Origin of the sequence: Moorena producens 3L (genome assembly GCF_000211815.1) — a bacterium.
Taxonomy (GTDB): Bacteria; Cyanobacteriota; Cyanobacteriia; order Cyanobacteriales; family Coleofasciculaceae; genus Moorena; species Moorena producens.
This window is the reverse complement of the sequence record NZ_GL890843.1, coordinates 1-57671: the sequence shown is the minus strand read 5'-3', so window position 1 is coordinate 57671 and position 57671 is coordinate 1. Positions and strand designations below refer to the sequence as shown.

50 protein-coding genes (1 of these 50 running past the window's edge) are annotated in these 57671 nt (G+C 43.3%); 37 read left to right on the top strand and 13 right to left on the bottom strand.

Annotation, left to right across the window (positions count from 1 at the left end):
• On the bottom strand, positions 1-32 hold the beginning of the coding sequence (locus LYNGBM3L_RS09595) for a hypothetical protein (protein ID WP_008181846.1). It extends 292 nt beyond the left edge of the window; the window shows 32 of its 324 coding nt (coding positions 1-32); its start codon is at positions 30-32; its stop codon lies off the left edge, out of view.
• A gap of 528 nt (positions 33-560) precedes the next feature.
• Here LYNGBM3L_RS09595 and LYNGBM3L_RS09590 point away from each other — a divergent pair.
• From LYNGBM3L_RS09590 to gmd, 8 genes are all read left to right on the top strand, one after another.
• Positions 561-1736, top strand: coding sequence for a phosphotransferase family protein (locus LYNGBM3L_RS09590; protein ID WP_229414414.1), 1176 nt, complete (start codon positions 561-563; stop codon positions 1734-1736).
• A 79-nt stretch (positions 1737-1815) separates the two neighbouring features.
• On the top strand, positions 1816-2883 hold the full coding sequence (locus LYNGBM3L_RS09585; protein ID WP_008181843.1) for a T3SS effector HopA1 family protein: 1068 nt from the start codon (positions 1816-1818) through the stop codon (positions 2881-2883).
• A 918-nt stretch (positions 2884-3801) separates the two neighbouring features.
• Positions 3802-4800 (top strand): sugar transferase, encoded by a 999-nt coding sequence (locus tag LYNGBM3L_RS09580; protein WP_044492547.1) that lies wholly within the window; start codon positions 3802-3804, stop codon positions 4798-4800.
• A 96-nt stretch (positions 4801-4896) separates the two neighbouring features.
• Positions 4897-6042 (top strand): glycosyltransferase, encoded by a 1146-nt coding sequence (locus LYNGBM3L_RS09575; RefSeq protein ID WP_008181838.1) that lies wholly within the window; start codon positions 4897-4899, stop codon positions 6040-6042.
• Between the two features lie 568 nt (positions 6043-6610).
• On the top strand, positions 6611-8872 hold the full coding sequence (locus LYNGBM3L_RS09570; protein ID WP_008181835.1) for a GumC family protein: 2262 nt from the start codon (positions 6611-6613) through the stop codon (positions 8870-8872).
• A gap of 374 nt (positions 8873-9246) precedes the next feature.
• On the top strand, positions 9247-10047 hold the full coding sequence (gene hepC, locus LYNGBM3L_RS09565) for a heterocyst development glycosyltransferase HepC (RefSeq protein ID WP_008181834.1): 801 nt from the start codon (positions 9247-9249) through the stop codon (positions 10045-10047).
• 20 nt (positions 10048-10067) lie between these two features.
• Positions 10068-10238 carry a hypothetical protein gene (locus LYNGBM3L_RS43160; protein WP_154659730.1) on the top strand — a complete coding sequence of 57 codons (171 nt, stop codon included), beginning with the start codon at positions 10068-10070 and terminating at the stop codon, positions 10236-10238.
• Between the two features lie 35 nt (positions 10239-10273).
• Entirely contained in the window at positions 10274-11347 is a 1074-nt protein-coding gene (gene gmd, locus LYNGBM3L_RS09560; RefSeq protein WP_008181832.1) for a GDP-mannose 4,6-dehydratase, read from the top strand.
• Here the strand turns inward: gmd and LYNGBM3L_RS43155 are convergent.
• The gene (locus LYNGBM3L_RS43155; RefSeq protein ID WP_154659729.1) at positions 11328-11504 is read right to left on the bottom strand and encodes a hypothetical protein; all 177 of its coding nucleotides are present in this window, start codon (positions 11502-11504) and stop codon (positions 11328-11330) included. The genes gmd and LYNGBM3L_RS43155 overlap by 20 nt on opposite strands.
• Positions 11505-11877: 373 nt before the next feature.
• Here LYNGBM3L_RS43155 and LYNGBM3L_RS09555 point away from each other — a divergent pair, with 373 nt between their 5' ends.
• From LYNGBM3L_RS09555 to LYNGBM3L_RS09525, 7 genes are all read left to right on the top strand, one after another.
• Positions 11878-12057 (top strand): Rossmann-fold NAD(P)-binding domain-containing protein, encoded by a 180-nt coding sequence (locus LYNGBM3L_RS09555; RefSeq protein WP_071986841.1) that lies wholly within the window; start codon positions 11878-11880, stop codon positions 12055-12057.
• A 115-nt stretch (positions 12058-12172) separates the two neighbouring features.
• Entirely contained in the window at positions 12173-14044 is a 1872-nt protein-coding gene (gene hepA / locus LYNGBM3L_RS09550; RefSeq protein ID WP_008181829.1) for a heterocyst formation ABC transporter subunit HepA, read from the top strand.
• A gap of 239 nt (positions 14045-14283) precedes the next feature.
• The gene (locus tag LYNGBM3L_RS09545; protein ID WP_008181826.1) at positions 14284-15198 is read left to right on the top strand and encodes an alpha-1,2-fucosyltransferase; all 915 of its coding nucleotides are present in this window, start codon (positions 14284-14286) and stop codon (positions 15196-15198) included.
• A gap of 39 nt (positions 15199-15237) precedes the next feature.
• Positions 15238-16266, top strand: a complete 1029-nt coding sequence (locus LYNGBM3L_RS09540; protein WP_008181822.1) for a glycosyltransferase family 2 protein — start codon at positions 15238-15240, stop codon at positions 16264-16266.
• A gap of 17 nt (positions 16267-16283) precedes the next feature.
• Positions 16284-17405 (top strand): polysaccharide pyruvyl transferase family protein, encoded by a 1122-nt coding sequence (locus LYNGBM3L_RS09535; RefSeq protein ID WP_008181820.1) that lies wholly within the window; start codon positions 16284-16286, stop codon positions 17403-17405.
• Positions 17406-17717: 312 nt separating this feature from the next.
• Positions 17718-18641: a beta-1,6-N-acetylglucosaminyltransferase gene (locus tag LYNGBM3L_RS09530; protein WP_008181817.1), complete on the top strand. Its 924-nt coding sequence runs from the start codon at positions 17718-17720 to the stop codon at positions 18639-18641.
• Positions 18642-18785: 144 nt separating this feature from the next.
• Positions 18786-19907, top strand: a complete 1122-nt coding sequence (locus LYNGBM3L_RS09525) for a glycosyltransferase family 4 protein (RefSeq protein ID WP_044492545.1) — start codon at positions 18786-18788, stop codon at positions 19905-19907.
• On the opposite strand, the gene LYNGBM3L_RS43150 is transcribed toward LYNGBM3L_RS09525, so the two are convergent.
• Positions 19884-20102, bottom strand: coding sequence for a hypothetical protein (locus tag LYNGBM3L_RS43150; protein ID WP_008181813.1), 219 nt, complete (start codon positions 20100-20102; stop codon positions 19884-19886). The two genes, LYNGBM3L_RS09525 and LYNGBM3L_RS43150, sit on opposite strands and share 24 nt — an antisense overlap.
• Before the next feature lie 47 nt (positions 20103-20149).
• On the opposite strand from LYNGBM3L_RS43150, the gene LYNGBM3L_RS09515 reads away from it, so the two are divergent.
• The 4 genes from LYNGBM3L_RS09515 to LYNGBM3L_RS09500 all read left to right on the top strand — a co-directional run bounded on the left by LYNGBM3L_RS09515 (position 20150) and on the right by LYNGBM3L_RS09500 (position 23320).
• On the top strand, positions 20150-20656 hold the full coding sequence (locus tag LYNGBM3L_RS09515) for a hypothetical protein (RefSeq protein WP_008181811.1): 507 nt from the start codon (positions 20150-20152) through the stop codon (positions 20654-20656).
• Between the two features lie 7 nt (positions 20657-20663).
• Entirely contained in the window at positions 20664-21056 is a 393-nt protein-coding gene (locus LYNGBM3L_RS09510) for a class I SAM-dependent methyltransferase (protein ID WP_229414412.1), read from the top strand.
• Between the two features lie 144 nt (positions 21057-21200).
• Positions 21201-22226, top strand: a complete 1026-nt coding sequence (locus tag LYNGBM3L_RS09505) for a glycosyltransferase family 2 protein (protein WP_008181809.1) — start codon at positions 21201-21203, stop codon at positions 22224-22226.
• Between the two features lie 161 nt (positions 22227-22387).
• Positions 22388-23320, top strand: a complete 933-nt coding sequence (locus LYNGBM3L_RS09500; RefSeq protein WP_044492556.1) for a glycosyltransferase family 2 protein — start codon at positions 22388-22390, stop codon at positions 23318-23320.
• Here LYNGBM3L_RS09500 and LYNGBM3L_RS45595 read toward each other — a convergent pair.
• Positions 23317-23625, bottom strand: a complete 309-nt coding sequence (locus tag LYNGBM3L_RS45595; protein WP_008181807.1) for a hypothetical protein — start codon at positions 23623-23625, stop codon at positions 23317-23319. The genes LYNGBM3L_RS09500 and LYNGBM3L_RS45595 overlap by 4 nt on opposite strands.
• Before the next feature lie 236 nt (positions 23626-23861).
• Between LYNGBM3L_RS45595 and LYNGBM3L_RS09495 the strand changes: the two genes are divergently transcribed.
• From LYNGBM3L_RS09495 to LYNGBM3L_RS09460, 6 genes are all read left to right on the top strand, one after another.
• The gene (locus tag LYNGBM3L_RS09495; protein WP_008181806.1) at positions 23862-25331 is read left to right on the top strand and encodes an O-antigen ligase family protein; all 1470 of its coding nucleotides are present in this window, start codon (positions 23862-23864) and stop codon (positions 25329-25331) included.
• Between the two features lie 425 nt (positions 25332-25756).
• Positions 25757-26821, top strand: a complete 1065-nt coding sequence (locus LYNGBM3L_RS09485; protein WP_008181793.1) for a glycosyltransferase — start codon at positions 25757-25759, stop codon at positions 26819-26821.
• A gap of 74 nt (positions 26822-26895) precedes the next feature.
• On the top strand, positions 26896-29088 hold the full coding sequence (locus tag LYNGBM3L_RS09480) for an NHL repeat-containing protein (protein ID WP_008181792.1): 2193 nt from the start codon (positions 26896-26898) through the stop codon (positions 29086-29088).
• 149 nt (positions 29089-29237) lie between these two features.
• Positions 29238-30353, top strand: coding sequence for a glycosyltransferase family 4 protein (locus LYNGBM3L_RS09475; protein ID WP_008181791.1), 1116 nt, complete (start codon positions 29238-29240; stop codon positions 30351-30353).
• 192 nt (positions 30354-30545) lie between these two features.
• Positions 30546-31697: a glycosyltransferase family 4 protein gene (locus LYNGBM3L_RS09470; protein WP_008181789.1), complete on the top strand. Its 1152-nt coding sequence runs from the start codon at positions 30546-30548 to the stop codon at positions 31695-31697.
• A gap of 343 nt (positions 31698-32040) precedes the next feature.
• Positions 32041-34764, top strand: coding sequence for a hybrid sensor histidine kinase/response regulator (locus LYNGBM3L_RS09460; protein WP_008181787.1), 2724 nt, complete (start codon positions 32041-32043; stop codon positions 34762-34764).
• A 240-nt stretch (positions 34765-35004) separates the two neighbouring features.
• Here the strand turns inward: LYNGBM3L_RS09460 and LYNGBM3L_RS09455 are convergent, their stop codons facing one another.
• The 3 genes from LYNGBM3L_RS09455 to LYNGBM3L_RS46425 form a co-directional block, all read right to left on the bottom strand.
• A complete protein-coding gene (locus LYNGBM3L_RS09455) occupies positions 35005-35286 on the bottom strand; it encodes a hypothetical protein (protein WP_008181786.1) in 282 nt (93 codons plus the stop codon).
• 308 nt (positions 35287-35594) lie between these two features.
• Entirely contained in the window at positions 35595-36083 is a 489-nt protein-coding gene (locus LYNGBM3L_RS46430) for a Fic family protein (RefSeq protein WP_202799176.1), read from the bottom strand.
• On the bottom strand, positions 36017-36445 hold the full coding sequence (locus tag LYNGBM3L_RS46425) for a hypothetical protein (RefSeq protein WP_008181783.1): 429 nt from the start codon (positions 36443-36445) through the stop codon (positions 36017-36019). Before LYNGBM3L_RS46425 ends, LYNGBM3L_RS46430 begins: the two co-directional genes overlap by 67 nt.
• Positions 36446-36988: 543 nt before the next feature.
• On the opposite strand from LYNGBM3L_RS46425, the gene LYNGBM3L_RS09445 reads away from it, so the two are divergent.
• The gene (locus LYNGBM3L_RS09445; RefSeq protein ID WP_008181781.1) at positions 36989-38518 is read left to right on the top strand and encodes a YifB family Mg chelatase-like AAA ATPase; all 1530 of its coding nucleotides are present in this window, start codon (positions 36989-36991) and stop codon (positions 38516-38518) included.
• Between the two features lie 361 nt (positions 38519-38879).
• Positions 38880-39923 carry a polysaccharide pyruvyl transferase CsaB gene (gene csaB / locus LYNGBM3L_RS09440; protein WP_008181779.1) on the top strand — a complete coding sequence of 348 codons (1044 nt, stop codon included), beginning with the start codon at positions 38880-38882 and terminating at the stop codon, positions 39921-39923.
• Between the two features lie 150 nt (positions 39924-40073).
• Here the strand turns inward: csaB and LYNGBM3L_RS09435 are convergent, their stop codons facing one another.
• Positions 40074-40397, bottom strand: a complete 324-nt coding sequence (locus tag LYNGBM3L_RS09435; protein ID WP_207554315.1) for a substrate-binding domain-containing protein — start codon at positions 40395-40397, stop codon at positions 40074-40076.
• Complete coding sequence (locus tag LYNGBM3L_RS09430; RefSeq protein WP_008181775.1) at positions 40357-41091, bottom strand: hypothetical protein; 735 nt, start codon at positions 41089-41091, stop codon at positions 40357-40359. Before LYNGBM3L_RS09430 ends, LYNGBM3L_RS09435 begins: the two co-directional genes overlap by 41 nt.
• An 870-nt stretch (positions 41092-41961) precedes the next feature.
• On the opposite strand from LYNGBM3L_RS09430, the gene LYNGBM3L_RS09425 reads away from it, so the two are divergent.
• Entirely contained in the window at positions 41962-43386 is a 1425-nt protein-coding gene (locus LYNGBM3L_RS09425) for a DUF4139 domain-containing protein (RefSeq protein WP_008181773.1), read from the top strand.
• 421 nt (positions 43387-43807) lie between these two features.
• Here the strand turns inward: LYNGBM3L_RS09425 and LYNGBM3L_RS48510 are convergent, their stop codons facing one another.
• On the bottom strand, positions 43808-43933 hold the full coding sequence (locus LYNGBM3L_RS48510) for a hypothetical protein (RefSeq protein WP_267872005.1): 126 nt from the start codon (positions 43931-43933) through the stop codon (positions 43808-43810).
• Between the two features lie 36 nt (positions 43934-43969).
• Entirely contained in the window at positions 43970-44185 is a 216-nt protein-coding gene (locus LYNGBM3L_RS09420; RefSeq protein ID WP_008181771.1) for a hypothetical protein, read from the bottom strand.
• A gap of 451 nt (positions 44186-44636) precedes the next feature.
• Here LYNGBM3L_RS09420 and LYNGBM3L_RS44970 point away from each other — a divergent pair, with 451 nt between their 5' ends.
• Genes LYNGBM3L_RS44970 through LYNGBM3L_RS09415 form a run of 3 tightly spaced genes read left to right on the top strand, consistent with a single transcriptional unit; the run spans position 44637 to position 45335 of the window.
• Positions 44637-44801: a hypothetical protein gene (locus LYNGBM3L_RS44970; protein ID WP_161603144.1), complete on the top strand. Its 165-nt coding sequence runs from the start codon at positions 44637-44639 to the stop codon at positions 44799-44801.
• A gap of 31 nt (positions 44802-44832) precedes the next feature.
• Complete coding sequence (locus LYNGBM3L_RS44965; RefSeq protein WP_161603143.1) at positions 44833-45084, top strand: hypothetical protein; 252 nt, start codon at positions 44833-44835, stop codon at positions 45082-45084.
• Positions 45039-45335 carry a SitI3 family protein gene (locus tag LYNGBM3L_RS09415; RefSeq protein WP_008181769.1) on the top strand — a complete coding sequence of 99 codons (297 nt, stop codon included), beginning with the start codon at positions 45039-45041 and terminating at the stop codon, positions 45333-45335. The genes LYNGBM3L_RS44965 and LYNGBM3L_RS09415 overlap by 46 nt, the downstream gene beginning before the upstream one ends.
• Before the next feature lie 247 nt (positions 45336-45582).
• Here the strand turns inward: LYNGBM3L_RS09415 and LYNGBM3L_RS09410 are convergent, their stop codons facing one another.
• Positions 45583-46524 carry a cobalamin-binding protein gene (locus tag LYNGBM3L_RS09410; RefSeq protein ID WP_008181767.1) on the bottom strand — a complete coding sequence of 314 codons (942 nt, stop codon included), beginning with the start codon at positions 46522-46524 and terminating at the stop codon, positions 45583-45585.
• Positions 46525-46839: 315 nt separating this feature from the next.
• On the opposite strand from LYNGBM3L_RS09410, the gene LYNGBM3L_RS40235 reads away from it, so the two are divergent.
• Complete coding sequence (locus LYNGBM3L_RS40235) at positions 46840-47052, top strand: hypothetical protein (RefSeq protein ID WP_071986840.1); 213 nt, start codon at positions 46840-46842, stop codon at positions 47050-47052.
• Here the strand turns inward: LYNGBM3L_RS40235 and LYNGBM3L_RS09405 are convergent, their stop codons facing one another.
• Entirely contained in the window at positions 47053-47436 is a 384-nt protein-coding gene (locus LYNGBM3L_RS09405; protein ID WP_008181765.1) for a XisI protein, read from the bottom strand.
• Positions 47437-47738: 302 nt separating this feature from the next.
• Between LYNGBM3L_RS09405 and LYNGBM3L_RS47175 the strand changes: the two genes are divergently transcribed.
• The 5 genes from LYNGBM3L_RS47175 to LYNGBM3L_RS49755 form a co-directional block, all read left to right on the top strand.
• Complete coding sequence (locus tag LYNGBM3L_RS47175; RefSeq protein ID WP_008181763.1) at positions 47739-49448, top strand: eCIS core domain-containing protein; 1710 nt, start codon at positions 47739-47741, stop codon at positions 49446-49448.
• A gap of 260 nt (positions 49449-49708) precedes the next feature.
• Positions 49709-52051 (top strand): eCIS core domain-containing protein, encoded by a 2343-nt coding sequence (locus tag LYNGBM3L_RS34785; RefSeq protein ID WP_008181762.1) that lies wholly within the window; start codon positions 49709-49711, stop codon positions 52049-52051.
• A gap of 120 nt (positions 52052-52171) precedes the next feature.
• Positions 52172-54301 (top strand): eCIS core domain-containing protein, encoded by a 2130-nt coding sequence (locus LYNGBM3L_RS47170; protein ID WP_008181760.1) that lies wholly within the window; start codon positions 52172-52174, stop codon positions 54299-54301.
• Positions 54302-54639: 338 nt separating this feature from the next.
• Positions 54640-56721, top strand: a complete 2082-nt coding sequence (locus LYNGBM3L_RS46420; protein ID WP_008181758.1) for an eCIS core domain-containing protein — start codon at positions 54640-54642, stop codon at positions 56719-56721.
• Between the two features lie 900 nt (positions 56722-57621).
• Positions 57622-57671, top strand: a 50-nt coding sequence (locus LYNGBM3L_RS49755; RefSeq protein WP_369118721.1) for an eCIS core domain-containing protein, incomplete at its 3' end; no start/stop codon positions are given.

Here is a 57671-nt window from a genome sequence, read left to right as displayed (position 1 = left end):
TCAAAACCGATGGGTAACTCAGAAATTTCCATTATTAGTTTTCCTCCATAGGAGTGTGACAGATGACTTTCTTCAAGATTTCTGTAAGTCTACCAATTCTGTTTTAGAGAAAAATCTCAGTTTCGTCTCGCCATTTTGGCGAGTTTTTAGTGGAAAACTAGAGTATCAATAGATCAATAGATAAAGAGAAATGGGATAACTCCGTAAGCATTCAGCTATCAGCTAATGCGCTACAGATGGTGCTACTTGAGGTGCTATCAGCTAATGCGCGTTTGCCCACACTAATTGAGGTGTTTATGGGGAAAGTGCCAGCATCGAAGCCTGTGCCACGCTACTAATCGGTGCTTTTGAATAAAATAAGCTGACCGCTGAGTGCTGACTGCTGAATGCTTACATAACTCCTGAAACTATAACAGTCTCATTATTGATTGTTCACTGTTGAGTGTTGATTGTTGTACGGTTAGGCACAAGACTTTCCCCTACTATCGGTTAACTGCTCAAGGGTAAACAACAAACATTTTCTCTTTAAGTTGTGCATCTACTGATCATCTACTGATATTTTGGAACCACTATCATCTGAAACGATTTCCTCATATCTATTGGATATAGGACTGTGTACCCCGTCAGACCTAGAATCTATCCAGGTAGAATCGGCTCCCCCTGCTAAGAATTTCAATTTACTGGTGAGCTTTTCAGATCATCGTCAGCTACTGGTTAAGCAGGAAAGACCCCATCATGACGGTATTATAAATCATGAATTTTTCAATGAGTGGCAATTTCATCGCTGGCTGCAGCAGTTGCCAGACCAGGACTGTCTAGCTTCATCAGTTTCCCAGATCCTTCATTTTGATCCCGATCATTGCATCCTGGTCTACAACTATCTAAATAACTATCTCGACCTGTTTAGTTTCTACTATCAAAACCAAATTTTCCCTGAAGCGATCGCAACTGATATCGGAACAGTTTTAGCCAACCTCCATCGTGTTACCTTCAATCAACCAGAATGTCGGAATTTTCTAGACCAGGTACCACAGGGGAAATCTCCCTATCGGTTTGGCAATCCAGCTAAAGGAATCGGACGGCTTAGCCCAGAGATGTTTGGCTCAATCCCTAACAATGCCTTAAAGTTCTTTGTTCTCTATCAACGTTACCCCAGTCTGGGAAATGCGATCGCAGATTTGGAAACTGACTGGCATCCGAGTTGCCTAACCCACAATGACTTAAAATTGAACAACATTTTGGTTCATAGAGAGTGGGAGCAATTCTCAACATCTTCACCACCCGATCAGAGCATGGTGCGACTGATTGATTGGGAACGTTGTGCCTGGGGAGATCCAGCCTTTGACCTTGGAACCATAATCGCCAGCTACCTGGGTATCTGGTTAAGTAGCTTAGTGGTAGACCCCACGATTAAATTAGAAGAATCCTTGCGTCTAGCAGTGACTCCTTTACAAGTGCTTCAACCCTCCATCGCTGCTCTAACCCAAGCCTATCTTACCGCTTTTACCGGGATTGAGTCAGCTCGTCCCAACTGGCTTAAACGAGTAGTTCAGTTTACCGGTTTGGCACTGATTCACCAAATTCAGGCAATGATTTACTATCAGAAATCCTTTGATAATACTGGAATCTGTATGCTCCAGGTTGCCAAAACTCTACTCTGCCGACCAAAACAATCTGTGCCAACAGTTTTTGGGATCTCAGAATCAGAACTGATATCAAATCCGGTAATCCCCTAGAAAAGGGTTTTGAGGATACCTGTGAATTGTCAATTGAAAACCGCTATATAGACCTCATCTAATTTTACTTTAAATTACGATGCTATTTGACAACCCTTTTCCCAATCAACAGCAAGCAGCTCTGGAAGATATTGTTAACAACATTGAAATCCAGTCCAATTTTTGTATCAACCATCCCAACTATCAACCCTTCACCATACCTGATGAAACAGTAGCCCGCTTTCAGCAACTTCCTCAAGACATACAGCATAAGTATCTCAGCCTACTGCTGAGAAATTTCCTCTACGGCATTTATTACAATGGCTATCTGCGCACTCCCCTGGCACTCAACACAAGTCGCGCGGATATAGCACCCCATCAAAACTTAGAGAACAATACCCTGCTGGGAATAGACCTAGATTTTTACCAACGACTCCACGCCAACAATCAAGGCACAGGCTACTTTGATCCCAATTGGCAGGTAATCTCAGAAGAAACCGATGGTTCAATAGCCGTCACCAAAGGGAGTTTGACTATGCATATTGAACGGGAGATTCATCTCAAACGTGAGGAAAAATCTGCTACCATCGGTAGCATCGTTGCCATCCGGATGCCCAAGAATTTGATGCAAAACGGCTTTTATGTAGCAGTGGGTAATGTTGGTCAAGAGCGACAGGGCAATGGTGATATCGATTCTAAAACAGCGCGAATCTATTTTAATCTGACACCAGATGGAGCCCTGGCTGTCATGGATAGCATGACAAAATATTTGAATGCAGCAGCAATTCCTTTCACATTTAAAGTTCTATACAATCCATCGGAATACAAACGCCATGACTGCGGAGTACTCTACTTTGAGCGCTGTGATTCTGAAGTTGTCTTTGGGGTGATGCAAACCATATATCTAGCAAACCGCTGCCATTTTCGCCCAGAAGTACCTTTATTCACCAAGTTTTTGGCACCGGGACTGAGTTTTGCCGAAGAACCAACCCAAAAATTTACCTCTCAAGAAAGTTTTGGCATGAACCGCTGCCAAATTGTAGCCAATGGTTTAATGCAGGCTTGGCAAAACGGTAATAACACTCCAGAGGAGCGCCTCAACGCTATCCGCCAACAATTTTCTCAGTTAGGAATTGAATGGGAACGTCCTTACCTCAATGGTGAGTGACATCTTCCGCACCCCCGCCCGACAATTCCCACACTCCCCGTTTGACCATGATGTCAAAAACCTACCCTTGTGAGCTCCCCATCTGCCGATATCCCCATCTCCCCAAAGCGCGCCTCTTCACAATTTCAATACAATTTCAATGTGTGACAGCTTAGTAGGATCCGGAGGGAGACCTTACAGGTATAGTCCCTGGGTAAGTCATAAAAAACTATAGCGCTACACCAACCAAGTCCACCTAGATGGACTTGGTTGGTGTAGCCGAAAGCTTTAGCCTTAGGCCATTAGACTGAGTGATCCTCGCTGCCACCATCCAAGTCATCAGTCTCAAGACGGAAGTGGCAATTGACCTCAGGTATATTTAGCGTCTTTAAGAAAAATTCATCAAAAATTTTTAGCTCTGTCAGGATTTTATGAAAAACTCATGAAAGTTATATTAGTCATTCATCCGGGATTATACAGAACACTTATTGACCAACGTCACTGCTGACAAATGAGTAATGCTAAATGCTTACTTATATGGTAACGATAGAAAATAAAAAATGGGGAATTTGTATCCATTTTTTATTTTTACCACCGGTTAATTTACCCGATGAATTATACCTATTAATCAGTCGAAAAATAAGTGAGAGGTAAACTAGGATTTTCCCTACTAGGTAAGGTAACAAAAGGCATTAGGTATCAATAATTAAAACCATTAACCATTAACCATTAACCTTGCTCTAACCCTCAACCCGAAATTGAAAGAGTAATATAAATTCTACCATTGCCTGAATCAAGGGCGGAGGAGCCGTAGGTATATGTACGGTTAAAACCTAGGGTGTTAATAGGATTGCTAAACTTTCTACACAATTCCTACATAGTTTAAATCTACTCTCTAAAAAGTCACGATTTAATCGACATTATAATTTATATTTCATCATGATGCAGTCAACGTTAAAGACTTCTGGCCAGGCAGGCTTCATAAATGAAGCTGCTGTAGTGCAGTTACCGATCCGCTTGAGCAGACTCGAAGCAATAGAATTTAAAGAAACTTGTGATCAGCTTCTCCAAAAACCTTATTGTCCTAAGCTGATTATTGCAGACTTAAGTCAGACAGAGTTTATCGATAGTAGCGGCATTGGTGCCTTAGTAAGGAATCACAAAATCACTCAGGAAAACGGGGGATCACTAATACTAAGGGGTATAACTTCTCCAGTTATGGCTGTCTTAGTCATGACTGGGCTAGACAAAAAATTAATTCTAGACGCTTCATATAACCTGACAACAATAGCTGTCAATTGGTCAAAGGCTCAGTTACCAACAACTCACCCATCTACACGCTCTTGGGCTAAGCGATGCTTAGACATAGTGGGGGGAATAGTAGGTTTAGGAATTACGGCCATATTATTTATTCCCATTGCGATCGCGATTAAACTCGACAGTCCTGGCCCCATCTTGTTTAGTCAAATTCGCTGTGGTTGGATGGGTAAGGAATTTCGGATCTGGAAATTCCGCTCAATGTATACTGATGCGGAAACCCAGAAAGATAGCGTTCAAAATCAAGCTAAGGATGGCAAGATATTCAAAAACGAAAATGACCCTAGAATCACCAGGGTCGGTCGGTTTTTGCGGAAAACTAGTTTGGATGAACTACCTCAGTTCTGGAATGTCATTAAAGGTGAAATGAGTTTGGTAGGTACTAGACCACCGGTACCTAAGGAAGTGGAAATCTATGAGGTTCCAGAGTGGCAACGGTTGAATGTTAAACCGGGAATGACTGGAGAGTGGCAGGTGCATGGGCGATCGCAAGTTCGGGATTTTGCAGATATAATTAAACTGGATTTACGCTACCAACGAAACTGGAGCTTAATGTATGACCTTAAGCTCATTATAAAAACAATTTTTATCTTGTTGTCGAAAAATAATGGAGCCGTTTAGGCTCAAAACTATCTCGGCAAAATTCCGGATACAAATTAAATCTAATGGTAAATAGATTAGAGTATTCTCTAGGAATAGGTTTTCCAATAAACAAGCATGAAAGTTGCCCTAGTTCATGATTATCTAACGCAAAAAGGTGGAGCAGAACGGGTATTTGAACTGCTTTGTAAGCGCTTCCCTAGTGCTGATGTGTTCACATCCTTGTATGATTCCCAGAACACCATTGACCTAGGTGAGCGCCTAGTGCATACCACCGGACTTCAGAACATTCCAGGGTCAACGAAATACTTCAGACTCTTGGCTCCGTTTTACTATCCAGCTTTTCGAGCCTTGGATTTAGAAAATTACGATTTGATTATCAGTAGTTGTTCAAGCTTCGCAAAGGCGGTCAAGAAAAAATTAGGAGCCAAGCATGTTTGCTTTTGCCACAATGTCACCCGTTTTTTGTGGGATACGCAAACTTACCTCAAGGAGTATGGAGAATATAGAGCGTTTTCTCCTGTCATTGATAAAGTCTTCCAGTTGATCAGAAAAGTAGACCTGGACTATGCCCAGGAGCCGGACATTTACATTGCTAACTCGACCACTGTCGCTCGGCGTATCCAGAATATCTATGGTAAGCCAGCCATGACGGTCAACTATCCAATTAATAGCCATAAATTTGTGTTTTCCGACCAAAAGGAAGACTTTTACCTAGTATCATCTCGTTTACTGGGTTACAAGCGTATCGATCTGATTATCGAGGCGTTTAATTGGCTAGGCTGGCCCTTATTAATATCTGGTGATGGTCCAGAGCGAGAGCGTCTAGAATCTAAAGCTTTGGACAATATTCGATTCTTGGGATACGTCAGCGATAAACAGCGTTGTCATTTGATGGCAAAAGCTCGTGGGGTGATCGTGGCGGCTTTAGAAGATTACGGTTTAGTGCCAATCGAAGCCAACGCCAGTGGGACTCCAGTAATTGCCTACGGTGCAGGTGGTGTTTTGGATACTCAGATACCAGGGACGACAGGGGTGTTTTTTAAACGGCAAACACCGGAAGCACTCCAAGCTGCACTACTTGAGGCTAGGGAAATTCCCTGGAATTATGCCAAAATCCGAGACCATGCCCTGAGTCATTTCACTGAAGACGTTTTCTTTAATACAGTTGGGCAAATTATTGATAAAACGGTCAGGGGACAGCCTGTTAATTTCAGCCATTCGTTACGCCATTCAACCAAGGTTCCCACTTTAGCTAGGTGACAGGATAGTGGCTGGGCTGATTTTAGATTTTAGATTTTGGATTTTGGATTTTTTCGTTGATTTCTTGGGATTTATACGGGTCTATACTCCAAAATCATCAGATCCAATCTGGTGGACTAATCAATATAGTCCTGCTCGGGTGACTGGTGATGGGTAATAGATAATATCAGGTCCGGTTGACTACTTCTTCTTATACCCTTTCTCTAAAAGGGATGCAACCTATGATTGTCGGTTCATTGGTAATGGGTAATGGGTAATGGGTAATCATACTCCAATTCCTAATTCCCTATTCCCAAAAGGTAGGGAAAATTTGTTGCAGGTATCCATGATAATTTTGCTTACCAGAGATTGAACATATTTCAAGGGCAAATTTTCAATGGTTAATGGTTAATTTAAAATTAACTTTCCAAAAAAAATCAAAAATCCTATCGAATATGAACAAAGTGATTAACCGGATTTTATCTAAACCAATTACTAATCATCCCGGGAATATTTTAGACTTGATTCACTGGAATTGATGTCAATTTAAAATCCAATCCAAACTTGTCAATCATTAATCTAAAATCCCATGAAGGAACTTGATTTAAACGCAGCAGGTGAAACAGATGCAGGGTATGGCCAACTGTTGGCAGTTTTGTGGCGCAGACGCTTGTGGATTATAAGTGTACTGTTGACAAGCTTGCCGATTGCCTTCTATATCACTCTCAAGAAAGAGCCGAATTATATCAGCTCTCTACAGCTGTTGGTGGAGCCTAATTATATAGATAAAACACGAGGAATAGAGAGTCAGTTTACTGAGTCCACTGTTGATATCGACTATGCTACTCAGTTACAGCTGATGCGTAGTTCTGAATTGATTCAACGAGCAGTGGATTTGCTTCGTGATGACTACCCAGATATCACAGTCGGTGATATTAGAGGCTCCTTAAGATTAGCTCAAGTACTGCAGGGTAAAACCGAAACTAAGGTATTTCAAGCGGTCTACACCAGCAATGACCGGATTAAAACTCAAAAAGTACTGCAAGCTATTCAAAAGGTTTATCAAGATTACAACCTAGAGCAGCAGGAAATGCGGTTGAATAAAGGTCTTGCTTTTATCAATCAGCAGTTGCCAACAGCTCGTAATAATCTTGAGCAAGCTGAGCAACGGCTAGAGCAGTTTCGCAAGAGCAAAAACCTGATTGATCCCTCACAACAAGCTCTAGCTGTCAGTCAAACTCTGAATGGGATTGAACAGGAGCGCCGAGCCATCCGCGCTCAGTACATGGAAACTCAAACTCGCTACCAGGCTGTTCAGCAAAAACTGGCTCGTTCACCGCAAAATGCCTTGACCTCGTCCCGCTTGAGTCAATCTGGGCGCTATCAAAATTTGCTCAATGAAATCCAAAGAATAGAACTGGCTTTGGTGGAGCAAAGTCGGATTTATACTGAAGCTCATCCTAGAATTCAAAAATTAATTGAACAGCGTCAGAGTGTGTTTGCGCTCTTGCAGGAAGAGACTAGACGGGTTTTAGGGCAAGTTCCGACTAAACTGGTTACCACTGGCAATAACCTCCTGACAGAAGGACAGCTCGGTGGTGTGGATCTCAATCTGGTCAACGAACTAATCACCTCGCAAATTAATCTAGTCAGTCTACAGACTCGTGATCAAGCCCTGGCCAAAACAGAGCAGGAAATCCGTATCCAACTCAGGGAATTCCCAGCCCTGATTGCTCAGTACAATCGTCTACAACCCCAAGTAGCAATTCAACAAAATACTCTGCAGCAGCTACTACAAGCACGGCAGGAGTTAAGCATCGAATTGGCTCGGGGGGGATTTAACTGGCAAGTTGTAGAAGCACCTTTACCGGGCTCGAAGACCGGTCCTAATATGACCCAAGACCTATTATTGGGTGCAGTGGTTGGGTTATTTCTCGGTGGTGTGGCTGCCTTTGTGCGGGAAGCCATGGATGATGGAATTCATACCTCTGATGATTTGAAAAATCAAGTGGCTCTACCCTTGCTAGGTATGATTCCACAGTTGCCGGAAGGTAAAATCAGTAAACCTGTTCTGAATCTAGGTTTGAGCCAGTCCGAGAGAACACTTCCGATGATGGAACTGTTGGGATGGCGACCATTTCAGGAAGCACTGGACATGATTTATGTGAATATCCAGTTGCTCAATTCTGGTTCTGAGCTGAAATCCCTGATGGTTACGTCAGCGCTGTCTGGTGAGGGGAAGTCAACTCTGGCGTTGGGTTTAGCCTTGAGTGCTGCTCGTTTACATCGACGAGTACTGCTAATTGATGTAGATATGCGCCGTCCGAGGTTGCACCAACAACTTGGCCTCTCCCATCAGGAAGGACTTTCTACTTTATTGGAAGATGATACTGCTACACCCAGCCCAGTTAGTATCTCACCTTTGGGGTCAACCATTGATGTTTTGACTGCTGGACCAACCCCAATTGACCCAGTTAAGCTGCTGGGTTCTAAACGGATGAAGAACTTAATGGCAGAGTTTCAGCAGACCTATGATCTGGTGTTGCTGGATACTCCCCCAGTGTTAGGTATGGTGGATGCACTCCAAGCAGCATCTTTGTGCCAAGGTGTGGTGATGGTGGGACGCCTAGAGCGAGTTACTCAATCTCAACTCAGCCAGGCTACTGCTATACTCAGGAATTTAAACCTGATGGGAATCATTGCTAACGGGGTGAAGAGTTCTAATCAGAACTACGCTTACTATGGTTCGCGAAACAACCATGCTGCTATTGAACCACAGCAGCCTGTATCTGATCTTCAAGAGTCTCCACAACTAGAGCGTCAGTTCAGCAATCATGTCAAGTCTCGTTGATTTTTTTGTTAATTGAAAATTGAAACTTGTTAATTGTTAAGTAAGCATTCAGCCATCAGCCGTCAGCCGTCAGCCGTCAGCCGTCAGCCGTGAGCTAAAAGCTCACGCTACGCGAACAGCTGACGTAACTCAGCATTATTCCAATGCTTACCTGTTTGATTCAAAAGCACCTCAAGTAGCACCATCTGTAGCGCATTAGCTGATACGCGACACGCTTATAGCACCATCTGTAGCGCATAAACTGATAGCTAATAGCTGATAGCTGATCGCTTACGTTTAAAGTTTCAATTAACGAAAACCTGAGAATGATACGTATTAAACCTGACAGGATCTAAAGTTTAAGTTTTGATTTTCGTGAAATGGAGTAACTATTTATGACGACTTCCAGAATCATACTAACAACCTCCAAAATCTCAATCCTAGATATCGATGATGAGGCAGAGTCAGCAGTTAGTTCTTTGCCTCCCTGCAAGCTCAAGTGGCGACAGAAACAGTTGTGGGTACTCCCTCTCCAAAAAAATGAACAGCATTATCTACCTCCGTTGCAAAGTCAGTCTTGGTTAAGTAATTGCTTGCAACGCTCGTCGGTAGGGCTGGTTTGTATCGACCCCAATGTGGGTGAAACAGGGTTAAGAGTTTGGACCAATGCCTGTGAGCAAGCGAAGAAGAAAGCTGTTCTAAGAGTACCGTTCAACTCAGAATTGTCTAGTAGGGAAAAACTATTCCGATCTCGACTGAGGCGGGTGATGGATTCGAGTTTAGCTGCTCTATTGCTACTGATTCTGAGTCCAGTGCTCCTGGGATTGATGTTGCTGATAGCGATTGTTTCACCAGGACCAGTCTTTTCTCGGCAATTGCGGGCTGGAGAAAGGGGTAAGTTGTTCCAAGTGATTAAATTTCGCACTGAAGCTATACACAAAGGCCAAGTCACGTCTAAGATGACACATTTTGGAAAGTGGCTGCGTCAATATTGTCTGGATGGACTACCGCAGTTAGTGAATGTACTAAGGGGTGAGATGAGTTTAGTCGGACCACGTCCTTGGAAACTGGATGAGGTGATTCGGATGACCCAGGAGGAGCGGCGACAGCTGAGGTTGTTGCCAGGAATGATCAAGCTTCACCAGGAAGATATGCGATCGCATGTGTTCGGTTCTCAAAGTACTCCAGTGCTGTAATAGCAATCCCTGTAGGAATTGTGAGAATTTTTGATGCCATATTCCCTACTCCCTACTCCCTACTCCCTACTCCCTACTCCCTACTCCCTACTCCCTTTGGTAAAGTTAATAACTTCCTAACTTCTGAAGTTATTAATTGCAATTTTCAATTTTCAATTTTGATTTGCCTTTGCCTTCATCCCGTACATTAGCAAACTAATTACTCTAATCAGAGTCGTGAGGAATCGTGACAGACATTAAACGAGCATTAATCACTGGCATTACCGGTCAAGATGGGTCTTATCTAGCAGAACTGCTGCTGGAAAAAGGGTACGAAGTCCATGGCATTATCCGACGCACGTCTACCTTCAACACAGATCGCATCGACCACATCTACCAAGACCCCCACAATCCACAGACACGGTTATTTCTCCATTACGGAGACCTGACTGATGGCTTGACACTACAACGCATTCTAGAAGACGTACAGCCGATAGAGGTGTACAACCTCGGAGCTCAGTCCCATGTGCGGGTCAGCTTTGATTCACCAGAATACACCGTCGATGCCACAGGTATAGGAACCTTACGTTTGTTGGAAGCGGTACGGCACTATCAACAGCGGATTGGCTCTGAGGTACGCTTTTACCAGGCTGGCTCTTCTGAAATGTTTGGGCTAGTGCAGGCTGTTCCTCAGTCTGAAACTACACCGTTTTATCCCCGTAGTCCTTATGCCTGTGCAAAAGTCTACGCCCACTGGCAAACTATCAACTATCGCGAATCCTATGGGCTATTCGCCTGTAATGGTATTTTGTTTAACCACGAAAGTCCCCGGCGCGGCGAAACCTTTGTCACTCGCAAAATTACCCGTGCTTTGGCGCGCATTGTAGCTGGTCAGCAAAATAAGCTTTACCTGGGCAATCTCGATGCCAGACGGGACTGGGGTTATGCCAAAGATTATGTCCGCGCTATGTGGCTAATGCTACAACAAGACGAGCCCGATGACTATGTTGTTGCTACCGGTCAAACTCACTCAATTCGGGAGTTTCTCGATATTGCCTTTGGCTTAGTGAATTTGGATTGGGAGCAGTACGTTGAAATCGATCCACGCTACTTTCGACCTGCTGAAGTAGACCTGTTGTTGGGTGATGGGACCAAGGCTAATACCATACTAGGTTGGCAACCTTCAGTGAGCTTTAAACAACTGGTTGAAATCATGGTTAATGCTGACCTTCAGGCACTAGGTATGATGCCTGTAACCTCTTGTAGTCAATCCGCTGATACTGCCTTTATTCGTCAGGTTGTTACCGCTGGTAATCCCTAGTAATGATATGCTCTAATCCCGTTTTTAGTAATGGATGAGAGAGATAGATAGTCGCGCTTTGGGTAATGGGTAATGGGTAACGGGTAATTGGGAATTGGGAATTGAGGAAAAGACTATTGCTGCTGTGAAACACCACGAGGAGAGCGCAATTACCCATTATCTATTACCTATTAACAGACTCATAAGCATTTAGCTATCAGCTATCAGCTATCAGCTATCAGCTATCAGCTATCAGCTATCAGCTATCAGCTATCAGCTATTAGCTTTGAGCCTGTGGCCAGCCTACTGTTCGCGCAGCACCTCAAGTAGCGCAATCGGTTCTTTTGAATAAAATAAACTGACCACTGACCGCTGACCGCTGAATGCTTACACAGACTCGTATAAGACGTTGTTGATGGATTAGCGTTGAATAAAATAAGCGATTATCCTACGGATACGCTACGCGAACGCACTGTCTTAGAACCAGGACTTACGCACCAAGACCCTTAAAACCTGGTTTCTCGCTATAAATCAAAGCTCCAGAGAATTATGTGATTGCTTCCGGAGTGAATCACTCCGTTCGTGAATTAGTAGATTGTGCGTTTAGTCACGTCGGTCTTGATTATCAAGATTTTGTGGAAGTTGATCAGAGGTTTTATCGTCCGACAGAAGCAGTGCCCCTTTGTGGGGATAGCTGGAAAATTCGGATGGGAGCTGAATTGGAAGAGTAAAAAAAAATTTCCTGATATTGTCGCGGAAATGGTGGAGAGTGATCTTAGTTTTTTTAGCTAAATATTGTTTAAAATCAGCATTAAATAACAATCATAATAGGTCTAAATAAAGCCAGTGAGTATTCTATATAAGATTGCTGAATTCAAGCTTATTGATTCTGTCATTAGGTTTACTAAATCCACGAAATTGTGGCAAGACAAACACTTCATAATAAGAGAGTTTAAATACCTCAAAGAAGCGGCTTTTATTGCTATTGCTTTAACGATACTAGCATCACTATTTGAAGGTTTTGGATTAGGGTTTATCCTAAACTTTTTACAAAATCTAACCGACCCTAATGCTACCCCAATTCAGACAGGTATTAACTGGTTCGATATATCGGTACTTGGAGTAAATAGACCGTTCAATGAGAGAATTTACCGGATATCTGCTCTAATTCTGATCACAACCTGGTTGCGTTCTGCCTTTATGTTTGGTGGACGCAGGTACAGCATGATAACTCAGATGAATTTGTTAGATAGGCTGCGCAAGAAGCTATTTGAGCAACTTCAACGGCTGAATTTGGGTTACTTTTCTCATAGCCGTTCTGGAGCGCTAGTTTACAGTCTAACTACCGAACTAGAAAAAATTAATCAAGCTTTTGATGTGACAGCTTTTATGTTGACTCGAGTTTCTCTTCTAGTTGTCTATGTCACATCAATGTTCTTGCTTTCTTGGCAACTTTCCATTGCCTCATTAATGCTATTTAGCCTGATGAGTGTTGGTCTTTCTAACTTGGTTAAAAGGGTGCGAGAGACAAGTTTTGATGTTTCAAAGGCAGGCAGTAACTTTACCTCAGTTGCTGTAGAGTTTATCAATGGCATTCGCACAGTTAAGGCATTTGCAAGTCAAGAATTTGAGCGTAGACGATTCTATAACGCTAGCGAAAACGTTGCAAACATCACTATCAAATCTGCTTCATTTGGGTATGCCATAGAACCGATTGGGGAAAGCGTAGCCACCACAATTCTGATCGGCATGATTATTGTAGCATTTACCATCTTCGTTCCTAATGGACAGATGCAGGCAGCTTCATTACTGACCTTCTTGTTTGTTTTGTTTCGTCTGATCCCGATTATACGTCTGATTAATAATGCCAGAGGGCGTCTTGGGGAATTCACCGGACCAATGAATAACATTAAAGAGCTGCTGAGAACGGACAACAAACCATACTTGCAGAATGGTAACGTGCAATTTTCAGGATTGCAGCGAGCCATTGAGTTTGCTTCGGTGGATTTTGGTTACGATCCCTCTAACCTAGTGCTGCACGATATTACCTTAACTATCAACAAGGGAGAAACAACAGCCCTGGTCGGTGCTTCTGGTTCAGGTAAAACAACCCTTGCTGACTTAATTCCCCGATTTTATGACCCAACCGCAGGTAAAATTATCATTGATGGCATTGACATACAAGAGTTTGAAATCAACTCTGTGCGTCGTAAACTAGCTATTGTTAGTCAGGATACATTTATTTTCAACACCTCTGTTCGCAATAATATTGCTTATGGTTCAGAACAGGCAGATGACGTGGCAATTCGAGAAGCTGCAAAACTTGCCAATGCATTAGACTTCATCCTAGATTTGTCTGAAGGTTTTGACACGCAACTTGGTGATCGCGGAGTTCGATTATCTGGAGGTCAACGTCAACGGCTGGCCATTGCTCGTGCTTTACTGCGAGCACCAGAGATTCTGATCTTAGATGAGGCAACTAGTGCCTTAGATTCTGTGTCTGAGCGCCTGATTCAGGAGTCCTTAGAAAAACTTGCTGTAGGACGGACAGTAATTACCATTGCCCATCGCTTATCGACCATTTCCAAAGCTGATAAGGTAGTCGTACTTGAACAGGGGCGAATTGTGGAGCAAGGAAAGTATCAAGAGTTACTCGAAAAGCGCGGTAAACTTTGGAAATATCACAAGATGCAGCATGAAGTTGGTCAAACAAATTAAGACTATAGCATTTCCAAATAGATCATGAAACCAAATGTTGATTTATTATAACACCAAAAAATATTCGCATCCTCTTGATGCAGTCCCTCATGGACGAGACCACCAAGACCGCGCTGCATCGTTCTTTCCTACTGTTCCCTGTTCCCTGTTCCCTGTTCCCTTTTTCTATCAATCATAGGTTTACATCTCAAATCAAAATACTATAGTTGATTGCTTGTCAATATTCTCGGAGGATTAACATGTTCATAATTGTTAGAAAAACAGGTCAATTAGGCAATAGAATGATGCTATTTGCCAACTTTATGGCTTTTGCAATGGAATACAACCTCAAAGTCATAAATCCTGCCTTTGATGAATATGCAGTTTTTTTTGAGGGAACCCATAACGATTTTTTTTGTCGATACCCTGCCCAACAATCAGTTCTTAAAGGCAATAGTCTTAAACTGAAAAGAAATTTTCATAGAGTTGTTTACCATTCAACCCGATTATTGGTTAAAGATTATACAGATTTTAAGTTATCCAATATCAATATCTTAAGAGATACTGGAGTACACAGGGGAATTATTTTTGATGACAACTTTGCTAAGTTTTTCAAGAAAAATGAATTGGCATTTATTCATGGTTTTTGGTTTAGAAATCCTGTTTTATTTTTGAAGTATGCAGAAACAATAAGGAAGTTTTTTACGCCAATAAAGCAACACAATGAAAGTATCAATAAACTCGTAACTAACCTAAAAAAAACCTGTGATATTCTGGTTGGGGTTCACATTAGGCAGGGAGATTATAAAAAATTGCTAGGAGCAAAATATCTCTACAGCACTGATGATTATGTGAACTTAATGAAAAAAACAGAACGTCTTTTTCCAGGAAAAAAAGTCAAATTTTTACTATGTTCAAATGTGCCCCAGGACAGAGATAAATTCTCAAAATTAGATTTCGCTTTTGCCAACAACCACATTGTAGAAGATATGTACTCACTTGCTCAGTGTGACTATATCATAGGTCCCCCAAGTACCTATAACATGTGGGCTGGTTTTTATGGACGGGTACCTTTGTACTGGATTGAAGATCCCAATGCTGACATATCCTTAGACAGTTTTCAAATTTATGATGTGCCACTAGATGTCGCTCCTCCAGTTTCATTTGCACAGTAATTAATTCCTTATTACAACCAGAGGCAAGATAACAAGGATATGTCAAACCATCAAGAAGCGCAAGAGCCGCTAGTCAGTGTTATCATCCCAACCTATAACCGCTTGATATACCTCAAGCAAGCAGTTGAAAGCGTACTCCAGCAGACCTACAAAAATCTTGAAATTATTGTTTCTGACGATTGTAGCCCTGAGAATCCGCAAGCTATGATTGAGTCCTTTCAAGATGCTCGGATCAGATTCCGTCGGAACTCAAAGAATCTAGGAAATGGTCCCAATGTTGCTGGCGCATTTAAACAAGCTCAGGGAAAATATGTAGCGAGTCTAAATGATGATGACCTGTGGAATCCAGACTTTTTAGAAAAGCTAGTTCCTCCCCTAGAAGCGAATCCAGATGTAGTTGTGGCTTTTTGTGACCACTATATTATAGACGCAGATGGTGTAATTAATTATGCAACTACTGAAGAACATACCCGGCTTTGGAAGCGTGACCAACTTAAAGCAGAGGTATACCAGCCTTTCTGTACTATCGGACTAGTAGACCAAGCAGTGTCTCCTGCATCCTCTGCTGTGATTCGTAGGGACAAGGTTAATTGGGATGAACTATTGTCAGTGGGGGTCTATTGGGATTACTACTTAACCTATCTAGCTTGCCGCAGTGGTGATGGCGCGTACTACTATCCAGAAAGACTGACTCGATACCGCGTCCATGAGTTATCTGAAACCCATATTAGTGGGAGTGGAAACGCCAAGGCTCAGATCCGCAAAGGCAAATCCGGTATTTTTTGCTACGAACACTTTTTAGCAGATCCTCAATTACAAAAGCATCGGAGTTATTTTACCCAGAAATTAGCACAAGCGAACACAACTCTGGGTATTGGGCTGATACGGGATGGACGAGTAGCAGAAGCACGCCCCTATCTTTTTCGTGCCTTGAGTCAAAATTTCAGTCTGCGAACTGTAGCAGCTCTCATGCTCACCGTTATACCTCAACAATTAGCAAATCCTTTCGAGATATCTCCCAGACGGGAAATTATCCAACAGACAAAAGTACATTCAAAATTACATTAATAATTTCAGTAATTACGATGAATATTTCAACACCAAAAAACGTAAAAGAAGTTCTTCATAACTCCCTAGGACAGTTAGACAAATTTGAAGAATGTATACTGCTAGACAATCCTGATCATTACAATATTGGTGACCACCTGATTTGGTTAGGCTCTGTACTATTTTTGACAGATACCTTAAAAACGAAAATCAAGTATGCCACTGGTATTAACGGTTTCTCTCATGCCAGCCTAAAAAAAATGGATAAATGCCCCATAATCTTTAATGGAGGAGGCGCATTAGGTGATCTATATGAAGGTTTTCAAAATTTTAGAGAATCGATTATAGAAAACTATCGAGATAGACCAATTATTATTTTTCCTCAGACTATTTATTTTAGGAATCCCGAAAACCTCAAAAAAGCGGCAAAAGTTTTCAACTCCCATCCTAACCTAACCCTATTTACCCGAGATCAAGTCAGCTATGAAATTGCTCTTCAAAATTTCTGGAATTGTCGGGTGATTAAAGCCCCTGATATGGCATTTCAAATGGCTGGTCTATCTACTGACTCCATCCAGCCTGCTCAAGAGGATTCTAGTCTTTATCTTTGCCGAAAGGATCAAGAACTTAAGACTACTAGTAACCTGATTCTTTCTTCTCAGATAAAAAATCTCGTCTTAGAAGACTGGGTTTCAGATAGATGGACCCTAAGAACTACTAAGCAACTCTCTAAAGGTTGGTATTGGCGTATTCCAGGATTGGTCAGAATAATTCGGGAAGTTTATGAGCGAGGATTAGCAACTCCTAAAGAATGGTTATCCCGACAAAACTGGAAGTATTTTCATACTAATACTGCGAAATTTAAAACAACCCATAACTCCCAAATTAATCTAGCATCTTGGGGCCTGATGCACAGCGGCATCTATCAATTCAAAAGGCATCGTTTAATTATAACTAATCGTTTGCATGGTCATATCCTTAGTACTCTTTTAGAGATTCCTCATATCTTTCTTCCTAACTCTTATTACAAGAATGAAGCATTTTACGAAGCATGGACGTCACAAATTCCATTCTGCCGGTTTATAAAAGACCCCTCAGAACTTGAATTTGCTGTAGAAGAAATGTTAGAGTCCTATCCTTTATCAATAGGACTGCAGTAATAGATAGGACTTAAGTAGTAGGGGGCGTTAATAACACGTAAGCATTAAGCTATCAGCTATCAGCTATCAGCTATCAGCTAATGCGCTAGGCGCACGCTACTTGATCTGCTTATGGGCTATTAGGAAGCTACACCGAACAGCTTTAGAATAAAACAAGTAAGCATTCGTTTAATCTGAGTTATGGAAAGCTGACGGCTGACCGCTGGCGGCTGAATGCTTACAATAACACACCCCACAGGTAGAGTTACTGCGTAAGTCCTGATAGAGAAAACGGGAATAGAATGCGCTAATGTTTAAACCTAAGAGTCAATCATGACTAAAATCCTTTACCTAATTGCTTCTCATAGCAATCCAGACCAAGTTGTCAGACTAGTCAATAAAATTAAGACTGGTAACCCTGAGTCCCAGGTCTTAATTCACCATGATCAATCTAAGTCGAGCCTTAGCCCAACGTCTTTTGAGCAGATCAACAATGTTCACATCCTGGAAGACTATGTTCCAGTTGAGTGGGCAGATTTTTCTATGGTGGAAATGGAACTTCGCTGCATCAACTGGTTAATAGATAATTCTGTGACATTTGACTGGTTGATATTCCTCTCTGGTCAAGACTATCCCATTCAGCCAATCAGCCAAATCGAGCAGTTCTTGCAGAACACCGAATATGACGGATTTATGGAATATTTTCCGGTACAAGAACCACCAGAAACAGCTTGGCAGTGGGGCAAAGATTTGGGCATAGAGCGCTATTTTTTTCGCTACTATAAGCTGCCAGCTAGTCTAAAGGCTATAGTGTATAAACTATATCGTGTTGTCAATTGGCAGCCCCTAGTCCGGATCAGGGCTGGTAAGTTTGGTGCCAGAATAGCAATCCGTTGCGTTTCAACACCTTTCACCCCAGAGTTTCAGTGCTACGCGGGTTCTCAGTGGCACACACTTTCCTACCGCTGTATTCAATATATCCATCAATTTGTTCAGCGTAACCCAGCATTTGTAGAACACTATCGAAACACACTCGTACCAGATGAGTCTTTCATCCAGAGCATCCTGCTCAACCAGTCGATGCTAAAACTATTCAATGATAACAAACGTTATATCTCTTGGACTCCTCCCTATCCAGCTATCATGGGTGTCCAAGATTTTGAGTCAATGATTACTTCTGGTAAGCACTTTGCCCGCAAATTCGATGATAAAGTAGATGCCAAAGTTATCGATATGCTGGACAAACATCTTGGGTAAGATGGGGATAATAGGGAATAATATACCTATAGTCCTTCTGATGTCTTTAAGGTTTAAATTAGGATTGCTAGATCAGGTAGTTAAAGACTTCTGCGAAGGATGCACTAGTCAGAGTTTTCGATAATTTTAACAGGATAGCTACTCATGAAACTCTGTATCGTTACCCACAAAGTCATGAAAAATGATGGCCAAGGTCGAGTCAACTATGAAGTCGCCAAAGAAGCCATTCGTCGCGGTCATCACGTCACTTTATTAGCCAGTAATGTCGCCCCAGAACTCCAGCAGAGCAATCAGGTAAACTGGATTTTCATTCCAGTTAAAAGGTGGCCAACAGCACTAATTCGTCATCTAGTTTTTTCCTGGCGGAGTGGCAATTGGTTAAATCAACACCGTAGTGAGCTGGACTTAGTAAAGGTTAACGGCTCCATTACCAGAGCTGGCTCAGATGTGAATGCTGTACATTTTGTCCACAGTTCTTGGTTGCGATCGCCTGCCCATACTTCTCGGCTACGTCGGGATTTGTATGGTCTTTACCAGTGGCTAGTTACAATCTTGAATGCCCATTGGGAAAAAAAATCCTTCCGTCAGGCAAAAGTAGTAGTCGCAGTTTCCGGAAAGGTCAAGAAAGAATTAGTAGACATTGGTGTACCCCCTGAATCCATTCGGGTAATTGTCAATGGTGTTGACTTACAGGAATTTTATCCCGGTGTGGCTGACCGCAAACAATTGGGTCTTCCTGAGGGAGTGCCTTTAGCATTTTTTGCTGGAGACATCCGAACACCTCGGAAGAACTTGGATACAATTCTGCACGCCTTAGTCCAAGTGCCTGAATTACACCTGGCTGTTGCTGGCATCACAGAAGGTAGTCCCTATCCTCAGCTAGCCGCAACCCTAAATGTCAGCGAACGGGTACATTTTCTGGGGTACCGACGTGACCTCCCACAGATCATGCGAGCCGTAGATTTATTTGTCTTTCCATCCCGCTATGAAGCCTGCACACTAGTGCTCCTAGAAGCAATGGCTTCCGGCTTGCCAGTGATTACCGCAAGCACAGCCGGGGGGGCTGAATTGGTTACCCCAGCCTGCGGAGTGGTCTTGTCTGACCCCAACGATACCCAGGCTTTGGCAAAGGAGTTAAGCTTTTTGGTTAGTAATCCTGAAAAAAGGAAACAGATGAGCCAAGCTGCACCAATGATAGCCGCCCAATACAGTTGGGAAAAGATGGCACAAAGCTATGTGGATTTATTTGAAGAACTGATCAGGTAGTCTAAATTTAATGTTGCAGGTTGCAGGTTGCAGGTTGAAGGTTGCAGGTTGCAGGTTGCAGGTTGAAGGTTGCAGGTTGCAGGTTGCAGGTTGAAGGTTGAAGGTTGCAGGTTGCAGGTTGAAGGTTGCAGGTTGCAGGTTGCAGGTCAACAGATAACGATACTCCCGAGGATTTTTAAGGTAGAAAATTCTCAATTCTCAATTCTCAATTCTCAATTCTCAATTCTCAATTCTCAATAGTTATGTCTAACCTACTAATTAAACTTCCCACTGAGCTCGAACCTATTGTTGATGAAATTAGTAACTTTACCGAACTGCCCAGAGACGAGGTAAACCATCGAGTCTGGCAGGAAGCGCTGCAACTAGGCTGGAATGTTTGTCAAGATGCCCAAAACTTTGGAGTTACCCCTCACCAGTATGATGCCAATATGGAGGCTCTTTATAAAAATGGGTATGGCTTCATATTTGAAACAATGGTTTTTTGGGCTAGACCTGGACGAAAGCAATTGATAGAAATAACCCTAGAAAGGATTCAGAAGTATGCCTCACAGAAAGGGAAGACAACTGGTGATTTAAAAATTTTGTTACTGGGTGATGGTACAGGCAATGACTCTCTGTACTTAGGGATGAATGGTTGTCAAGTTGATTACTGCGATTTTCCAGGCAGTAAAATCTATGATTTTGTCACCAAGCGATTTAAACATTATGGCTTGTTAGACATATGGTATCAACTTGATTCCTACCTATGAAGCCTGTTTGGATAATCAGTACGATGTTGTAATTTCTTTCGATGTTCTCGAACACCTTACTGAGCCATGGATCGCCATTGCTAATATACGCTCCATGTTAAAAACAGAAGGCATTGCACTGATCACCGATGCTTATGGTGATGTTACAGGTAGACACCCAACTCATTTAGAGTCAAATCGAAAATTTAAAGGTCAAAGTCCCTTCATGTTTTTGAAAAAGGGCATGGTGCTTACTTGGTATAGTTCAGTCTTTAAACCTATGGAATTTACCAAGGTCGATAAGTGGTCTTTAAGGGATTATTTTATTCTCTGGCAAGATAAAAAGGTGATAGTAGAGTATTTGTCTGGTAAATCAGGACTATTGAAACAATTTGTTAAGAATTTTTTGGTCAAAAAATAACCCTATAGAGCATTTTTGCGAAACTAACCGGATCGCTATTTGTTGCTGTTGAATCAAAAAATAGCACTCTTGACGAAGGAAAATTCAACAGTTCTTACGGTTATTTGATTTTAACATAACTTTCGTATAAAGGAACTACTCCTGATGCAGGATATGAAACCAGTTGCTATTTGCATTCCTACCTATAATCAATCCCAGTACTTATGGGAGTCAGTGGGCAGCGCCTGCCGTCAAACCTATCCCAATGTGGAAGTTTGGGTGTCAGACGACGCTAGCACTGATGAAACCCCTGAGGTTATGGCACAACTATGCCAGCAGTTTCCTCAAGTACGGTACTATCGGCACCCTAAAAACCTAGGTATGGCCGCTAACAACAATTGGGTTTTGAAACAGCCAAACACTGAATTTATTGTTCGTTTGGATTCAGATGATGCCCTGTTACCCAACTATGTAGAAACGTTACTACCCCTGCTAGAGAAGCATCCAGAGGCGGGTTATGCCCATAGTGCTGTGCAGGAAATTGATGAACGCAGTAACAATCGAGATGTGCGACGTATTGCAAGACAGCACGAGTTTCAGAGCGCAGACGACTCACTACGAGCCGCAGTTTTTGGCGTAAAAGTAGCTGCAAATATCGCTATGTTTCGGGCTGAAGCGTTGCCAGCAGTTAGGTTTTATGAAGATAGTCCCGATTTTGTACAGGACTATAACATGTGGGTCAGAATGGCAGATGCGGGTTATGGCAACGTTTATGCCAATGAGATATTAGCGCGTTATCGCGTTTGGACTGATGCTAAAAATCTACGTCCTAAGCGTAAAAATATTGAATTACAAGGATGTATTCGGGTTTTTGAAGACAGTATCTTGCCTGGTTTTAAGCGACGGGGTTGGGATACAAAGGTGATTGAGGAGCAGCGTCGTAAACTGGCCTTAAGACACACAGCATACTGTTATCGTCCACTGTTCAATGAGGTAGAACGCACGGAGCTGATTGCTCTATTGAAAGAGTTAGGAGATTCACCAGCTTTGCGATTTCGCATGTTCTTATCGAGATGGGGCTTTCGTCCTGTCTTTGAATGGACAATTTCTATGGAATTACGGTTGAAAGGTATGGTGAAAGGTTGGTTAAGTACTCTACAGAGTTATTTACGGTCTCAAACAGCAGGATAGTAATCTGTTTAGAATTTAGAATGTAGAATTTAGAATTTAGAATGCCCGAATTCTACATTCTGCATTCTGCATTCTGCATTCTACATTCTGCATTCTACATTCTGCATTCTGACAAACAACCTTCAACCTCCAACCTTCAACCTAACTCAACCGTAGAAGAAATGAGAATAACTGTTATAGTCCCCACCTATCGCCGTCCAAAAGACCTAGAACGGTGTTTAGAGGCCCTGGAGAAGCAAACTCGACCAGTGGATGAGGTCTTGGTGATTGTACGGGATACTGATCCTGAAACTTGGGGGTTTCTTGAAGCATTCAACCCTGAGGTTTTACCCATGCGTCCTGTGAAATTAAGTATTCCCGGGCAAGTGGCCGCTCTCAACGCAGGTCTTGATGCAGCACAGGGAGATATTATTGCCATTACCGATGATGATGCTGCTCCCCGTGGCAATTGGTTAGCTTATATTGAAACTCACTTCCTGTCCGATCACCGGATCGGGGGTGTCGGTGGACGGGATTGGGTACATCTGGGTAACTACCTGGAAAATGGTGCTAGAGAACGAGTGGGTCGAGTGCAATGGTATGGACGGGTGATTGGTAATCATCACCTGGGGGTAGGTTTACCTCGGGAGGTGGATGTCCTTAAGGGCGCTAACATGAGCTATCGACGAACTGCTATATCGGGCTTGCGCTTTGATCAGCGTCTGCGAGGGACGGGAGCTCAAGTCCATAATGATCTGGGGTTTAGTCTAGCCCTAAGAAAAGCCGGTTGGAAGCTGATTTATGACCCAGGGGTAGCAGTAGACCACTATCCAGCACAGCGTTTTGATGAGGATCAGCGAGGCATAGTTTTTAGCGATACTGCCCTAATTAATGCGGCACATAATGAAACTATAGTTTTGTTAGATTACTTCCCTGTTCTACAACGGATTATATTTATAGTTTGGTCAACATTGGTGGGAACGCAAATTAAACCCGGTTTCCTGCAATGTTTGCGGTCTTTCCCCAAGGAAGGACTTTTAGCAGGACAAAAGTGGCTTGCTTCTTTGCGTGGACGTTGGCAGGGTTGGTTGAGCTGGAAAAAGTGCTTAGGCTAGCAAAAGAGACTGTTGAAGGTTGAATAAGGTTGAAGGTTGAATAAGGTTGAAGGTTGTTCGCGTAGCGTGGCCAAAGGCCAAGGTTGAAGGTTGTTCGCGTAGCGTGGCCAAAGGCCAAGATTGAAGGTTGAAGGTTGTTCGCGTAGCGTGGCCAAAGGCCAAGGTTGAAGGTTGTTCGCGTAGCGTGGCCAAAGGCCAAGGTTGAAGGTTGTTCGCGTAGCGTGGCCAAAGGCCAAGATTGAAGGTTGACTGTTGACTAAATGTGGAAAGGGAACAGGAAATAGGGAATAAGAAATAGGGAACATGAAATAGGGAACAGGCAGTCGAAAAATGACTACTAACTAATCTCTAATCAATACTAACTAATCTCTAATCAATACTAACTAATCTCTAATCTATCAGATCTAGCGTTTCTAATAGTTATTAAGTACATTTAATTTTATTACCCCTACTCCCTACTCCCTACTCCCTACTCCCTAAAACCTAGGACTTTTTCCCTCAGCCAATTGAGAACTACTGTGTATCTAATCCCTAACACCTAATGACAAAAGGAATTCCTATCAAACTAGAACCAGCCCCTGCTTGGACAGCTATCCTGTTATTTGTTGTGATTACAATACTGGGGATTATTGCTGGTGCTGGCAGCATTCTGCGTATTCTGTTGCCTGTGGTAGGGTTTGCCGTGGGCCTTTTTCTCTATCGACGGTATCCTGTGCTCTACTTAGGTTTTATGTGGTGGCTATGGTTTCTGATGCCATTGGTTCGTCGTTTAATTGACTATCGCAGTAACTGGGTTAATCCGAGTCCAGTATTGCTAGTAGCGCCTGTGGTGACATGGATTACTGTGGATACCTTTTTAAAATACCTTCCTAGAGCCTATAAACAGGGGGGTTTGCCTTTTATTTTAGGATTCACCAGTATTTTGTATGGCTTTATAATTGGTCTGATTAAAAGCACTCCTATTTTCGCTATTCGAGGACTGATCGACTGGTTTACCCCAATTCTGTTAGGTTTCTACTTATTTATAAATTGGCGAGATTATCCTCGCTATCGCGAAAACATTCAGCGCACATTCCTCTGGGGTGTCTTGGTGATGGGAGTCTATGGCATAGTGCAATATGTGATTGCACCAGAGTGGGATCGATTTTGGCTGATTAACGCCAGAATGTTCTCGATGGGGAATCCCGAACCGTTTGGTATTCGTTTGTGGAGCACGATGAATTCCACTGGACCGTTTGCCGCAACCATGATGGTGGGTCTGCTGTTGTTATTTAATAATCAAAGTCCTTTACGTATTCCTGCTTCCATAGCTGGTTACTTGTCTTTTCTACTCACGTTGTCACGGACGATGTGGGCGAGCTGGTTCTTTGGACTAGCTTCCCTAACCAGTTCACTCAAACCCAAAATCCAGATGCGCATCATTATTTCTATCCTGGTCATGGCAATTTGTATCGTGCCGTTAACCACGATTGAGCCATTCTCGGAGGTAATTGGTAGTCGTTTGGCAACATTTTCTGACCTTGGAAATGATCACAGTGCGGAAGTTAGACAACAGATCTATGAAGAGAGTCTTGGCAAAGCTCTTTCTATGGCTTTAGGTAATGGGATTGGAAATACATTCACTATCGAACAAGGGGAAATCCGAAGCGTTGTGATTGACAGTGGCATTTTAGATATGTTTTTTACCCTAGGCTGGTTTGGAACTCTCCCGTATATGTCTGGATTGCTCCTGCTGGTATATAGTGTTTTCCAATATCCTGAGATTCGCCGTGATTCCTTCATGAGTGCTGCTCGTGCTATTGGTTTGAGTAATTTAATCGGGCTACCGATTGGTAGCGCTATGCTTGGTGTTGGGGGATGTTATATTTGGGGATTTTTGGGTCTAACTATGGCAGCACATAAGTATCACCAGCATCAAAATAAGCTTTCTTCTGAAATGGAAAGTATTGCTGAAGTGAAGACTGCTAAAGATAAGAATTATGAAAATTTTCTGATCAATAGCACTGACTGAAGAATAACAGAAGTAGGAGATGGAAAGGAACAGCCGGATGGTAAGTATTCAGCTATCAGCTATCAGCTATCAGCTATCAGCTATCAGCTATCAGCTATCAGCTATCAGCTATCAGCTATCAGCTATCAGTCAAAGGCCTTGGCCTATGGCCACCCTACGGGAATGGGCACGTTACTTGAGATGCTATCAGCTTTTGAATCAAACAGGTAAGCATTGGTTTAATAGTCACGAAAGTCAAATCCCTTGTGGCCTGTGCCACAAAGCACCTCAAGTAGCGTGAGCTTTTAGCTCACGGCTGACGGCTGACGGCTGACGGCTGACGGCTGAATGCTTACGCCGGATGTTTCAACTACCAATTCCTAACTAACTTATAAACTAACTCATAGGTCAAATATGGCGGTGCTTTGCTTTTTGGGAGAGGTTTGATGCGTATACTCCATATCTTAAACCATATTAAACAAACTGGTAATGGTATTGTCAATGTAGCGATTGACGTTGCCTGTGAGCAAGCCAAAGCGGGTCATGAGGTTGCTATTGCCTCTGCTGGCGGCGGATATGAAACATTGCTAAGCCGTTATGGCGTCACTCACTTTGAACTCGATCAGACCCGAAAACCGTTGCATCTGCTCAAGGCTGCTGGGCGTTATCGAGGGATAATCGCAGAATTTCAGCCAGATATTGTCCATGGACACATGATGACGGGAGTAGTCCTAGCTCGGTTCCTACGGGGTTCAGCAAAGTATAAGCTAGTATCCCATATTCACAATGTTCACCAACGTAGCTCAGTAGTGATGGGATTGGCTGAACGGGTGATTTCCGTGAGTGATGCAGTAGCAATCTCGATGTCTAAGCGGGGTATTCCCATGGGGAAAATGCCTGTGATCAAGAATTGCACTCTAGGCAGTCCCCGATTACCTGCTTTAGATACCTGCACTGCTAAAGCTTTGGAACATCCGGCTATTGTGACAGTAGCTGGCATGAACCGACGTAAAGGAATTACTGAGTTAATTAGCGCTTTTGAGCCGGTTGCTAAGAGTTCTCCTAAGGCACATTTGTATTTAGTCGGAGATGGTCCCGACCGTCAAATGTTTGAAACTCAAGCTGCGGCATCGTCAGTTGCTGATCGTATCCACTTCGAGGGTTTTCAAAAAAATCCTCAAGCTTACATGATGGCAGCGGATGTTTTTGTCCTGGCTTCACACCGTGAGTCTTTCGGTCTGGTTTTGATGGAAGCACGACAGGTGGGTTGCCCGATTGTTGCTACTAGGGTGGATGGTATTCCTGAAGTACTAGATTACGGAAAGGCAGGAGTGCTAGTTCCTCCTAAAAATGCGATCGCACTGGCAGATCAGATCGAGATGCTTCTGGCTAGTCCGTCTGAACAGGATAGATTAAGACGTGCAGCACAGCAAAACATTGAGGAACTAACCGTCACCACTATGGTGGAGAAGATTATTACTGTCTACCATCAGCTTCTAAAACGTTCCTAAGGAAGCTTGACGGCTAGCTACCCCAGGTTGCAGGCTCCAGTCTTTTAAATAGTTTCGAGTTCAGGGAAAAAACTATGTCAATACGTATCCCGGAATGGCAATATGCTGCGATTGTTCCTCTGATCGCTGTTTTGGTAATTATTGTCCATTCTGTGATTAGCAACAATGACACTATAACTGCTGAATCCAACCCAAGCCAACGCTTGACTTACACTACCTCTTGGATCGGTAATACCTATGGTCCCGGAGGTGATCTTCCGGGCAAGGATAAACATGTCCAGCTATCGATGTTAGCGATGGCTGTAAGTCCCGATGGTACGGTTTATGGTAATGCTCCCTGGGATGAAGCTGGTAGAGAAGGGGGGGTTTATAAAAATGGTGATGTTCTTGGTCAACTGGATGCTACCCATGGTTGGGGACGATCCGGGGGAACTGCGATCGCAGTTAATGATAACTATATTTACATGGCGATGACACAAAAGGGTCGCTATGGGGTAGGGTATCCTAATTCTGATGATAAATGGTATTGTGTTCGTCGCTATAACAGAAGTAATTATAAAGGAGCAAAGTTTAAGGGGGGTAATGGCTATGATAAGAGTATGTTGATTATCAATACCAATCAAGGTTTGATTCGGGGAATCGCAGCAGATAATAGTCGCTTATATGTTAGTGATACGCCTAACAATAAAATCAAAGTTTATGATGCCCAGACCATGAAACCGGTTAAAGAATGGTCAGTAAATCAACCGGGTAAGTTAGCCTTAGATAAAACTGGATCCTTGTGGGTTATTCAGAACAAGACCAATAAGATCCTTAAGTTAAATACAGAAACGGGCAAAGTTCAAGGCAAACTTGATTCGGTTAGCATCCCTACAGCTATTGTTGTGGATAATCAAAATCGCCTCTTAGTAGGAGATGGTGGACCTGATAATCAGATTAAAATATTTAAAAATCTAGACAGCAGTGGCAATCCAACTCCTGATGGAACCTTTGGTGTTAAAGGGGGAATTTATGCCGGAAGTCCTCGGGAAATTGGAAAAATCAGACCCTTACATTTTAATTCCATTACCGGGATTGGAGTCGATCAGGATAATAATATTTATGTCGCCAGTGATCCCAGTCGGATTTACGCTTGGCAAGCAGGTGGATTAACCGTGGATAGCTACAAACTGGATGGGACTCTCAATTGGAAATTGCAAGGTCTCTTATTTATTGACATTCCTGATATTGATCCAGCGGCTGAAACTGTTGTTCATACGAAAAATCAACAGTTTAAACTAGATTACAGTAAATCATCAGGTCAAGAATGGACTCATGTCGCCCATACCGTTAATCCCTTTAAGTATCCTAATGATAATCGAATTAAGAAGACTATCAAGCATAATGCTGGTGCGATGATTCGCCGGGTTAAGGGTCGGAAGCTGATGTTTACCAATAGTATGTATACCGAGTCAGCTGGTATCCATGTTTATCGGTTTAATCCGGCAACTGATGGGGAAGTCGCTATTCCCACTGCCTCATTTTGGGGAAGTCAATTGGATTATCGCTATTGGCAAGATAAAAACGGTAATGGACAAGAGGAACAGGCTGAACAAGGTCAATATAATCAAGGACAAAATTATCGGGGTTGGGCATTTTGGCCTGATGATGACGGTAATATCTGGATAGGTACATCAAGAAACGGGATTAAAAAACTATCCCTTAAACGGTTTGATTCTTACGGCAGCCCGATTTACGATATTAACCACCAAAAATCCTTTGAAATGCCAAAGGAATTTAAAATTATTCAACGACTTGAGTATCATCCAAAAACCGATACCATGTATATTGCTGGATATTCTCCGACGTTTAATACCAGGGGTGATTGGGGATTGATTGGTAACAGAGCTGTCAAATATATCAATTGGAGTAAAGCGCCACAAAAAGCCGGTGAAATAGTCATTGCTTACAATCAAAACTCCAAAGGAGTCAGACCAGATTTACCGAAAAGTATGGCTGTTTATGGAGACTATTTATTTGTCGGCTATGTCGATAATAGTTTTGAAAAAGATCCGAATCGATACCCTAAAGTGCGAGTTTATGATTTTCGCACAGGTCAAGAGATTGGCAAAATAAATCCCGGCCCAGAAGTAAAATCAACCACAGGTTGGCTGGATGTCCCGATGGCCTTAAGAGTAGTGCGAATAAAAAATGGAGAATACTTGCTATTTGCCGAAGAGGATTTTTACGCTAAAGCTTTAATGTACCGCATAAAGATAGACCCCTAATATCAAGTCTGCTCGAAAACTACTTCTTCCCTCCCCCCTCTCCCCACACTCTACTCCCTACTCCCTACTCCCTACTCCCTACTCCCTACTCCCTTTGCTTTAACAAACACTATCGAGGCTCTAGTACTGTGAAAACACTTCAAATCGGTATGGGTTGGTTCCCTGAACAAGCAGGAGGACTCAACCGGGTTTATTACGATTGCACTCGTTACTTACCCCAAGCTGGTGTGGAGATGCATGGCTTAGTGGCAGGCTCAACCGCTGTATCTGAAAACTCCGGTGGTCAAGTCCAAGCCTTTGCTAGCCATCAATCTCCTCTCTGGCAACGCTGGAGCAGTATCCGACAGGCAATGCATCGAGTGCTGAAGGAGGAAGACTACCCCCTAGTAGTGTCCCACTTCGCTTTATATACCTTTCCAATCCTCGATCAATTAGACAGTCGCCCAATGGTGATGCACTTCCAAGGGCCTTGGGCCTTAGAAGGGCATGTAGAAGGCAGCAATACCGTTGCGACTCGGTTAAAATGGATGCTAGAGCGGGTGACGTACAAACGGATAGCCCAGTTTATCGTACTTTCTGAGGCTTTCCGCAACACCTTGCACCAAGAGTATCATATCCCACTAGAGCGCATTCACATCATTCCTCCGGGGGTTGATACCGAGCGTTTCGACACCACCATTACACCCCAGGAAGCACGGTCAAAACTAGGCTGGCCTCAAGATCGACCAATTATCTTAGCTGTGCGACGGTTAGCTAAACGCATGGGCTTAGAAAATTTAATTGCAGCAGTGGATCAGGTGCGTAAGCGCTATCCAGACGTGCTGTTACTGATAGCGGGTAAAGGCACACTGATGCCAACCTTGCAAGCACAGATTGAAGCATTAGGACTCACTGAGCATGTCCGCTTGTTAGGTTTTGTGTCGGACCAAGATTTAGCCCTAGCTTACCGTGCTGCAACTTTCTCAGTTGTGCCAACCGTGGCATGGGAAGGCTTTGGTCTGATTGTTATTGAGTCATTGGTGAATGGAACGCCAGTTCTTGGAACACCTGTAGATAGTATTCCAGAGATTTTACAGCCTTTTTCGGAAGACTTATTGTTTGAAGGGACTTCTGTTGATCAACTTGCTCAGGGCATGATCGAGGTATTTTCTGGTCAGCGTCAACTACCTAGCTCTGAGGCTTGTGAAGCTTATGTTCATGAGCACTATACTTGGCCGGTGATTGCTCAACGAATTAAATCTGTTTATCAAGCTGCCATGGATTAATATAGCAATTTTTAATCAGGTGAGGTACTTTCATTATTGGTTTTAGGGAGCAGGGAGCTGCGATAAGCAAGCAAGTAAAAAAAAGGGAATGTACCTCATTAAATTAGAAAACGCTATAGCTGAGATCAGTTATGAGATTAGCTTGTCAGCTTTTGCACGTTTGAAACACTCTTTTTTGGACTACCCACTTTTATGAAGCGCCGTCGAGTCCTTTTTGTCGATCATGCCGCCGTTTTGGGCGGAGCTGAGTTGAGCCTGCTGGATCTGGCCACTGCCTACCGGGACACCAGCGAAGTACTACTGTTTGCCGATGGCCCGTTCCGGGAACGGCTCGAAGCTGCACAGGTGAAGGTCAAGGTCATACCTGCACCCCAAGCCATCTTATCCGTAAGGAGTTCAGGGGGACTCAGCGCCGCTCTCAAGGCATTACCTCCCCTGTGGTGGATGGCTTGTCGAATAGCAGCAGTTGGACGTGAGTTTGAGCTAGTACACGCCAACTCCCAAAAAGCTTTCATTGCTGCTGCGATCGCAACATTGATGGGCGGTCCTCCCGTGGTTTGGCACCTGCGAGATATTGTGACCGCACCACACTTTAGCTCCCTCAATCGTGCCATAGCCGTTTTCCTAGCTAATCGTCTAGCATCTCAAGTATTGGTCAATTCTCGTGCTACTGGTCAAGCCTTTATCGCTGCTGGGGGACGTAAAGACCTAGTAACACTGGTTTACGGCGGTATTGGTTCAGACCCCTTCGATAATCTGGCATCGGATCAATCAGCTCAAATCCGTGACCAGCTCGGCATTGGTGATGCTCCACTTGTTGGTGTATTCAGTCGGCTATCTTACTGGAAAGGTCAGCATATTCTACTAGAAGCCTTACAGGAACTCCCCAATGTACACGCGCTGTTGGTTGGTGAAGCCCTATTTGGTGAAGCAGAATACGCCTCACGGCTCGAAGCTATGGCTGCGGCACCAGAACTTGCTGGTCGTGTTCACATGCTGGGATTTCGCAATGACGTGCCAGCATTGATGTCTGCTTGTAATATTGTAGTCCATACCTCTACTGAACCGGAACCCTTTGGTCGGGTGATTGTGGAGGGTCAGTTGGCAAAACGACCCGTAGTTGCTGCTGCGGCTGGTGGTGCAGTGGAATTGATTCAGGATGGCGAGACTGGTCACTTGGTATCGCCAGGAGATTCAGTAGCACTGGCGAAGGTGATTGGTGAATTGCTCAGTGATCCAAGGGCTGCAGATAGGCTAGCCAAAGATGGTTATATCCATGCTAAGTCTACTTTTTCCCTGGAATCCCTGTTGATGACCTTTGACCAAGCTCTGAACAAGGTATAGCGCTGTGTGTGGGGCCCGGGCGCGGGGAGTGTGGGGAGTGTGGGACCCGGGCGCGGGGAGTGTGGGGCCCGGGCGCGGGGAGATGGGAAAGATTGTTATAGCGTTCCTGATACTGATGAGGTACATTCAATACCCAATTGAAAACGCTATAAGCGCTAGAAATAAGAAGCAAACTTGGCAAAAAAAGCTGGTATTTCGTTCTTTTTTTGGGGAAGACTCAGATCAGAGCAATCCTGATCACGATCTCATCGTCAACAGCCGATTGCTACCAATACCATGATTTCAGCCAAACTGAAATCTAGCTCAAGGTTGAAGAGCAATTGTTTTTTTCAAAGTCATGACGATGACCATCAAACCCCTCAACCGTTTGGTTTCCAAGGTTTCCTTAGGAACTGTCCTGATTGTTCCTTTTGTATTGCAGATCTTCACAGCGGTTGGATTAGTAGGATATCTCTCCTTTAGAAATGGCGAGAAAGCGGTTAATAAACTTGCACTCCAGTTACAGAGCGAAATCACTAACCGCGTCCAAGAGCATCTGAATAATTACTTAGAGTACCCTTATATTATTGTTCAAAGTAATATCAATGCTTGGCAGCTCCAACAATTAAGTTTTAACAATCTTGCTGTCTTGGAACGTCACCTCTGGAAACAAGTCAAACTATTTGAGTCTGTTCGTTCCATTTATATTGCAGGCAATCCGGAAAAGCTAGAATATGCCTTTGCCAGACGGGAACCAGATGGAAAATTCGTTGTTAAGGACTTCGGAGATTTTCCGATGCGCAATACCTATGCTTTAGACGACCAAGGTCAGCGGACTCAGTTGTTGGTCTCCAAACCCTTCTATCCGCGCAAAAGGCCCTGGTATATCAGTGCGGTAGAGTCACCATTACCCAGATGGAGCAAAATTTACAACTTTTCTGATGATGGTAAACTCGGAATCACTTTGTCTGCCCCTGTTCAAGACGAGACAGGAAATTTTCGTGGTGTTATAGCTGTTGATCTTATTCTTAGCCTGATTAGTGATTTCCTGCGGGGACTCACCATCAGTCCTTCTGGTCAAGTTTTTCTTTTAGAACCGTCAGGAGAGTTAATTGCTAGTTCAACATCTGAACAACCATTTGTACTCAGCCATCAAGACAATCCACCTAAACGATTGAAGGCCACAGACAGTCAAAACCCATTAACCCAAATTACAGCACAGTATTTGCTTGAAAACCTTGGCAATCTTTCCAAAATTGAAGCAGCACAGCAGTTTAACTTTAAGCTTGATGGAGAACGTCAATTTGTCCAAATTACTCCTCTGAATAACCAGCGCGGTTTGGATTGGCTAGTGGTAGTTGTCATCCCAGAGTCAGATTTTATGGCGGAAATTAACGCCAATACCAGGCTCTCCATACTGTTGTGTATTTACGCTCTAATTATAGCAACAATCATTGGCATTTTTACAGCACGGTGGGTAATAAAACCGATTTTACATCTCAATAGGGCTGCTAAAGACATTGCTAAAGGGAAATGGAATAAAACTTTAACTATTAAGCGCTCCGATGAAGTCGGGGAATTGAGTGAATCCTTTAACCAAATGGCACGGCAACTTAAAGAATCCTTTGAAACCTTAGAGCAACGGGTGGAAGCACGCACGGCGGAAATCGCAGAGGCGAAAGACAAAGCAGAAGTTGCCAACCAGGCTAAAAGCGAATTTCTCTCGAATATGAGTCATGAATTGCGCACCCCCCTCAACGGCATTCTTGGCTATGCTCAAATTCTTAAGCGAGAACATAATCTCAGTTTCCGCCAAACTGATGGTTTAGAAATTATCCACAAAAGCGGGATTCATTTGTTGACCCTAATCAACGACATCTTAGACCTATCCAAAATCGAAGCCCGTAAAATGGAACTCTACCCCGATGATATCCATTTTGCTAACTTCCTCGACAGTGTTGTGGGAGTGATAAAAATGCGGGCGTTGGAGAAAGATATTTTGTTCAAATACCAAACTGAATCTAACTTACCTATTGGAATTATAGCTGATGAAAAACGACTTCGACAAGTATTACTAAACTTGTTAGGAAACGCCATTAAATTTACCGAGCAAGGTCAAGTAACCTTGGGGGTGAGGGTTAAGGAGTATCAAGTTAATACTTCTACTATTTGTTTTGATATTATTGACACTGGGGTAGGTATGAATCCCCAGCAGTTACATAAAATATTCCTACCTTTTGAACAAGTGGGTGATACTCAACGCCGCTCTGAGGGCACAGGTTTAGGATTAGCTATCACTAAACAATTAGTAGAATTGATGGGTGGTGAACTCAAGGTCACCAGTGAATTGGGTAAAGGGTCAAAATTCTGGTTTGAAGTTAGTTTTAATCTGGCAGCGATCAGTGGGGAAACTAAAGCTGAAATACCAGATAAAATTATAGGATATCGAGGTAAAAAACGTAGGCTATTGGTGGTAGATGACAAACTCGAAAACCGCTTAGTTCTTGAGAATATGCTTGCACCCTTGGGATTTGAGGTGGTCACTGGTGAAGATGGTGAGCAGGAAGTTGACTTGGCTCAACAAATCCAACCGGATCTGATTTTGAGCGATTTAGTTATGCCGGTTAAAAGTGGGTTTGAAGCCATTAAGGAAATTCGCCAAATCCCAGAGATTAGGGAAGTGCCAATTATTGCTATCTCTGCTAGTGTACTGGATATGGATCAGAAAAAGAGTCAAATTGCTGGTTGTGATGCCTTTTTGTCCAAACCCGTAGATGAACCAAAGTTATTGAGCTTGTTAGGAAAGTATTTACATCTGGAGTGGGTTTACGAACAGAATGATCAGGTTTCAAAGATAAACCCTGAAAACGGTTCAGTGGAGCCAACTGAACTAGTGATTCCGCCACTAGAAGAGATGGAAGTGCTGTATGAGTTGGCGATGTTGGGCAGTATGAAAAAAATTCGGGAGCGAGCTATCTACCTGGAAGAACTGGATCACAAATATATGGCTTTTGCTAACAACCTCAAAGAGTTAGCCCAAGGGTTTCAAGAAGATAAGATTCTTGCCTTAGTGGAACAATATTTGTAATATCTAGCAGGGAACAGGGAAAGAGAACGAGGTGTTGTAAGTGTTTCAAGTGTGTTAAGTGTGTTAAGTGTTGTAAGTTTTTTAAGTGTGGGGAGATGGGGAGTCAGATCAGCAACTGTTGTGCTTGCCACTGGGCTTTGAAGGTGCGGACATAAGCCTGAGCACACAGCTTCTCCAACGGAAATTCCCCTTAAATAGGTACTAACTAGCTTGTCAGTACCTATTTAATAGGTACAGTACCTATTTCTTCCGCCAACGGGCATCTGGCCCTCGCCCAAGGCATTCGAGCCGCCCAGCTTTCCTTTCCTGGCGCAAGATACGACGAATCAGATCAATTCCTACAGTAGGACATTGATCCTGTAAATGCTTGATCGAAAAATCTCCAACTATATTGTTAATGGCATCTAGCACCATCGCTGTTTTAGCGCCTTTGGTTGAGGTTACTAACCCAACCCGTTGCTCAAAATCCCGGTACGCTGATAGCACCAACACTCCCAGAAAATACTCCCACCAAGGTAACAAACTATGCTGTCCCTGATGCCAGCTTTGGGAGGACTGTTGACACTCCCCGTCCTAGAAGAACGGGGATTCTTGGATCTACGACTCGTCTTGCTATCCCTTGCCGGAACCAGGAAAAGTAGAGGACAAATCTCCCCGAGCGTTTAGATCATGGATCCAGGTTTCGGTGTGCCCCACCGTACCTTTTTATATGGATAGACAGATACTTTTTCTTATCTAATTTTTCATAGACGTTATAGTCGTTAGACCAAATTACGCAATACGTATCTAATACATATTTTTTACGTTGTCTACTTATGATTAGATCATACCTATCTAAAGAAAAGTTTATTAATTATACTCTTATTATAGCACACAAAAGGAAAAGCAGTCCTAGAAGGATGGGGCGCGATTACCCAAAGTTTTTGGTAAAGTGTATCGTAGTAGCTTTCCTTTGTCCGTTCTACAATGCGTTCCAAACTAATAAACCGCCCCACCTCGTAACCAGCTTTGTATAGTAACAGTAGTGTCAGCAGCCGAGCCATCCGTCCATTGCCATCACTAAAAGGGTGGATGCACAGAAAATCTAAGACGTAGGTGGGGATGAGCAGTAAGGGTTCGATTTGCTCAGACTGCCAGAGGCGATTGAATTGTTCATGCAAGCGTTCCATCGCGGATGGTGTAGCATAAGCCGCAAGTGGTTGAAACCTCACAACCTTTGTACCATCTGGGTAAGTTTGGCTGATTTGATTATCTACCGACTTCCAGCGCCCACCCTCACCAACAGAAAACTGATAAAGGTCACGATGCAGCTGTAACACCACCCCTGGAGTGAAAGGGATGTTAGCATAGCTGCTGTGGATGGTACTAAGTACATCTCGATAGCCAGCAATTTCTTGTTCGGAGCGATCGCTTTTAGCGGAAGCGAAGCTTCATCGCGGGGCGTAGTTTTTTCCGCTACCAGTTCCTTGATGCGTTCCAGGGGCACTGTAATGCCTTCTATGCGGTTGGAGGACTCCGTACTCTGAATAATCGCCGCCTGACGTAGTGTTTGCAAAACTTGGGGTGACTGTTCTTTGAACAGTTCTTGCTTGCCTTTGTACTCACCAATCAGCCGGATAGTACGCAGTAGATTTTGAGTAATCAGCTGGCGCTCAATAAAACCTGGTTCAAACGACTGCATGGGTAATTCCTATCAACCCAACCTCAGTATACTAGACTTGGCGGCAGTTGTAGGGAACAGGGAACTTCGGAGCAGCGGATCACCTGAACAAGAATTGAGACAAACACTATCAGAACAATACTTTTGTAAGAGGTCTACTATAATTGTTGCGTTAGTGGAAAACTATCTGTAATATCAACTTCGATTAATGTCTTCCCAAATAGTCCCTGGATTTTTGGTAATAGGTAATGGCTAATGGCTAATGGTCGTAAGATTACTGATTACTGATTACTGATTCCCGAGTCCCAATTACTGATTCCCGAGTCCCGATTCCCGGAAAATCCTAGGTTACATCCCTTTTATGGAAAGGAGATCAGTACTCTTGATTTATGTAATTTCCCGGTTAAACTCTCCAGGCGATAAGCACTATACTTGCCTTTAAGTGAAGGTTCGTAAAAAGAGAAACGAAGGAAAAAGTGAGACTGGTAATGGGGAGATGGGGAGTTTTCCTACTCTCCCCTTATTTGATTTTCCTTGTCCCAAAACACTTATCAGGCTAACACTATGCTGGCTAGGGTTTGGAGTGGTTCAATTATCGGCATTGATGCTGTAAAAGTAGGGGTTGAAGTAGATGTGTCTGGTGGCTTACCGGGAATTGTAGTCGTTGGTTTACCGGATACCGCTGTCCAAGAGTCTAGAGAACGGGTGAAAGCAGCACTGAAAAATGCTGGTTTTGCCTTTCCGATACGCAAGATTGTGATTAACCTGACCCCGGCTGACTTACGGAAAGAAGGTCCTAGTTTTGATTTACCAATCAGTGTCGGGATTTTAGCGGCATCGGAACAGTTAAATCCTCAGTTATTGGGAGACCACCTATTTCTCGGAGAAGTGTCTCTTGATGGCAGTTTGCGACCTGTGGCTGGTGTACTTCCAATTGCTGCGGCAGCAAAGCAAATGGGAATTAGTGGCTTAGTGGTTCCTGCTGACAATGCTACAGAAGCTGCAGTGGTGAATGGCATCACTGTGTATGGATTTGAGCACCTATCCGATGTTGCTGATTTCCTTGACCAGCCAAACCGCTATTCACCGGTAGAGATTGATAGCGTGGGGGAGTTGCAAGTAACCCAGTCTACTGCACCGGATTTAAAGGATGTTAAAGGTCAGGCTCATGGGCGTCGAGCTTTAGAAATTGCTGCGGCTGGGGGACATAATTTAATCTTTGTCGGTCCTCCTGGCAGTGGTAAAACCATGTTGGCGCGACGATTACCGGGAATTTTGCCACCGTTGAGTTTTGCTGAAGCTTTGGAGGTCACTCAAATTTATTCTGTTGCTGGCTTATTGAAAAATCGCGGCAAACTGATCTGCGATCGCCCTTTTCGCAGTCCCCATCATTCCGCCTCTGGTCCGTCTCTTGTCGGTGGTGGTAGTTTTCCGAAACCGGGGGAAATTTCCTTAGCCCACCGGGGAGTTCTATTTTTAGACGAGTTGACAGAATTCAAGCGCAATGTGTTAGAGTTCTTACGCCAACCTTTGGAAGACGGACAAGTCACTATTTCCCGCACCCGCCAATCGGTACAGTTTCCTGCTCAGTTTACCTTAGTGGCTAGTACCAATCCCTGTCCCTGTGGATACTTTGGTGACCCAATTCAACCCTGCAGCTGTTCCCCTCGCCAACGGGAACAATATTGGTCGAAGCTATCAGGACCATTAATGGATCGCATTGATTTACAAGTAGCTGTCAATCGGCTTAAACCTGAAGAAATCACTAGACAGTCTACAGGAGAAGAATCAGCACCGGTGCGAGAACGAGTCCAAGTCGCACGCGATCGCACTCGTGACCGCTTCCAAACTGAACCGACTCTTCATTGCAATGCTCAGATGCAAAGCCATCATCTACGTCGATTCTGTAAATTAGATGATACTTCCCGTAATGTATTAGAAAGCGCTATTCGCAAACTTGGTCTTTCTGCTAGAGGCACCGACCGTATTCTCAAAGTTGCCCGTACCATTGCCGACCTGAGTGGTAATGATGACCTTAAAACTGAACATGTTGCTGAAGCCATTCAATATCGTACTATTGATCGCATGCAATAAGATGCAATTAGGGGCAATTAATGGGTTAATCGATCTAACAGATGGGAATATAGCTGGTAGGGTGGGCAAAAATAGTTTGGTTATGCGTGACTATTCTAGATAATATTACTTTGCCCACCCTACTTTAATTGGTATTTTTTTTACACGCTATTGATCCCATGCAATAGGATGCAATCAGGGGCAATTGATGGGTTAACGGATCGGTTAACAGATGGGAATATAGCTTGTAGGGTGGGCAAAAACAGTTTGGTTCAAATGAGTATTCTAGATAATATTACTTTGCCCACCCTACTTTAATTGGTATTTTTTTTACACTCACGGATGGGAATATGGGGAGTAGTAGCCAAGACGAGTTGAAGGCATGAAGCAAGTCAAAGCAGTTTTATGTGGATATTACGGCAAGGGCAACGGTGGCGATGAAGCATTGTTAGCGTCACTGCTGCAAATGCTACCAAAGTCAGTGAAGCCGATAGTCCTTTCCGGTAACCCTAGTCAAACTCGTCAGCGCTATGGAGTGGAAAGTTGCGATCGCATGTCTACCCTACCAGTGCTCAAAGCTATGCGCCTTTCCGAACTATTCATCTGGGGGGGTGGTAGTTTAATCCAAGATGTGACTAGTGCCGCTAGCCCTCTCTACTACTGTGGTTTAATGGGATTAGCCCAAAGGATGGGTCTGAAAACCATTGCTTGGGCCCAGGGGGTTGGTCCAATTAAGCGTCGGCTGATTGGTTGGCTAGCCCAGCGGTCCTTCACCGGATGTACAGCAGTCAGTGTCAGGGATTATGGCTCAGCGACACTCCTAGCAGATTGGGAAATTCCCTTTATTATGGCTCCGGATCCAGTTTGGGCATTAGACTCCAAACCTGTACCAGGATTGTGGGATTTACCAGCACCAAGAGTAGCAGTTACTTTGCGATCGCATTCTACCCTAACTCCCAAACGCCTGAATAATCTGACCCATGCCTTAGTGGATTTTCAGAAAGCCACACAAACCTGTATTTTATTAGTCCCTTTCCAAGCTTCCCGAGATTTGGCCATTGCCCAATCTATTGCGTCTCAGTTAACGGGTCCCCATCAGATCTTTTCTATAGAAGACCCTAGAGAATTGAAAGGATTATTTCGGGGGGTGGAAATGGCGATTGGGATGCGCTACCACAGTTTGATTATGGCAGCAGCGGAAGAATGTCGATGTTTTGCCCTCAGTTATGACCCCAAAGTTAACTACTTGATGGAGCAACTGGATTTACCTGGATGGGATGTTGCTAGTTTACCAGATGACCCCAATGTGATTAGTAAAACCTGGCTAGAACACTATGCTAATGGTGAAGCATTGACTAAAGATCAAATTCAGTCATTGGTAGACCGGGCAAGGATGCATCAGGATGTGCTGATGGAAGTTTGTTAATTGTTAATTTTTACTTTAGCAAAGGGAACAGGGAGTAGGGAGTAGGGAGTAGGGAATATGGCATCAAAAATTATCACATTTGATTTAGGAGCCCTATTGTTAATTGTTAATTTTGACTTTTTACTTTTGTAAGCATTCAGCAGTCAGCTCTCAGCGGTCATCTGACTGCTGAATGCTTACTTTTAAGTTAGGATTAACCGCTATAGCAATACCATTAATGGCGACGGGGATTGCTCTGATACTAAAGCCATTTTGTCTGGCCTGGTAACTTTCTTTATCTGTGATGTACCGAGAGGATTGAGCAAAATATAACTGCCCGTTTAATAACATTTTTATTCCAGTAACAGAGCCTGGTAGTTCAGTTTCATTTTCCTCGTATTTCAATTTTAATTTTGGCTGCATCCTTTGAATCGGTTGGTCTACCTCTTTGCGCTTACCCTGACTCAAGCCAGCTAATTGGCGTCTGCTGATCACAGCTACTGTGACCACTAAAGATGAAAATCTGGTAGCCTGGTTCTTGCCAAAGTGCTTCCGATAGTTCTTCTTTGGTAGGCTGAAGTAATAACTTAACCTCTGCTCCTTTTTTTTCTAAATTTTTAACTATCTTGATATCGTTTTCGGTTTGGATGTCGTCACTCCTTCCCACAACCAGCAAAATTCGGACTTTCCAATATTTTTGAATGGTAATAATTGTCTGAGCTTGCTTACCATAAAGCCTTAAAGCTATTTCAGAGTCTGAGTAGTAGTTTTTCAACAAATCCCACTCTTGCCAAGGGATACGACCTAATTGAATAAACTTCTCCTCGGGAAAATCAAGGATGATGTACATTTCTTCTTTTTTAGCACCCTGCCATCGGCTTCCTACTTCGATTAATTTATCCCGGATCGGCTGCCATTGGCTACTGCCAAAGTTGAGCCATTCATTTACCCAGGCTATCACTTCCCTAGCCTGGCTCTGAACATCGGAAGAAACAATCACATTTTTGAGTTCGAGGCGTACACCCTCTAAACTACGATAGCCGGACAGCCATTGATTGAATGATGATTGCAAATCTGGTGGTTGGGGCGGTAAAAAACCTCTCAGGTCTTCTGGTTGATTAGATATGATCAATGTGATATCGAATTCCTGGTCATGACTTTTCGATAGTCTGATTTTTATTTTTGTCATTTTTGTCTCTTGACAACTCTACTACCTTACCTCTAGGTAGGTGGATATGATTTCTAAAAACCTATCCTTATGAACCCGTGACCATAATACTTTTAATTAATAGTTTAAGTATTGTGAAATCAATCATGTGGCCAATATGACTTGTTTGGTTTATATATAGAGTGGAAATAGCGAAACTTTAACCAGGAGTCATCTATATATAAACGCTTACTTTTGCATACTTTTGTAATCCGAAAAATCGGCGTGCGATCGCATAAGACAAAATTGACTGAATTTAGTCAATAAGCGCCAAATTGGCTTAATCGATTTGGCACTCTTAAGTCTTAAAAGTAAATAAGATTAATCAATACTTAAGCATTCAGCAGTCAGCCGTCAGCAGTCAGCTTATTTTATTCAAAAGCACCTCAAGTAGCACCATCTGTAGCGCATAAACACCTCAAGTAGCGTCGCCTACGGCCAATGGCTGATAGCTGATACGCGACACGCTGATAGCTAATAGCTGATAGCTAATAGCTGACATCAATACTAGCCTCAGGAACGCTACCTAGAGTTATTTGGTAATGGGCTAGGGTTTATAAACGAGTTGTGAACATCCAGAAACCCAAAATAATAGTTATTGTTGGCATCCTGCCTCCGTGATAGTTCACAACCTATTTATAATAGCTATAGGTAATGGGTAATAACCTATGAACTGAGGGATAGCATAAAAACGGTAATTATAACATAAATTATAGGGATTAGACTAATGGTATTAGGTCTTAGGTATAAGCAAAGCAGTTGACAGCCTCCGTGTTTGAGCCGGGGCTAGCAAACGATAGTCTTAATCCTATTGCCTAAAACCTAGAGGCTATAACCTAAATTAGAATAACCATGGCAGACAACCCGATTATCTCCACAGCCAAACAGAGCCAAGGCTTTTCCCTAACTATCTATAATCAAAACTTCGCCGTAGTCCGGGAGCAGCGCCAGCTTTCTCTGAAGCAGGGTACAAACTTAGTACGCTACGAGGATGTGGCAGCACAAATCGACCCGACTTCAATTAGTTTCAAATCCGTGACTGCACCTAATAGTGTGATGGTGCGTGAACAAAACTACCAGTATGATTTACTTAATCCAATAACCATCTTGAATAAATCAGTTGGCAAGACTATCCGCTTCAGACGAGTCAACCCAGATGGACAGATAGAGATACTCGAAGGTAAGCTGCTGAATCCTCCTGAAGTGACGGTGGCTAGCCAAAATTCCTATCGAGGTAGCAATCAGTCACAGAAACTAGCTATTCGTTTGCCTAATGGGAACGTTGTGCTTAATCCCTCTGGTGAAATGGAGCTGAATGAAATGCCAGAGGGATTAGTCTCTCGTCCTTCTCTGGTCTGGAAACTTGAGGTAAGTGAAGCAGGAGACCATGCTACGGAAGTTTCCTATATTGCTAATGCCATTACCTGGAAAGCTGATTATGTAGCAGTTGTTAGTGACGATGAGAGCAAGGTAGATATCACCGGCTGGGTAACGTTGGACAATCGCAGCGGTGCTACCTATGAAAACAGTCAGTTGCAGTTAATCGCTGGGGATGTTCGTCGGGTGGAAGAATATGAACAAGCACAAGTGATGATGTTAAAATCTGTCAAGGCACGATCTGCCCAGCCTCAGTTTGAAGAAGAAACGTTTTTTGAGTATCATCTCTACACCTTGGATGGCACAACTACTGTACAAAATAATGAAACCAAACAGATGACATTACTTTCTGCAGCAGAGGTACAGGTAAACCGTAAACTGATATTTGATAGTAGCAAACAGTGGTATTATAGTCGTATAAATCCTCCAGGGCAAGGAGAGGACAGCCACCAGGATAAAGTTAATGTTATCCTAGAGTTGGCTAATACTAAAACTAATAATATGGGGATGCCTTTGCCTAAGGGAAAGGTAAGAGTTTATAAAGCTGATCGGCGCGGTAACTTACAGTTTTTAGGTGAAGACTTAATTGATCATACACCAAGGGATGAGGTGGTCGGTTTATATATTGGTGACTCCTTTGATGTAGTAGGCGATCGCAAACGCACGGCTCACAAACAAATCTCTAACAGGGTGACAGAAGACAGCGTTGAGATTTCCATCCGCAATCGCAAAGAAGACCAAGCACAAGTATGGGTTGTGGAACGATTTAGTGGTGACTGGAAAATTTTAAAAACCAGCCATAGTTACAATCAACTAGATGCAAAAACAGTAGAGTTTCCGATTAGTATCAACCCCGGTGAAGAAGTTAAAATAACCTATAGCGTGATGATCAAATACTAGTGCCCCTCGCACTATATTATTTCAAAGGTTGGTGGGCATTGCTCAGGTGAATTCGGGCAGGGTTGGGAGTTGGTTTCAAGCAATGCCCACCCTACCAAATGCGATCTGCGCTTGGTGGGCATTGCTTATGTGAATTCGGGCAGGTAGGGGAGATGGGAAACAGGCAATGCCCACCCTACCAAATGCTGCTAATGTATGTCATTGAAGGATTGGAAGTTTGAAATAACCAATGCCCACCCTACTAAATGCTTCTATAACTATAGCAATAAAAAAAATCGGTCAAGCTCTGGTTAACTCCAATGCTTGACCGAATTCTATGGTATAAGCTTCCAATACAGCTGAGCTGCACTCAAATCTAGATAACTCTTGATCAATTAGTAGATTCTGATCGAGTTAGCTATCAGCTATCAGCTATCAGCTATCAGTTATCAGTTATCAGCCAAAGGCTTGTGGCCAAGGCTGACCGCTGACCGCTGACCGCTGACCGCACCTCAAGTAGCGTGCGCGTAGCGCATATGCTGACCACAAAACAACTTTCACTATTCATTGTCGCCAGGGCGTAAAACCCTGGCAAATTCCTATCCTAGTCTACGTAGAAATATCGAATCAAAAAGGTCATAACCTCTCCAGGCTTTCCGGTAGGCTCCGGATTGCTCCACTCGTCGGGATAGGCGTATTTAAGGGAATAAATGGCATAAATTGTCTTCTTAACCTCCTCAGGAGAACCGATCAATATGTGCTTGACTTTCTTAGATTTGCGACTTGGGTTTTCAGAGTTCGGATTAATGTTTTTGCTCATTGGAAACTATACCTTGAAACTGGGTATATTATTAATATATTAACAAATTAATTACTTGTCAAGGGGTTTAGGAATTTTTTTATTACGAAATATGGAGAAAATTTGGTAAGAGTTAGCAGTGTGGTAGAAGGGATAATAAGGAAGATAAAATATATTTTATTTGTCTACATTTTTGATATAATTAATCATAATTAATCATAATTAATCATAATTAATCATAATTAATCATAATTAATCGTAGGGTGGGCAGTGCCTATGAAAAATTGTCAACCTTTAGAGAGATTGACTAGGCACTGCCCACCGACAGGTAATCATAATTAATCGTAGGGCTGGCAATGCCCACCCGACAAAATGCTTACGCACTACCAAATGCGATCGCACTATCTTCTATCTGTGGTTGGTGGGCATTGCTTTGGTGAATTCGGGCAGGTAGGGGAGTGGGAAACAGGCAATGCCCACCCGACAAAATGCGATCGCACTATCTTCTATCTGTGGTTGGTGGGCATTGCTTTGGTTAATTCGGGCAGGTAGCGGAGTGGGAAACAGGCAATGGCCACCCGACAAAATGCGATCGCACTATCTTCTATCTGTGGTTGGTGGGCATTGCTTTGGTTAATTCGGGCAGGTAGCGGAGTGGGAAACAGGCAATGCCCACCCGACAAAATGCGATCGCACTATCTTCTATCTGTGGTTGGTGGGCATTGCTTTGGTTAATTCGGGCAGGTAGCGGAGTGGGAAACAGGCAATGCCCACCCTACAAAATGTGTACGCACTGCTTCCAACCCAGTTTGGAGTGGCGACAAGACAACTTAAAAGCACCAGGAATACTTATTAATGCTGATGTAGAAGATCGATGGAAGATGTTACTGAGGAAAACTTTGGTTTTCGAGCTACTTTAGTTGTTGGTTTTCGGATTAATCCCAATCAAGATTATGAAGGGGGCTTGCGTACTCTGATCCGAGCAACCATAACTTTGCTACAGCAGACTGTCGGAGAAGCTGTTTTGCTATTTAATTATGAAACGGTTGTATTGCAGCGCTTGGGAGATAAATTAATCTTAAATCAAGAGATGCTGGAGCCTAGTATTATTTCTGAAATAGACCAGTTTAAATTAACCTATGAGTTGCAGGTGTTCCCTTGTTCTGCCTGATTTATAGCAATTCTCAGAGTCATGAGGACAAAACTTATCCTTTTAAGGCAGAAGGCAGAAGGCAGAAGGCAGAAGTAAGAAGGTCTTAAGGTAATAAGCGCCCATGAATACTGTACCTCATAGGTATGAGAAACGCTATAGATTAACTGTGGGTAGCTTGACTTTTTGGTGGGCATTGCTTTGGTGAATTCGGGCAGGTAGGGGAGTGGGAAACTGGCAATGCCCACCCTACAAAATGCGATCGCACTTAAGCATTTCCTACCTCAAACCGTTCCCAGCCACTGCCTTGATAACCAAAGGTGAACAGGTCTGGATGCAAAATTTCCGCTATCATTTCTACTGAATCTACTAGTCTTGGTCCTGGACGATTGAAATACGCATTACCATCAGTAACAAAAACCTTACGCTGGCGTACCGCTTGCAAACTTGACCACTGCGAATGTTGAGCCATCTGTTGGGTTTCTTGTGTTGTGCGTTCCAAATCAAAGCCGCAAGGCATTACAATAATTACGTCTGGATCAGCTTTTACTAGAGCATCCCATTCCAGATAAGGGGAATGTTTACCTAAAGCTCCAAACACAGGATTACCACCTGCAATTGTTACTAATTCAGGAATCCAGTTACCAGCAGCCATGAGAGGATCAGTCCACTCTATGCAAGCAACAGTAGGGCGGTGATTTTCCGAGATTTCCTGTGTCTTTTGCCTACAGGTTTCGACGCGAGACTGTAATTGCTTCAGTAAAGATTGTGACTCTACTCCCAAGATGGTAGCAACTCGCTCAAGATCTGCCCAAACTTCAGCTAGCAAGTTTGGCTGCAAGGAAATTATCTGAGGCTGGCTATTAGTAAGGTTAGCAACTGCTTTCTCGACCACATCGAAGTTGACAGCACAGACATCACATTGATCTTGAGTAACAATGTGGGTTGGTTGCAATTGTTCTAAAACATCAGTTTTTACTTGGTAAATACTCAAGGCACGTTTTACCAGATTGTTTATATCATCATCAATCTCGGCACTAGGTTTGTCGCTATTGATTTGAGCCTCGGTGCAGACAGGTCGATTTTTGATGGTTGCGGGATAGTCGCATTCGTGGGATCGCCCCACAATGGCATCAGTTAATCCTAAAGCTGCCACAATTTCCGTGGCACTGGGGAGCAGAGTAACAATTCTCAGGTTTTGTGAAAGCATAGTTTAGACCTTGATAAATTCAGTGCGATCGCATCTCTTGTAGGGTGCGTTAATGAAATGTAACGCACCATCTATAGCATGAAATGTAACAAACCATCTATTTGCATTGTTCAAAACAAACGATTTAATAGTACAATTAATTGCCAAAAAAAACAAGTCCTTACGCCGATATTGTAGATTGGCTTGAGGGAATAAAATCCAACCAACTAATTCCGAATTCTGTTATATTGAATTATAACAATGTCAATTGATTTACTGATTAACGAAAAACTCAAATGACAATCAACACTTCTCGCTTAGGAAAGGCTAACAGCCATAGAGGATGCGATCGCGGAGTTACAGAAGCAAGTTTCGACCCCCCAACCGATGAATTGGCTACAACAAATTACAGGATCTTTTAAAGATGAACCGGCATTTGAGGAGGTGCTGGCTTATGGACGAGCCATTCGTCAAGGGGATGAATCTATCCTCGAAGCGCAAGACGAGCCCACCCTACCATGCTGGTGGGCAAAGGTCGATGATTCCTAATTAAATTGCCAAACTATCATCATTTGCCCACCCTACCATACTTACAAAGTATCCAACACCATAGTCCGTATATTGCCGAAATTCTGGTGCTTGAAACCCCAGCACAATATCGTCCTTCGCTACCCCTCGATCCACAAGTTCTTGGCCTATTCTCATTTCCGTCATATTTTGCTCAATCCAAATCTTTCCCTTCTTAATATCTAAATGTAAAACACAACCATAGACCCGCCGATAGCCATCCCATCCCACAGTCATTACCATGTAGTGGTCTTGTTTCGTATCAAAAACCGTGTAGCAATCAATCACTCCATTGGCGATGGGAATGGCAGCATAATCCGTCAACAACGACTGAATTATCTGGCGATAAAACTCTAGGTTATACATTGTAAAATCACCTCTTTAATGGCGTCATAAATAAGTAAGCATATGCGCTACGGGCAGGCTACGCCAACAGCTATCAGCACTCAGCAGTCAGCTTAAAAGAAGCGATCCGCTTGAACGCTGTTATCATAGCTTGCCTATAGCGTATGAGCTGAATGGTTACGATAGAACAATTCAGATTCCAGTGCGATCGCTGATAGTAGAGCCCTTGCCAAAGTAGTTTTATGATACTGTTCTTGATCCAGTCACTGTTCGGCTCTATGATGATGATGTGACGTTTGCCGACTCTTAATTTAACCAAGCTCATGGGTAATCTACGACAAAGCCAAACCAGAACGACACAAGCTCGAGATCAGTCTATAGTATCGGGAAGTAGGAAGCCAACATACCACCCAGTCGAGGAACTGCAAGGGATAATTGGTAACCGAGCACTGGGTAATCTAATTAAATCCCAGCCAGACTTATCTGGACAAGTTCATCGTTCCCAAGATCCTCTGCTGAGTAGTGTCTCCCCTGTGAGTGGGCAACCAATCCAGCGAATGCCAATGTTTAGGGGACTTTCCCATGAATTAAAGGGCAATTGGCAGCAGGGCAATCGAGTGCAGGCGAAGCTAACTATTGGTGAAGCTGGGGATAAATATGAGCTTGAAGCTGACCGAGTAGCATCGGAAGTAGTGGATCGGATCAACACACCAGTGACTAGTCACAGCAATCAACCAGACTCGATTCAAGCTCAAGGTCAGCAAGATGAACTGATGAGGAAGCCAAAGTTACAGCTTCAATCTGTAGAAGGTGGGATGGCGGCTACCCCAGAGTTAGAAAGCTCAATCCAACAGGCAAGGGGGTCGGGGATGCCGATCGCCTTAAGTATCCGGAAACCAATGGAACAGTCGTTTGGGGCAGATTTTAGTGGAGTCAGGGTTCACAATGATGCCCAATCTGACCAGTTGAATCAATCTATTCAAGCTCGTGCTTTTACTACAGGTAAAGATATCTTCTTTCGGCAGGGGGAATATAACCCTGGGAGTCGAGGAGGGCAGGAATTGATTGCCCATGAATTGACCCATGTGGTGCAGCAAAACCAAGGTAAATTGCGGTCTACGATAAACTTTAAAAGTGGGATAAATATAAACGATGATGCGGGATTTGAAAAGGAAGCAAATTTGAAAGGAAAAGAGGCATTACAACATCCTGTTTCTATACTTAACACCCCTTTAACAATGTTTCCAATATCCAATTATGAGAAACCTGTGCAAAGAGCTCCTGAGGAAAAGGATGACCAAAAGAAACAATTAATTGACTGGATAGCCGATATTGTTAAAAAACAGTTGGAAACATTAAACTATAGAATCGGTGGTAGTTTCGCAGCAAAAACGGAATATGGTTTTGAGAGAACCCCACAAGATATTGATTTAGAGTTTTGGAGTTATGAAGATGCCTTAAAGGCGAAAGAGTTACTAAAGGCTTACGAAAAAACAGAAAACGAAGATGAATCGTACCCTCAATTGCTTTACTTTCTCCCTCTGGAAGAAGAAGCACCAGTGAGTGTAACAATGTTAGCGATGGGCAAGAGAGCTAAAGTAGAAAATCGCGGTTCTCTATTAACAATAGAGCTCAATAATGAAAATTACCGTCAAGGAGCCAAGGATTTCAAAAAATTACCAAATACAAGATATGAAAAGCAGCCACCTACAATGAGAAGGAACTCTTTAATAGCTGGATCCTTGGAGAGATATAGCTATAATCTAGTACTAGGTAAAGAAGACACGAAACAAGACAAAAAGTTTTTGGAGCATATGATCGGCAGTCTAACAGCCGAAGAGAAAGGGAAATTATTTCAGGAAATAATGGAAAGGTTTGATTGGGATATGATCAAAGACCCTCCCATAGCGGATCAGTATGACGAAGAAGAAGAACTGGATGAGTCTGACGAGGAAGAAGAAGTGGATCACACCCAAAGAATGGAAATAGCAAGTAAAACCCTGCAAAAATTGATAGAGAATTCCAGTAAATGAAATAAGGTCTGTCGTGATCGCTTGCCTCGTAGTGCGATCGCACTCTGTAGGGTGGGCAAATGGACATGATTCCTAATTAAATTGCCAAACTCTCATCATTTGCCCACCCTACCCCTGCTCTGTTGTTGCTTGGGTTAACAAAGGAAGCTATGCCACGTTGGTAGGGATGTAGCGCGGTCTTGAGGTGAACCCCCTCAGTGCCATTCGGCTATATCATGATTAGGTGACGTTTGCCGAGTATTTAAGATTTAACCAAGCTCATGGGTAATCTACGACAAAGCCAAACCAAAAACACACAAACTCCAGATCAGTCTCTTGTATCGGGAAGTAGGAAGCCAACATACCACCCAGTCGAGGAACTGCAAGGAATAATCGGTAACCGAGCACTGGGTAATCTAATTAAATCCCAGCAATACAAATCTGGAGAAGTTCATCGTTCCCAAGATCCTCTGCTGAGTAGTGTCTCCCCTGTTAGTGGGCAACCAATTCAGCGAATGCCAATGTTTAGGGGACTTTCCCATGAGTTAATGGGCCATTGGCAGCAGGGCAATCCAGTACAGGCGAAGCTAACTATTGGTGAAGCTGGGGATAAGTATGAGCTTGAAGCTGACCGAGTAGCATCGGAAGTAGTGGATCGGATTAACGCACCAGTTTCTAGTTTGTCAACTCAACATCAGTCGATTCAAGCTCAAGGTCAGCAAGATGAACTGATGAGGAAGCCAATGGTGCAGCTTAAATCCATCGAAGGTGGAATGGCGGCTACCCCAGAGTTGGAAAGCTCAATCCAACAGGCAAAGGGGTCGGGGATGCCGATCGCACAGAGTATCCGGAAACCAATGGAACAGTCGTTTGGGGCAGATTTTAGTGGAGTCAGGGTTCACGCTGATGCCCAATCTGACCAGTTGAATCAATCAATTCAGGCTCGTGCTTTTACCACAGGTAAAGATATCTTCTTTCGGCAGGGGGAATATAACCCTGGGAGTCAGGAGGGGAAAAAGTTAATTGCTCATGAGTTGACTCATGTGGTGCAGCAAGGAGGTGGCAAAGTTGTGACTAATCAATCTGTTAGGGTCAGCGCAGCTCCTGTAGCTAGGATCCAGTGTATGTCTTTGATGCAGTTCCAAGACAAGTACGAACTAAAAACTGTTCAACAGCAGGGACAAAATCCTCCTCGGACTTCCTATGTACATCACAAGTTAGTTGGTCATCGACCCAATCAACCATATCCCCAGTTTAATTACGGCTATGTGGCAAATGTTCCTACCTATCCGGGAGGTACAACTCCAAACGCAATCGCTACTAAGTATGAGGAGGGGTTTGAAGATAAAACAGAGATGTCTTATCGATTTAGGCTAGTAGTTGGGGTGAATAAATACAAAAGCTTAATGAGGGCTAGAAGTGAGGATGAAATCAGAGATGTGATTAATAATACAGGCAATTTTAACTATCCAGGGATTGTTTTTGGATTTACATGGGAACCGTTTTGGGTTAAAAAATCTACCAACCAAAAGGCAGATTCAAATCAGATAGAAACAGACTTCGGGACACTTAATACTCAGGAGCAGGATCAAGCAGAAGCAACATTAAAAGAAGCTAACTATCTACCTTATGGGGTATTTAGGGATGAAATAACTAAAAGCCAATACACTCAAAGATGTGTGAATGACCTAAAAAATCGATTTAACATACCAAACATTTATATTCATATTGGGGATGCCGACGCGCTTAGTCTCAAAGTTCCAGAGGAGCAATCTCGACACGGTCATTATCAACCCATGGGTTTATTTTCCAAGTACGACCAACTCCTTACACGTCATCAGACTAAAGGAAGACAACTCCCCTATCTTGCCAGCGGTGGGTACGAGCTGCGTCAAGGGGCTCAGGGTGGAGATTTGCCTGCTGATGACGATTTGAGTGTACTGGCTAATAAAATTGATATGAAGGTTCGTCGGATTATTTCAAAAGTAGATCCTAGGGCACCATATTTTCCTGAACCTAATACACTTATAAAGTATGAAGCACTCTTAAAGAATCCAACAGACCCTAACAGCGGACTCAAAAATCGATTGTTCGGTATCAAAGGTGGGGAAGGAAGGGAGCTTATGAAAAATGTACTCGGCGGCCTCCGAGGAGATCTCAAGGAATATGCCTTCTTCAAGCCCAAGGCGGCAATAGCTACATCAACAGCAGGTGGAGGCGAGCGCCTCAAAGCAAGACCCCTACCAAACTACAACCCTCACGAGAAGCAGTTGATTTTAAGAAGGAATATTCCTCCAAATATACTCCGATCTGCTTTGAGAAAGGTTTTGACATCGGCACAGTCTCATGCCCACCCAAGAGGCTGGATAACTCAAGTCGGAATGGGTCTAGGTTTAGATTGGTATGGAGTTCAGCAAATTTATCAACAACAGGTTAATAACTCTGGAAATGCTGAGATTATAAAAGTTTTAAATGACTTGCTCCCAAATTTTAATCAAGGAAGACCACGAAGGATAACCAATGCTCAGAGAGGTCTAGTTGAAAGGATGGCACAATCAACAATTACTGCCATCGAGAGTTTCTTAGCAGAATTGGAACAGATCATCATAAAAAAAGCCCAATAGTTGAAGTGGATGGGGATATTCCCAATCCAGACTGACAGTTTCACTCCCCTACACCGATAACCTACTCGGTAATATGATTGGTTGTTAATTTCGCAAACTATTTAAGATTTAGTCAAGCTCATGGGTAATCTACGACAAAGCCAAACTAGACAGACACAAGCTCGAGATCAGTCAATAGTATCAGGAAATAGGAAGCCAACATACCACCCAATCGACGAACTGCAAGGGATAATCGGCAACCGAGCACTGGGTAATCTAATTAAATCCCAGCAATACAAATCTGGAGAAGTTCATCGTTCCCAAGATCCTCTGCTGAATAGTGTCTCCCCTGTTAGTGGGCAACCAATTCAGCGAATGCCAATGTTTAGGGGACTTTCCCATGAGTTAATGGGTCATTGGCAGCAGGGCAATCCAGTACAGGCGAAGCTAACTATTGGTGAAGCTGGGGATAAGTATGAGCTTGAAGCGGACCGAGTAGCATCGGAAGTAGTGGACCGGATTAATGCACCAGTTTCTAGTTTGTCAACTCAACATCAGTCGATTCAAGCTCAAGGTCAGCAAGAGGAACTCAAGAGGAAGCCAATGGTGCAGCTTCAATCCATCGAAGGTGGAATGGCGGCTACCCCAGAGTTAGAAAGCTCAATCCAACAGGCAAGGGGGTCGGGGATGCCGATCGCCTTAAGTATCCGGAAACCAATGGAACAGTCGTTTGGGGCAGATTTTAGTGGAGTCAGGGTTCACAATGATGCCCAATCTGACCAGTTGAATCAATCTATTCAAGCTCGTGCTTTTACTACAGGTAAAGATATCTTCTTTCGGCAGGGGGAATATAACCCTGGGAGTCGAGGAGGGCAGGAGTTAATTGCTCATGAATTGACTCATGTGGTTCAGCAAAAGAAAGAGATACTAGGGAGTAGCGGGAGGAAGATAATACAGCGGGCGATTGCTATAGAGGCGGAATCAGATAATGAAATAAAAGTAGAAAGAAAAGACGAAAATAAAAAAGACTGCTTTACTCAAATAAAAGATACTAAGAAAGCGTTAGCAAAAAAAGGCAAAGTAGCAATAACAAGCGACAATGGCAATCTAGAATTCGTCACTGATCCGATGAATAATTCGGACGAAATAAAGGCAGCACATACAGATATGAAAAATTTTCTCAATGAGAATAAGAAAAGAAAAAATGATTTGGTGAATCAAGGCGATAATATAGGTGGTTTTTTGTTCTCAGGAGAAAAGGTGGCTGGCATGCCCTATCAAATAAGATATGTAGCAGAAGAGAGGAGAGATGCAGAAAAAGCGAAGTTTGTTCCACAGGCAACCCTAGACATACCGTTTAAACATTTTGGCTATTACATAGATCTATTAGCGGACAAAAACAACAAAGATTATCGCCAGTTGATAGGAAAGAGCGCGGCAGAAACAGCGCAACTTTTGAAATTAAAATTAAACGAAGAGATCATAGAAGAGACGATCAATCAGACAGATCTGAAAACTATAGACTCCCAGGAAGACTATAGAGCCGTAATAGGCTATCTAAAGATGCTCCTCATGGCACTAATCGAAACCTTTGATGCAAACACAAAAGGAAAAGAAGAGGATCCAAAATATGCTTTTGCTACAATGCCGAGAAATAGGTTTAGCGAAATGTATGAACAATTAAAAGCAAAGGATAGCATAGACCTAGAAAAGATCTTAGACATATTTAGTAAGAAAGTGCTCGAAAAAAGGAATCAACTAGAAATATTACCTGATATTTTTAGTAAAGGTCTTTATGACGAAACAGGCAAGAAAGTCGAAGAGTCTAAACAACCTACAGTATCATCATGGATTTCTAGTATCAAGAATCCGTTGCCAATGGATTTCATTCAACAGGAAATTGATGAGGGTAAGGATAAGGATAAACAGGGGAATGAATGGTTATCAGATGTTTTGTCACCCCCAGAAGGATACAGAACCAAAAGGGAGGGATTGGGAGCCTATGAATTAAATGAACAGGGAGTGCCATTTTTCGAGCTTAGGGATTTCATGAGTACCCGTAGCAATAAAAACATCCCATCAGCGCAGAAGATCGAAGACATCATGGCAAATGCCGAAAAACTATTCGAATTCGGAAAAAAGTTTTTGCCAAGTGAGTCGAAACTAGACACGAACTTCTCAAGTGCTGTAGATGATGGACAGGCGTCTACAGCAGCTGAATATAGTCCAAAAGCGAAAAGATTTAGATCAGCAGAACAAGATCAAGAATAGATAGTTGCAAAATATCACCAAATAATGGAGTAGTGCGAAGCTCTTGTAGGGTGGGCAAATGGACATGATTCCTAATTAAATTGCCAAACTCTCATCATTTGCCCACCCTAGTGCGATCGCTTTTGTAGGGTGGGCAAACGGACATGATTCCTAATTAAATTGCCAAACTCTCATCATTTGCCCACCCTACCCCTGCTCTGTTGTTGCTTGAGTTAACTAGGTGAGCTATGCCACGTTGGTAGGGATGTAGCGCGGTCTTGAGGTGAACCCCCTCAGTGCTATTCGGATATATCATGATGATGTGACCTTTGCCGACTATTTAAGATTGAGTCAAGCTCATGGGTAATCTACGACAAAGCCAAACCAAAAAGACACTAACTCGTGATCAGTCTCTTGTATCGGGAAGTAGGAAGCCAACATACCACCCCATAGAGGAACTGCAAGGGATAATCGGCAACCGAGCACTGGGTAATCTCATTAAATCCCAGCCAGACAAGTATGGACAAGTTCATCGTTCCCAAGATCCTCTGTTGAGTGGTGTCTCCCCTGTTAGTGGGCAGTCAATTCAGCGAATGCCAATGTTTAGGGGACTTTCCCATGAGTTAATGGGCAATTGGCAGCAGGGCAATCCAGTGCAGGCGAAGCTGACTATTGGTGAAGCTGGGGATAAGTATGAGCTTGAAGCTGACCGAGTAGCATCGGAAGATTTAGACCGGATTAACGCACCTATCCCGAATAAAACCGGATTGCCAGATAAGCTCAAAGCAGGAGTGGAAAACCTGTCAGGATATTCACTGGATGATGTCAGAGTTCATTATAATTCGCCCAAACCTGCCCAGATCCAGGCACTCGCCTATACCCAGGGTAAAACGATCGAGGTGGGCCCGGGGCAGGAGCGACATCTGCCCCACGAGGCGTGGCATGTGGTGCAGCAAATGCAGGGACGGGTCCAAGGTACCACCCAAACGAAGGGTATCATGGTCAACGATGAGAAAAGCCTAGAACAAGAAGCTGACTTGATGGGAAGACGAGCAGTCAGACAAGCAGTTACCAATCCTGCTAATTATCAGAATTATCCCCAGCACTTGTTGGAGACTTCGGCTCCACAAACTTCATTGATTCAGTGCATGAGCCCCGAAGATGCAGAGAAGAAACATAAAGAATATGATCACAAATATAGTAGCATCATTAGTGAACTCATAGAAATCAAATATATTATAGAATTTTCTTTTAAAGAAAATAAAACAGCAAGTGCAAAATATGATCGATTTATAGAAGAAATTCAGGACGCTATTAGTAATGTCAGGTCAATCGATGCCTGGGAACAGTTAGAGAGAGATTTAAAAGAGCAGATGCCTTATGTCTTATCACAAGGAATGGATCTAGTATATATACTCGCCAAAAATGAAGGTTATCAATTATATGATAGTGGCACTTTAGCGCTAGCGTTAGAAAAGCTACATAATCTGGTCAAGGAGAATGTTCCCCTATTACCGAGAAACAGAGAAAGAACAGAAAAGCAAAGTTCAACCCGGAACACATCGAGCACCAAACGATTAAAACAAGCAGTGACTCGAGTACCAGACCATAAAGGGTTTACAGGTCTGGATGTAACCCAGACCGGAGCCGGTGTTGGGTCAGGTTTTATAGGTGCGTTAGAATCAGGTGCAACAGGAATAACTGGTCCGTTACAAGTATTAGGCCTTCCCAGCGTCGGTTTCGCATTCGCTGGAATAGGTTCACTTTTTGGAGCGATAGGTACCTATGTTGCCATTAAAAATCGCAAAGAAGAGGGAAAAAGCCAAGAAAAAGCCAAATCTCTGGACGAAAGATATAAAGAACTAAAAGGAGAATCATATACTACGGCGGGTTACACAGAGAGAAAAGCCGAGAGTAAACTAGCCCGTGCGAGAAACGATATCATTTCAGGCACAGGGGCATTCATAGGAGGAGCAGGAGGCGCAATAGCCGCCGGTGTGAGCGTAGCAGGAGTAGGTGCCGCGTCCGTTACCGGCATAGGCGCAGGTGTAATAGGAGTGATCGCAGGAATTGGCGCAATAGGCCTGTTATTGAAAAGAGCAGGGAAAAAATACAGTCATAGGAAGCCACCAGAGATAGCGAAAACTATAATAGAGTACTGGGAAGACCCGAAACAAGGGAAGTTCGCAAAATACATCCTAAAAAACCAATTAGGCCTGCCGCCTGATCAGGCACCAAATAAAGCCGATCTTGTTCCAGCCATAGAGAAAAATAAGGGAAAAATCAGAAACTGGGCAGCCAAATTCATAGTTGAGCAGTCAATTCGTGGAAACCCATTAGACCGAGCCTACGCCTACGCACTTATAGGTGCACTAGGCGTCGATCCCAATATACCGGAATATGATCTACTTTATGAAAAAGTAAAAGCATCTTTGAAATAAGCAGGTACACCCAAGCCTTAGTGCTGATTTGCTAAGCAATTGGATGTTACCGATCTAACTCAGCCCAGGTTGAGCAGTGCGATCGCGGATCTTGTAGTGCGATCGCTTTTGTAGGGTGGGCAAATGGACATGATAACTGATCTATTGCCAAACTCTCATCATTTGCCCACCCTACCCCTGCTCTGTTGTTGCTTGAGTTAACTAGGTGACCTATGCCACGTTGGTAGGGATGTAGCGCGGTCTTGAGGTGAACCCCCTCAGTGCGATTCGGCTATATCATGATTAGGTGACGTTTGCCGAGTATTTAAGATTTAGTCAAGCTCATGGGTAATCTACGACAAAGCCAAACCAGAAAGACTCTAACTCGAGATCAGTCTCAAGTATTAGGAAGTAGAAAGCCAACATACCACCCAATCGAGGAACTGCAAGGGATAATCGGCAACCGAGCACTGGGTAATCTAATTAAATCCCAGCAATACAAATCTGGAGAAGTTCATCGTTCCCAAGATCCTCTGCTGAGTAGTGTCTCCCCTGTTAGTGGGCAACCAATTCAGCGAATGCCAATGTTTAGGGGACTTTCCCATGAGTTAATGGGCCATTGGCAGCAGGGCAATCCAGTGCAGGCGAAGCTGACTATTGGTCAAGCTGGGGACAAGTATGAGCTTGAAGCTGACCGAGTAGCATCGGAAGTAGTGGATCGGATCAACACACCAGTTACTAGTCACAGCACTCAACCAGACTCAATTCAAGCTCAAGGTCAGCAAGATGAACTGATGAGGAAGCCAATGGTGCAGCTAATGTCTGTTGAAGGTGGGATGGCAGCTACCCCAGAGTTGGAAAGCTCAATCCAACAGGCAAAGGGGTCGGGGATGCCCATCGCCGAAAGTTATCCGGAAACCAATGGAACAGTCGTTTGGGGCAGATTTTAGTGGGGTGAGGGTTCACAGTGA

Coding starts and splice junctions, on each gene's coding strand:
- LYNGBM3L_RS09505 (WP_008181809.1), top strand. CDS start 21,201: ATGCAGGATATGAAACCAGTTGCTATTTGCATTCCTACCTATAATCAA.
- LYNGBM3L_RS46425 (WP_008181783.1), bottom strand. CDS start 36,445: ATGCAGTCGTTTGAACCAGGTTTTATTGAGCGCCAGCTGATTACTCAA.
- LYNGBM3L_RS09445 (WP_008181781.1), top strand. CDS start 36,989: ATGCTGGCTAGGGTTTGGAGTGGTTCAATTATCGGCATTGATGCTGTA.
- LYNGBM3L_RS46420 (WP_008181758.1), top strand. CDS start 54,640: ATGGGTAATCTACGACAAAGCCAAACCAAAAAGACACTAACTCGTGAT.
- csaB (WP_008181779.1), top strand. CDS start 38,880: ATGAAGCAAGTCAAAGCAGTTTTATGTGGATATTACGGCAAGGGCAAC.
- LYNGBM3L_RS09500 (WP_044492556.1), top strand. CDS start 22,388: ATGAGAATAACTGTTATAGTCCCCACCTATCGCCGTCCAAAAGACCTA.
- LYNGBM3L_RS09545 (WP_008181826.1), top strand. CDS start 14,284: ATGTTCATAATTGTTAGAAAAACAGGTCAATTAGGCAATAGAATGATG.
- LYNGBM3L_RS44970 (WP_161603144.1), top strand. CDS start 44,637: ATGCCCACCCGACAAAATGCGATCGCACTATCTTCTATCTGTGGTTGG.
- LYNGBM3L_RS09410 (WP_008181767.1), bottom strand. CDS start 46,524: ATGCTTTCACAAAACCTGAGAATTGTTACTCTGCTCCCCAGTGCCACG.
- hepC (WP_008181834.1), top strand. CDS start 9,247: ATGACGACTTCCAGAATCATACTAACAACCTCCAAAATCTCAATCCTA.
- LYNGBM3L_RS09580 (WP_044492547.1), top strand. CDS start 3,802: ATGATGCAGTCAACGTTAAAGACTTCTGGCCAGGCAGGCTTCATAAAT.
- LYNGBM3L_RS09575 (WP_008181838.1), top strand. CDS start 4,897: ATGAAAGTTGCCCTAGTTCATGATTATCTAACGCAAAAAGGTGGAGCA.
- LYNGBM3L_RS09535 (WP_008181820.1), top strand. CDS start 16,284: ATGAATATTTCAACACCAAAAAACGTAAAAGAAGTTCTTCATAACTCC.
- LYNGBM3L_RS09430 (WP_008181775.1), bottom strand. CDS start 41,091: ATGACAAAAATAAAAATCAGACTATCGAAAAGTCATGACCAGGAATTC.
- LYNGBM3L_RS09425 (WP_008181773.1), top strand. CDS start 41,962: ATGGCAGACAACCCGATTATCTCCACAGCCAAACAGAGCCAAGGCTTT.
- LYNGBM3L_RS09405 (WP_008181765.1), bottom strand. CDS start 47,436: ATGTATAACCTAGAGTTTTATCGCCAGATAATTCAGTCGTTGTTGACG.
- LYNGBM3L_RS34785 (WP_008181762.1), top strand. CDS start 49,709: ATGGGTAATCTACGACAAAGCCAAACCAAAAACACACAAACTCCAGAT.
- LYNGBM3L_RS44965 (WP_161603143.1), top strand. CDS start 44,833: ATGCCCACCCGACAAAATGCGATCGCACTATCTTCTATCTGTGGTTGG.
- LYNGBM3L_RS09485 (WP_008181793.1), top strand. CDS start 25,757: ATGCGTATACTCCATATCTTAAACCATATTAAACAAACTGGTAATGGT.
- LYNGBM3L_RS09530 (WP_008181817.1), top strand. CDS start 17,718: ATGACTAAAATCCTTTACCTAATTGCTTCTCATAGCAATCCAGACCAA.
- LYNGBM3L_RS43155 (WP_154659729.1), bottom strand. CDS start 11,504: ATGGGTAATTGCGCTCTCCTCGTGGTGTTTCACAGCAGCAATAGTCTT.
- LYNGBM3L_RS09460 (WP_008181787.1), top strand. CDS start 32,041: ATGACCATCAAACCCCTCAACCGTTTGGTTTCCAAGGTTTCCTTAGGA.
- LYNGBM3L_RS09420 (WP_008181771.1), bottom strand. CDS start 44,185: ATGAGCAAAAACATTAATCCGAACTCTGAAAACCCAAGTCGCAAATCT.
- LYNGBM3L_RS09470 (WP_008181789.1), top strand. CDS start 30,546: ATGAAGCGCCGTCGAGTCCTTTTTGTCGATCATGCCGCCGTTTTGGGC.
- LYNGBM3L_RS45595 (WP_008181807.1), bottom strand. CDS start 23,625: ATGTTCCCTATTTCTTATTCCCTATTTCCTGTTCCCTTTCCACATTTA.
- LYNGBM3L_RS09540 (WP_008181822.1), top strand. CDS start 15,238: ATGTCAAACCATCAAGAAGCGCAAGAGCCGCTAGTCAGTGTTATCATC.
- LYNGBM3L_RS09480 (WP_008181792.1), top strand. CDS start 26,896: ATGTCAATACGTATCCCGGAATGGCAATATGCTGCGATTGTTCCTCTG.
- LYNGBM3L_RS47170 (WP_008181760.1), top strand. CDS start 52,172: ATGGGTAATCTACGACAAAGCCAAACTAGACAGACACAAGCTCGAGAT.
- LYNGBM3L_RS09475 (WP_008181791.1), top strand. CDS start 29,238: ATGGGTTGGTTCCCTGAACAAGCAGGAGGACTCAACCGGGTTTATTAC.
- LYNGBM3L_RS09570 (WP_008181835.1), top strand. CDS start 6,611: ATGAAGGAACTTGATTTAAACGCAGCAGGTGAAACAGATGCAGGGTAT.
- LYNGBM3L_RS09525 (WP_044492545.1), top strand. CDS start 18,786: ATGAAACTCTGTATCGTTACCCACAAAGTCATGAAAAATGATGGCCAA.
- LYNGBM3L_RS09415 (WP_008181769.1), top strand. CDS start 45,039: ATGGAAGATGTTACTGAGGAAAACTTTGGTTTTCGAGCTACTTTAGTT.
- LYNGBM3L_RS09585 (WP_008181843.1), top strand. CDS start 1,816: ATGCTATTTGACAACCCTTTTCCCAATCAACAGCAAGCAGCTCTGGAA.
- LYNGBM3L_RS09515 (WP_008181811.1), top strand. CDS start 20,150: ATGTCTAACCTACTAATTAAACTTCCCACTGAGCTCGAACCTATTGTT.
- LYNGBM3L_RS48510 (WP_267872005.1), bottom strand. CDS start 43,933: ATGAATAGTGAAAGTTGTTTTGTGGTCAGCATATGCGCTACGCGCACG.
- LYNGBM3L_RS09495 (WP_008181806.1), top strand. CDS start 23,862: ATGACAAAAGGAATTCCTATCAAACTAGAACCAGCCCCTGCTTGGACA.
- LYNGBM3L_RS47175 (WP_008181763.1), top strand. CDS start 47,739: ATGGGTAATCTACGACAAAGCCAAACCAGAACGACACAAGCTCGAGAT.